Annotated in this window: 51 protein-coding genes and 1 pseudogene (2 of these 52 cut by a window edge); 45 read left to right on the plus strand and 7 right to left on the minus strand. The window is 34.4% G+C overall.

Annotated elements, in window-relative coordinates:
• From ABH961_RS13540 to ABH961_RS13670, 27 genes are all read left to right on the plus strand, one after another.
• On the plus strand, positions 1–555 hold the 3' portion of the coding sequence (locus tag ABH961_RS13540; RefSeq protein WP_000008857.1) for an ABC transporter permease. 405 nt of this gene lie to the left of the window's left edge; 555 of the gene's 960 nt are visible here — the last part of the coding sequence; its start codon lies off the left edge, out of view; the stop codon is at positions 553–555.
• Between the two features lie 220 nt (positions 556–775).
• The gene (yfmF, locus tag ABH961_RS13545; protein WP_048545971.1) at positions 776–2050 is read left to right on the plus strand and encodes an EF-P 5-aminopentanol modification-associated protein YfmF; all 1275 of its coding nucleotides are present in this window, start codon (positions 776–778) and stop codon (positions 2048–2050) included.
• The gene (gene yfmH / locus ABH961_RS13550) at positions 2051–3337 is read left to right on the plus strand and encodes an EF-P 5-aminopentanol modification-associated protein YfmH (protein ID WP_048545969.1); all 1287 of its coding nucleotides are present in this window, start codon (positions 2051–2053) and stop codon (positions 3335–3337) included.
• Between the two features lie 99 nt (positions 3338–3436).
• Positions 3437–4150, plus strand: a complete 714-nt coding sequence (gene ymfI / locus ABH961_RS13555; protein ID WP_000759593.1) for an elongation factor P 5-aminopentanone reductase — start codon at positions 3437–3439, stop codon at positions 4148–4150.
• Between the two features lie 75 nt (positions 4151–4225).
• Entirely contained in the window at positions 4226–4474 is a 249-nt protein-coding gene (locus tag ABH961_RS13560; protein ID WP_000114455.1) for a DUF3243 domain-containing protein, read from the plus strand.
• Between the two features lie 139 nt (positions 4475–4613).
• Positions 4614–5399: a DUF3388 domain-containing protein gene (locus ABH961_RS13565; RefSeq protein WP_000574107.1), complete on the plus strand. Its 786-nt coding sequence runs from the start codon at positions 4614–4616 to the stop codon at positions 5397–5399.
• A gap of 21 nt (positions 5400–5420) precedes the next feature.
• Positions 5421–6332, plus strand: coding sequence for a helix-turn-helix domain-containing protein (locus ABH961_RS13570; RefSeq protein WP_000137490.1), 912 nt, complete (start codon positions 5421–5423; stop codon positions 6330–6332).
• Between the two features lie 63 nt (positions 6333–6395).
• Positions 6396–6974: a CDP-diacylglycerol--glycerol-3-phosphate 3-phosphatidyltransferase gene (gene pgsA / locus ABH961_RS13575; protein ID WP_046956497.1), complete on the plus strand. Its 579-nt coding sequence runs from the start codon at positions 6396–6398 to the stop codon at positions 6972–6974.
• Positions 6975–6994: 20 nt separating this feature from the next.
• On the plus strand, positions 6995–8233 hold the full coding sequence (gene cinA, locus ABH961_RS13580) for a competence/damage-inducible protein CinA (RefSeq protein ID WP_098079080.1): 1239 nt from the start codon (positions 6995–6997) through the stop codon (positions 8231–8233).
• A gap of 142 nt (positions 8234–8375) precedes the next feature.
• Positions 8376–9407 (plus strand): recombinase RecA, encoded by a 1032-nt coding sequence (gene recA / locus ABH961_RS13585; protein WP_048545964.1) that lies wholly within the window; start codon positions 8376–8378, stop codon positions 9405–9407.
• Positions 9408–9888: 481 nt separating this feature from the next.
• Complete coding sequence (gene rny / locus ABH961_RS13590; protein WP_048545962.1) at positions 9889–11451, plus strand: ribonuclease Y; 1563 nt, start codon at positions 9889–9891, stop codon at positions 11449–11451.
• Between the two features lie 154 nt (positions 11452–11605).
• Positions 11606–12400: a TIGR00282 family metallophosphoesterase gene (locus tag ABH961_RS13595; protein ID WP_001221093.1), complete on the plus strand. Its 795-nt coding sequence runs from the start codon at positions 11606–11608 to the stop codon at positions 12398–12400.
• Between the two features lie 149 nt (positions 12401–12549).
• Positions 12550–12810, plus strand: coding sequence for a stage V sporulation protein SpoVS (spoVS, locus tag ABH961_RS13600; protein ID WP_000404341.1), 261 nt, complete (start codon positions 12550–12552; stop codon positions 12808–12810).
• Positions 12811–12868: 58 nt separating this feature from the next.
• A complete protein-coding gene (locus tag ABH961_RS13605; RefSeq protein WP_048545959.1) occupies positions 12869–13792 on the plus strand; it encodes a dipeptidase in 924 nt (307 codons plus the stop codon).
• 227 nt (positions 13793–14019) lie between these two features.
• Entirely contained in the window at positions 14020–15777 is a 1758-nt protein-coding gene (locus ABH961_RS13610; protein ID WP_098079082.1) for a 2-oxoacid:acceptor oxidoreductase subunit alpha, read from the plus strand.
• Entirely contained in the window at positions 15764–16630 is an 867-nt protein-coding gene (locus ABH961_RS13615) for a 2-oxoacid:ferredoxin oxidoreductase subunit beta (protein ID WP_000190158.1), read from the plus strand. Before ABH961_RS13610 ends, ABH961_RS13615 begins: the two co-directional genes overlap by 14 nt.
• 429 nt (positions 16631–17059) lie before the next feature.
• Positions 17060–18589, plus strand: a complete 1530-nt coding sequence (miaB, locus tag ABH961_RS13620; RefSeq protein ID WP_087985036.1) for a tRNA (N6-isopentenyl adenosine(37)-C2)-methylthiotransferase MiaB — start codon at positions 17060–17062, stop codon at positions 18587–18589.
• 3 nt (positions 18590–18592) lie between these two features.
• Entirely contained in the window at positions 18593–19024 is a 432-nt protein-coding gene (locus tag ABH961_RS13625) for a YlbF/YmcA family competence regulator (protein WP_000649386.1), read from the plus strand.
• Between the two features lie 125 nt (positions 19025–19149).
• A complete protein-coding gene (gene cotE / locus ABH961_RS13630; protein WP_001288802.1) occupies positions 19150–19692 on the plus strand; it encodes an outer spore coat protein CotE in 543 nt (180 codons plus the stop codon).
• A 181-nt stretch (positions 19693–19873) separates the two neighbouring features.
• Positions 19874–22546: a DNA mismatch repair protein MutS gene (gene mutS / locus ABH961_RS13635; protein ID WP_048545947.1), complete on the plus strand. Its 2673-nt coding sequence runs from the start codon at positions 19874–19876 to the stop codon at positions 22544–22546.
• 8 nt (positions 22547–22554) lie between these two features.
• Entirely contained in the window at positions 22555–24498 is a 1944-nt protein-coding gene (gene mutL / locus ABH961_RS13640) for a DNA mismatch repair endonuclease MutL (RefSeq protein WP_098079084.1), read from the plus strand.
• A 258-nt stretch (positions 24499–24756) separates the two neighbouring features.
• Positions 24757–25461 (plus strand): lantibiotic protection ABC transporter ATP-binding protein, encoded by a 705-nt coding sequence (locus tag ABH961_RS13645; RefSeq protein WP_048545945.1) that lies wholly within the window; start codon positions 24757–24759, stop codon positions 25459–25461.
• Between the two features lie 3 nt (positions 25462–25464).
• Positions 25465–26217 (plus strand): lantibiotic immunity ABC transporter MutE/EpiE family permease subunit, encoded by a 753-nt coding sequence (locus ABH961_RS13650; protein WP_404519505.1) that lies wholly within the window; start codon positions 25465–25467, stop codon positions 26215–26217.
• A 1-nt stretch (position 26218) separates the two neighbouring features.
• Positions 26219–26977: a lantibiotic immunity ABC transporter MutG family permease subunit gene (locus tag ABH961_RS13655; protein ID WP_404519506.1), complete on the plus strand. Its 759-nt coding sequence runs from the start codon at positions 26219–26221 to the stop codon at positions 26975–26977.
• Positions 26978–27018: 41 nt separating this feature from the next.
• On the plus strand, positions 27019–27681 hold the full coding sequence (locus tag ABH961_RS13660; RefSeq protein ID WP_048545941.1) for a response regulator transcription factor: 663 nt from the start codon (positions 27019–27021) through the stop codon (positions 27679–27681).
• The gene (locus tag ABH961_RS13665) at positions 27669–29030 is read left to right on the plus strand and encodes a sensor histidine kinase (protein ID WP_098079087.1); all 1362 of its coding nucleotides are present in this window, start codon (positions 27669–27671) and stop codon (positions 29028–29030) included. Before ABH961_RS13660 ends, ABH961_RS13665 begins: the two co-directional genes overlap by 13 nt.
• A gap of 214 nt (positions 29031–29244) precedes the next feature.
• Complete coding sequence (locus ABH961_RS13670; protein WP_404519508.1) at positions 29245–30231, plus strand: choloylglycine hydrolase family protein; 987 nt, start codon at positions 29245–29247, stop codon at positions 30229–30231.
• A gap of 468 nt (positions 30232–30699) precedes the next feature.
• Here ABH961_RS13670 and ABH961_RS13675 read toward each other — a convergent pair whose 3' ends face one another.
• Positions 30700–30885, minus strand: a complete 186-nt coding sequence (locus ABH961_RS13675) for a hypothetical protein (protein WP_000461129.1) — start codon at positions 30883–30885, stop codon at positions 30700–30702.
• A gap of 482 nt (positions 30886–31367) precedes the next feature.
• Here ABH961_RS13675 and ABH961_RS13680 point away from each other — a divergent pair, with 482 nt between their 5' ends.
• Positions 31368–34151: a dynamin family protein gene (locus ABH961_RS13680; protein WP_404519510.1), complete on the plus strand. Its 2784-nt coding sequence runs from the start codon at positions 31368–31370 to the stop codon at positions 34149–34151.
• A gap of 98 nt (positions 34152–34249) precedes the next feature.
• On the opposite strand, the gene ABH961_RS13685 is transcribed toward ABH961_RS13680, so the two are convergent.
• From ABH961_RS13685 to ABH961_RS13695, 3 genes are all read right to left on the minus strand, one after another.
• The gene (locus ABH961_RS13685; RefSeq protein WP_048545934.1) at positions 34250–36169 is read right to left on the minus strand and encodes an LTA synthase family protein; all 1920 of its coding nucleotides are present in this window, start codon (positions 36167–36169) and stop codon (positions 34250–34252) included.
• A 465-nt stretch (positions 36170–36634) separates the two neighbouring features.
• A complete protein-coding gene (locus ABH961_RS13690; protein ID WP_064469397.1) occupies positions 36635–37972 on the minus strand; it encodes an NAD(P)/FAD-dependent oxidoreductase in 1338 nt (445 codons plus the stop codon).
• 260 nt (positions 37973–38232) lie between these two features.
• Complete coding sequence (locus tag ABH961_RS13695; protein ID WP_098079095.1) at positions 38233–39030, minus strand: cell wall hydrolase; 798 nt, start codon at positions 39028–39030, stop codon at positions 38233–38235.
• Between the two features lie 290 nt (positions 39031–39320).
• Here ABH961_RS13695 and ABH961_RS13700 point away from each other — a divergent pair, with 290 nt between their 5' ends.
• From ABH961_RS13700 to ABH961_RS13755, 12 genes and pseudogenes are all read left to right on the plus strand, one after another.
• Complete coding sequence (locus ABH961_RS13700) at positions 39321–41162, plus strand: S8 family peptidase (RefSeq protein WP_098079098.1); 1842 nt, start codon at positions 39321–39323, stop codon at positions 41160–41162.
• A gap of 176 nt (positions 41163–41338) precedes the next feature.
• Positions 41339–42319, plus strand: a complete 981-nt coding sequence (locus tag ABH961_RS13705; RefSeq protein WP_064475043.1) for a phosphatidylinositol-specific phospholipase C — start codon at positions 41339–41341, stop codon at positions 42317–42319.
• A gap of 231 nt (positions 42320–42550) precedes the next feature.
• Positions 42551–44266, plus strand: a complete 1716-nt coding sequence (locus ABH961_RS13710; protein WP_098079101.1) for a methyl-accepting chemotaxis protein — start codon at positions 42551–42553, stop codon at positions 44264–44266.
• A 231-nt stretch (positions 44267–44497) separates the two neighbouring features.
• Complete coding sequence (locus tag ABH961_RS13715; protein ID WP_098079123.1) at positions 44498–45907, plus strand: glycoside hydrolase family 1 protein; 1410 nt, start codon at positions 44498–44500, stop codon at positions 45905–45907.
• Positions 45908–45937: 30 nt separating this feature from the next.
• Positions 45938–46645, plus strand: coding sequence for a GntR family transcriptional regulator (locus ABH961_RS13720; protein WP_046956514.1), 708 nt, complete (start codon positions 45938–45940; stop codon positions 46643–46645).
• Between the two features lie 214 nt (positions 46646–46859).
• Positions 46860–47051, plus strand: coding sequence for a hypothetical protein (locus tag ABH961_RS13725; protein ID WP_048545921.1), 192 nt, complete (start codon positions 46860–46862; stop codon positions 47049–47051).
• A 53-nt stretch (positions 47052–47104) separates the two neighbouring features.
• Positions 47105–47785 carry a bacillithiol biosynthesis deacetylase BshB2 gene (gene bshB2, locus ABH961_RS13730; RefSeq protein WP_048546463.1) on the plus strand — a complete coding sequence of 227 codons (681 nt, stop codon included), beginning with the start codon at positions 47105–47107 and terminating at the stop codon, positions 47783–47785.
• A 23-nt stretch (positions 47786–47808) separates the two neighbouring features.
• A pseudogene (locus tag ABH961_RS13735) lies at positions 47809–48582 on the plus strand (alpha/beta fold hydrolase).
• Between the two features lie 68 nt (positions 48583–48650).
• Entirely contained in the window at positions 48651–50084 is a 1434-nt protein-coding gene (gene pdxR / locus ABH961_RS13740; RefSeq protein ID WP_048545917.1) for a MocR-like pyridoxine biosynthesis transcription factor PdxR, read from the plus strand.
• 30 nt (positions 50085–50114) lie between these two features.
• Positions 50115–50471 carry a CidA/LrgA family holin-like protein gene (locus tag ABH961_RS13745; RefSeq protein ID WP_000878487.1) on the plus strand — a complete coding sequence of 119 codons (357 nt, stop codon included), beginning with the start codon at positions 50115–50117 and terminating at the stop codon, positions 50469–50471.
• Positions 50472–50494: 23 nt separating this feature from the next.
• A complete protein-coding gene (locus ABH961_RS13750) occupies positions 50495–51166 on the plus strand; it encodes an LrgB family protein (protein WP_048545914.1) in 672 nt (223 codons plus the stop codon).
• Positions 51167–51187: 21 nt separating this feature from the next.
• On the plus strand, positions 51188–51613 hold the full coding sequence (locus tag ABH961_RS13755) for a YfmQ family protein (RefSeq protein WP_048545912.1): 426 nt from the start codon (positions 51188–51190) through the stop codon (positions 51611–51613).
• A gap of 63 nt (positions 51614–51676) precedes the next feature.
• On the opposite strand, the gene ABH961_RS13760 is transcribed toward ABH961_RS13755, so the two are convergent.
• On the minus strand, positions 51677–52366 hold the full coding sequence (locus ABH961_RS13760) for a Crp/Fnr family transcriptional regulator (RefSeq protein WP_048545911.1): 690 nt from the start codon (positions 52364–52366) through the stop codon (positions 51677–51679).
• Between the two features lie 78 nt (positions 52367–52444).
• Between ABH961_RS13760 and ABH961_RS13765 the strand changes: the two genes are divergently transcribed.
• Positions 52445–53200 (plus strand): HAD-IIB family hydrolase, encoded by a 756-nt coding sequence (locus tag ABH961_RS13765; RefSeq protein WP_404519514.1) that lies wholly within the window; start codon positions 52445–52447, stop codon positions 53198–53200.
• Positions 53201–53244: 44 nt separating this feature from the next.
• Here ABH961_RS13765 and ABH961_RS13770 read toward each other — a convergent pair whose 3' ends face one another.
• Positions 53245–53670: a CBO0543 family protein gene (locus ABH961_RS13770; protein WP_141520024.1), complete on the minus strand. Its 426-nt coding sequence runs from the start codon at positions 53668–53670 to the stop codon at positions 53245–53247.
• On the minus strand, positions 53633–54811 hold the full coding sequence (locus tag ABH961_RS13775; RefSeq protein ID WP_098048821.1) for a DUF2515 domain-containing protein: 1179 nt from the start codon (positions 54809–54811) through the stop codon (positions 53633–53635). The genes ABH961_RS13770 and ABH961_RS13775 overlap by 38 nt, the downstream gene beginning before the upstream one ends.
• A gap of 308 nt (positions 54812–55119) precedes the next feature.
• Here ABH961_RS13775 and ABH961_RS13780 point away from each other — a divergent pair, with 308 nt between their 5' ends.
• The 4 genes in view from ABH961_RS13780 to ABH961_RS13795 are tightly spaced (at most 48 nt apart) and all read left to right on the plus strand, a layout consistent with a single transcriptional unit that may run on beyond the window.
• Positions 55120–56106, plus strand: a complete 987-nt coding sequence (locus tag ABH961_RS13780; RefSeq protein ID WP_048545904.1) for a UDP-N-acetylglucosamine 4,6-dehydratase family protein — start codon at positions 55120–55122, stop codon at positions 56104–56106.
• Positions 56103–57014, plus strand: a complete 912-nt coding sequence (locus ABH961_RS13785) for an SDR family oxidoreductase (protein ID WP_098077467.1) — start codon at positions 56103–56105, stop codon at positions 57012–57014. Before ABH961_RS13780 ends, ABH961_RS13785 begins: the two co-directional genes overlap by 4 nt.
• A gap of 25 nt (positions 57015–57039) precedes the next feature.
• Complete coding sequence (locus tag ABH961_RS13790) at positions 57040–57360, plus strand: DUF6572 domain-containing protein (RefSeq protein WP_048545900.1); 321 nt, start codon at positions 57040–57042, stop codon at positions 57358–57360.
• Between the two features lie 48 nt (positions 57361–57408).
• Positions 57409–57671, plus strand: partial view of an undecaprenyldiphospho-muramoylpentapeptide beta-N-acetylglucosaminyltransferase gene (locus tag ABH961_RS13795; RefSeq protein ID WP_098079130.1) — the 5' portion only. Its footprint extends 805 nt past the window's final position; 263 of the gene's 1068 nt are visible here — the first part of the coding sequence; its start codon is at positions 57409–57411; the stop codon falls past the right edge of the window.

Below are 57671 nucleotides of genomic sequence, written 5' to 3' on the forward strand. Positions count from 1 at the left end.
GATATTCCAGGCCTTTCGGATATTCCGGTTTTAGGGAAAATATTTTTCTCGAACGTACCAATAACGTCGTATATTGCCATTATTTTAGCATTCGTTGTTTGGTATGTTATTTATAAAACACCGTTCGGTCTTCGTCTACGTGCTGTTGGTGAACACCCAATGGCTGCGGATACGATGGGGATTAACGTATATAAAATGCGCTATATTGGAGTCTGTATATCAGGTGTGTTTGCTGGAATTGGTGGAGCGATTTTTGCAATGTCAATTTCTAATAACTTCTCAGGGGCAACTATTACAGGACAAGGTTTCTTAGCTTTAGCGGCTATGATTTTTGGAAAGTGGAATCCACTAGGCGCACTAGGTGCAGCTCTATTCTTTGGTTTTGCGCAATCTCTTAGTGTAACAGGTGGAACAATTCCTGTATTAGATCAAATTCCAAGTGTTTTATTAACGATATTACCATATGTATTCACAATATTAGCACTTGTCGGTTTTGTAGGCCGTTCTGAAGCTCCGAAAGCATTAGGAACTCCTTATGAAAAAGGAAAACGATAAGTATTTTATAAGTATTTTATAAGTATAAAAAAGCTCGCACATTAGTGCGGGCTTTTTTACATAGAATATATGTAATACGGAATTTTACTATGTTCCTTACATATGAAAGTTTTTAGAAAGAGCCTCATGTAAGTATAGTGAGGAAGAAAAGTTGATTTTTCATTTCTAAAAACTGTATATTGAAGAGGAATATTCCTATATACGTAAAGGAGGGCTATAAATGAAACTAATGGAACAACAGTTACATGAGTTAGGTGGTTTGCGAGTACATATTATTCCGACTGATAAATATAAAACAAATACTTTTGTATTTCGTTTTAAAGCACCTTTAAATGAGGAGACGGTGACAGAGCGTGCCCTATTGCCATACGTATTGCAAAGTGCGACAGAAAAGCTTCCTTCTGTAATTCGTCTTCGTCAATATTTAGAAGAATTATACGGATCTTCTTTGGCAGTAGATGTAAGTAAAAAAGGAGAAGACCATATTATCTCTATTTATGTAGACATTGCAAATGAAGTATATTTACATGATGCACCACCGCTATTTGAAAAAGCGCTTTCTATGTTATCGGATATCGTTTTACATCCAGCAACAGAGGGGAATGGTTTTTTACCTTCTATCGTAGAAAGTGAAAAGAGAGCGCTCTTGCAACGAATTGAAGCTACGTACGATGATAAAATGCGCTATGCAAACGAGCGTTTAATTGAAGAAATGTGCAAAGTAGAACCGTATCGTTTAAGTGCACATGGGAAAAAAGAGATTGTTTCTTCTATTACAAATGAAAGTTTGTATCAATATTATCAAAAAGTGTTAGCAGAAGATGAAATGGATCTATACATTATTGGTGATATTTCAGAAAACGCAGTGGATCTTGTAAGTAAGTATTTTTCTATTTCAGCGCGTCCTGCGAGAGAAAGAAATGTACTTCTTCATAAGAGAAATAATGAAGAAAAAGAAGTTGTTGAAAAACAAGAATTAAAACAAAGTAAATTACACATTGGTTATCGTACATTTATTACGTATAAAGACGAAGATTATTTTGCGCTACAATTGTTCAATGGATTGTTTGGAGGATTTTCTCATTCGAAGTTATTCGTTAACGTTCGTGAAAAAAATAGTTTAGCGTACTATGCGGCATCCCGCTTTGAAAGTCATAAAGGCTTATTGTTTGTCATGTCAGGGATCGAAGCGAAAAATTATGAAAAAGCTGTTGAGATTATTAAAGAACAAATGTTAGCGATGCAAAATGGTGATTTTTCTGAAGAAGAGATGCATCAAACGAAAAGTGTTATTCAAAATCAAATATTAGAGGCGATTGATACACCACGCGGATTTGTGGAGATGCTGTATCATGGTATTATTTCAGATCGTACGCGTCCGGTTGAAGAATGGCTTACAGGCATTGAAAGTGTGACGAAAGAAGAGATTGTGAAAGTTGCTAAAAATATTGAACTAGATACAATTTACTTTTTACAAGGAACGGAGGGAGAATAAATGGAGAAAATTGTTTATGAGCAATTAAAAGAGACACTCTATTATGAAAAACTTCCTAATGGATTAGATGTATATATTTTACCAAAGCAAGGATTTAATAAAACATTTGCAACGTTTACGACAAAATATGGTTCTATGGATAATACATTCGTACCATTAGGTAAAGAAGAAATGGTTCGTGTGCCTGATGGAATTGCTCATTTTCTTGAACATAAATTATTTGAAAAAGAAGATCACGATGCTTTCCAATTGTTTAGTAAACAAGGAGCATCAGCAAATGCTTTCACATCTTTCACAAGAACAGCTTACCTGTTTTCATGTACATCAAATGTAGAACAAAATTTAAATACATTGTTAAACTTCGTACAAGAGCCTTACTTCTCTGAAAAAACAGTTGAAAAAGAGAAGGGGATTATTGGGCAAGAAATTCAAATGTATCAAGATAATCCAGATTGGCGCTTATACTTTGGATTAATTGATAGCTTGTTTGTGAAGCACCCAATTAAAATTGATATTGCAGGGACAATCGAGTCTATTAGTAAAATTACGAAAGACTTATTATATGAATGTTATGAAACATTTTATCATCCGAGCAATATGTTATTGTTCGTTGTGGGGGCAATTGATCCAGAGAAAACAATGGATTTAGTACGTGAAAATCAAGCGAAAAAAGATTATAAAAACCAGCCAGAAATTGTACGTTCATTTGAAGAAGAACCAGATGAGGTAAATGAAAAGAAGAAAATTATTTCCATGCCTGTACAAACACCGAAATGTTTAGTTGGTATTAAAGCGACAAATTTAAAAGAAAAAGGGAAAGCCCTTTTAAAACAAGAAATTGCGCTTACGTTACTTTTAGATTATTTATTTGGGAAAAGCTCCGTTCATTACGAATCTTTATATAATGAAGGTCTTATTGATGATTCGTTCTCGTATGATTATACGGAAGAGAATAACTTCGGTTTTGCAATGGTTGGCGGCGATACGAAGCAACCTGATGAGCTGGAAGAGCGTTTGAAAAGCATTTTACTAAATACAAATTATGATCAATTAGATGAGGTGGCATTAGAACGAGTAAAGAAAAAGAAAATAGGTGGCTTTTTACGCTCGTTGAATTCGCCGGAATATATTGCAAATCAATTTACACGATATGCGTTTAATGAATCTAGTCTGTTTGAGGCATTGACTGTATTAGAAAGTTTAACTGTTCAAGATTTACAAGAAGTAGCCAAATTATTATTATCAGAAGAGAAAATGAGTGTTTGTCAAGTTTTACCGAAAAAATAAAAGATTTCATAATAATACCCTCATCTTATCATTGATAAATTGTAAGATGAGGGTATTATTTATAGGAGAAAGATTTTGTTGAAATAAGAGAGGAATTGTATGAAAAAGTATGCATTAGTAACTGGAGGAAGCGGAGGGATTGGCTCTGCTATTTCAAAACAATTAATTCAAGATGGATATACAGTATATGTTCATTATAATAACGGTGAAGAGAAAGTGAACGAGTTGCAGAAAGAATGGGGTGAAGTGATTCCTGTTCAAGCGAATTTAGCTTCTACTGATGGGGCAGAGCAGTTGTGGGAACAAATTGAACATCCTCTTGATGTTATCGTATACGCAGCTGGGAAGAGTATCTTTGGACTCGTAACAGATGTAACGAACGATGAATTGAATTATATGGTAGAACTTCAAGTGAAGAGTATTTATAAATTATTATCAAGGGCGCTGCCATCTATGATTCAGCGGAGAAGTGGTAATATTGTACTTGTTTCTTCTATATGGGGCCAAATCGGCGCATCATGTGAAGTGCTTTACTCGATGGTAAAAGGTGCACAAAATTCATATGTGAAAGCTTTAGCGAAAGAAGTTTCATTAAGTGGATTAAGGGTTAACGCGGTGGCGCCAGGTGCAATTGAAACGGAAATGTTACAAGTATTTTCAGAAGAGGATAAGAATGAAATTGCTGAAGAGATCCCGTTAGGCAGGTTGGGACTACCAGAAGAGGTAGCGAAAACAGTGTCATTCCTCGTATCACCAGGAGCATCTTACATAACTGGACAAATTATCGGAGTAAATGGTGGTTGGCATTGCTAAAAATTTCTTACATAAAAAATGAAAAACTGTACAAATTAAGCATGATTCTATTACTAAGTAGTGAGGTGCTTACACATGTCAGTTTTAGATAATTTTGATCAATGGAAGAGCTTTTTAGGAGAACGTTTAGAACAGGCATCAGGAAAAGGTCTTGATGGTGGTGCTGTATCAGATATGGCATTTCGTGTTGGAGATTATTTAGCAAATGAAGTAGAAGCGCGCAACGATCAAGAGAAATTATTGTCTGAGCTTTGGAAAGTTGCTGATGAACAAGAGCAACATACAATCGCAAACTTAATGGTGAAGTTTGTACAGCATAAGTAAAAAATAGAGAGGAGATTCTCCTCTCTATTTTTTTTGTATAATAATTGAACGGGATAGATTATACATTTAGCTTCCCTATTAAGGTGAAATCATATAATATAGTACGTAGGTGTAAAGTAAGCAAGGGGAGTGATCTTGGATGATTGAATGGTATTTTGAATATGAAATACATAAAAACCGACCTGGCTTGCTTGGTGACGTTTCTTCGTTAATCGGTATGCTCGGCATTAATATTGTCACAATTAATGGTGTAGATAATGCACGACGTGGATTACTCCTTATGTGTGATAATCAAGAGCAAATCTCTAGACTTGAATCAATTTTAAATACGATGGATAACATAACGGTAACGAAATATCGTCCGCCAAAGCTAAGAGATAAGCTAGCGGTTAGACATGGTAGGTACATACAACGAGATGCAGATGATAAGAAGACATTTCGATTTGTACGTGATGAATTAGGGTTACTTGTAGACTTTATGGCTGAAATAATGAAAAAAGAAGGTCATAAACTAATCGGGATACGAGGAATGCCTCGTGTCGGAAAAACAGAATCCATTGTTGCCGCAAGTGTTTGTGCAAATAAAAGATGGTTATTTGTATCATCTACTCTTATTAAGCAAACTGTTCGTAGTCAATTGATTGAAGATGAGTATAGCGACGACAATATTTTTATCTTAGATGGAATCGTGTCAACAAAGCGTGCTAACGAAAGGCATTGGCAGCTTGTTCGTGAAATTATGAGATTACCTGCAACGAAAGTTGTGGAACATCCTGACGTATTTGTGAGTCAGTCAGAATACACATTGGATGATTTTGATTATATTATCGAGTTGCGTAACGATTATGATGAAGAAATTCAATATAATTTAGTAGATGAAATTGAGCAAGGTACGCAAAATAATTTCTCTATGTTTGACTTTTAAAGAAATATTGAGGTGTTAGTAGTGACAGAATTAGGACAAAAGCTGAAAGAAGCAAGAGGAACGAAGGGCTTGTCTATGGATCAGCTGCATGAGATTACAAAAATTCAAAAACGCCATTTAGTAGCGATTGAGGAAGGCAATTATGATGTATTGCCCGGAGCTTTTTATGCGCGTGCATTCATTAAACAATACGCAGATGCGGTTGGGTTAAATGGAGAGGAACTGCTTGTAGAATATCAGAGTACGATACCACAATCTGAAAAACGCGACGTTCCACAAGTATCAACAGGACAGAAAACACAAGAAACAATGCAAAAATCTTCATCATGGCCAATTGCAGATCATATGCCGAAAGTTTTAGTTGCGCTATTAGTTATTGCATTTGGAGTGGTAATTTGGTTTGTTTTCCAAGCGTTAACTGGAAAAGGTGATGAGAAAGTTCCGAATGCTCAAAGTGAGAAAATTGAAGTTAAAAAAGCAGAAAACTCGCCGTTAGATACGAAGAAAGATGAAGTGAAAGCGGAAGAGCCGAAAAAAGAGGAACCAAAGAAAGAAGAGCCAAAGAAAGAGGAACAACCAGCACAACCAACGGGACAAGAAGAAGTAAAAGTAGTTGGTACAACTGGTAAAGTATCTACTTTGGAAATTCATAACAATAAAACATTAGAACTGGAAATATCGGGTAAAGGTGCGAGTTATGTAGACGTTAAAGATGATGCGGGGAATGTGATTCTAAACGCTACAGTACAAGAGGGCCAAATAGAAAAACGTGATGTATCAACATTAAAAGAAGTGCGACTTAATATTGGGAATGCAACGAATGTTGAAGTTAAACTGAATGGCCAAGTGGTCGCTTATCCATTGGATCCAGAAAAAGAACTTCACCAAAGATTGGTGATAAAAAACCAAGGGATAGGGCAACCTGCACAATAATAGTCATCGCCTCGATGACTTTTTTCAATGAACAAATGTTTTTGATATGATGGAGGAATAGCTGTGAATTTACCAAATAAAATTACAATATCTAGAATCTTCTTAATTCCAATTTTTATGGTAATTATGTTAGCGCCCTTTGATTGGGGTTCATACACAATTGGTGATGTTGATTTACCAATTCAACATTTAGTAGGGGCACTTATCTTTATTATTGCTTCGGCTACAGATTGGATTGATGGACATTACGCAAGAAAGTATAATCTTGTAACGAATTTAGGGAAGTTTCTTGACCCGTTAGCTGATAAATTACTTGTTTCAGCAGCGCTTATTACATTAGTTGAGATGCAATACGTACCTGCTTGGATCGTTATTGTAATTATCAGCCGTGAGTTTGCAGTAACTGGTTTACGCCTTGTACTTGCTGGAACAGGAGAAGTAGTGGCAGCAAATCAGTTAGGGAAAATTAAGACGTGGACACAAATTATTGCAATTGCGGCGTATTTATTACACGATGTACCTTTAAATTTAATCCATATCCCAGTTGCTGATATTTTCATATGGATTGCATTAATCTTTACTGTTATTTCAGGGTGGGATTATTTCTGGAAAAATAGAGCTGCTTTTGTAAACTCAAAATAGAAGTTTATGGGGGAATTGGGATGAATGCTGAAATTATTGCGGTTGGAACTGAATTATTACTTGGACAAATTGCAAATACAAATGCCCAGTTTTTATCTGAAAAGTTAGCTTCAATCGGAATTAATGTGTACTACCATACTGTAGTTGGAGATAATAACAAGCGATTACAGCAGGCGATTGAAGTTGCGGAAGAACGTGCTGACATACTTATTTTCACAGGTGGATTAGGCCCGACAAAAGATGATTTGACGAAAGAAACGATATCTTCTAGTTTGGGTGAAGAGCTTGTATATGATGAAAAGGCATTAGCATCGATAAGCGAGTACTTTAAGCGTACAGGTCGCGAGTTCACAGAGAATAATAAAAAGCAAGCGCTCGTTTTGAATGGAGCAACTGTATTTGCGAATGATCACGGCATGGCACCTGGTATGGGGTTAAATAAGAACAGGAAAGTTTATATTTTATTACCAGGACCACCGAAAGAGATGAAGCCGATGTATATAAGTTATGTAGAGCCTTTTTTACGTAACTTTACAACAGGAGAAAACATTTATTCTCGTGTGCTTCGCTTTTTCGGGATCGGGGAATCTCAATTAGAAGTGAAAGTTCAAGATTTAATTGATGGACAAACGAACCCGACAATCGCCCCCCTTGCGAATGATGGAGAAGTGACACTACGTTTAACTGCCAAACATCAAAATGCTGATGAAGCTGCGAAACGCATTCAGCATATGGAAGATTTGATTTTAGAAAGAGTAGGAAAATTTTTCTACGGGTATGATCAAGAGTTTCTGCATGATAAGGCGATAGAGTTATTGAAGAAAAAAGGATTAACTTTAGCGTGTGCAGAAAGTTTAACCGGTGGTCTCTTTGGCAATCAAGTAACAGAAAGTGCTGGTGTGTCTTCAGTATTTAAAGGCGGTATCATTTGTTATCATAATGATGTGAAGCAACATGTTTTACATGTACCTGCGGAAGTGTTGTCTACTGATGGTGCAGTTAGTAAAGAATGTGCTCGTTATCTTGCTGAAAATGTTAAGGGCTTATTAAAAGCGGATATCGGAATTAGTTTCACTGGGGTAGCAGGACCGGATGCTTCAGAACATAAAGAGCCGGGAACAGTATTCGTTGGATTGGCGATTAAGGATGAACCAACTGTAGTCTTTCCTCTTATTTTAAGTGGAAGTCGTCAACAAATTAGGGAACGTTCGGTGAAATATGGATTTTATCATTTATATAAAAAGCTAGAAGAGATATAAGTTTCTTCTAGCTTTTTTTATGGTTAAACTCATTTTTATTTAATGGAAAATAAAAAAATCGAATAAATGTTCGATTTTGTTGGCAAATTGAATTGAAAATAGGTATAATAAGATTAGCAATTGAGTTAAGGAGGAATTTTGAATGAGTGATCGTCAAGCGGCGTTAGATATGGCGTTAAAACAAATAGAGAAGCAATTCGGTAAAGGTTCAATTATGAAATTAGGAGAACAAGCGGAGCGTAGAATTTCTACAATTTCAAGTGGTTCTTTAGCACTTGATGTGGCATTAGGGGTAGGCGGATACCCACGTGGCCGTATTATCGAAATTTATGGACCAGAAAGTTCAGGTAAAACAACAGTTTCATTACACGCAATCGCGGAAGTACAGCGTCAAGGTGGACAAGCAGCGTTTATTGATGCGGAGCATGCAATGGATCCTGTATATGCACAAAAATTAGGCGTTAACATAGATGAATTACTATTATCACAACCTGATACAGGGGAGCAAGGACTAGAAATCGCAGAAGCACTTGTACGAAGTGGCGCGGTTGATATTATCGTAATTGACTCTGTAGCAGCTCTTGTACCGAAAGCTGAGATTGAAGGAGACATGGGTGACTCACACGTAGGTCTACAAGCTCGTTTAATGTCTCAAGCACTTCGTAAGCTGTCAGGTGCAATCAATAAATCAAAAACAATCGCAATCTTTATTAACCAAATTCGTGAAAAAGTTGGGGTTATGTTCGGGAACCCAGAAACAACTCCAGGTGGTCGTGCGTTGAAATTCTATTCAACAGTTCGTCTTGAAGTGCGTCGTGCGGAGCAATTAAAGCAAGGTAACGACATCGTTGGTAATAAAACAAAAGTAAAAGTAGTTAAAAATAAAGTGGCACCACCATTCCGTGTTGCTGAAGTTGATATTATGTACGGAGAAGGTATTTCAAGAGAAGGTGAAATCTTAGATATGGCTTCTGAACTTGATATCGTTCAAAAGAGTGGTGCTTGGTACTCTTATAATGAAGAGCGTTTAGGGCAAGGTCGTGAAAATTCGAAGCAATTCTTAAAAGAGAATACGGATTTAAGAGAGGAAATTGCCTTCTTTGTTCGTGACCATCACGGAATTGGTGAAGACTCTGGTGCTGAAGAAACGGAAGATTCAAATCTTCAAGATTAAAAAATAAAAGACACGGTTCCGTGTCTTTTATTTTTAATTATTATGAAAGCGTTGTATATCGTTGGAGATAAAATATTTAATCTGCCTAAAAGGCTATGTATAAAGAGGGATATATGCATGTTTTGTATGCATAAACTGGAATTCACTAAGGTTTTCCAGGATAATATGCTGTCTTCTTTTTAAATTCATATATGAATTAGAGCTGAAGGTAAAGAAAGTAAAAGTAGACAACGCTTGACAATGAAAATTGCGATAGATACAATGAGAATGTATATTTTTTCTTATATACGAAACACTCTTCTCAAGAAGAGAAGTAATATTCGGAGTAAGACTTAAATCTTGCCGAAATAATAATATGACATTTTAATTGTGAAATGAAGAAAGTCCCTTAAAAAAGCGGGACGACGGTCTTTGCTGTATGTTGGTATTCAATGTACATGCCGACAGTCTTTTTTCATTCATAGCAAGGGGAGGTGAAATCATGAGTAGTACAGTTTGGATACTCATCTCCATTTTGCTTGCAACAGTCGGTGCAGTTGTTGGCTTTTTTGTTCGAAAGTCTATTGCTGAAGCGAAGATTAATGGTGCAGCTAACGAAGCGAAACGTATTCTAGACGAAGCGAATCGTGAGGCTGAAGCACTTAAGAAAGAGGCGCTTTTAGAAGCAAAGGATGAAATTCATACACTTCGTACAGAAGCTGAATTAGAAATTCGTGACCGTAGAAGCGAATTACAAAAACAAGAAAATCGTTTAATGCAAAAAGAAGAGAACCTTGATCGTAAAGACGAAACGCTCGATAAACGCGAGCGACAGTTAGAAAAGAAAGAGGAATCTCTTGTAGCGAGACAACAACAGATTGAAGAGTTGGAAAGCAAAGTGGGAGAGTTAGTTCAAAAGCAACAAACAGAATTAGAGCGCATTTCCAATCTGACACGCGAACAAGCGAAAGCAATTATTCTTGGTAAAGTAGAAAGTGAAGTTTCTCATGAAATTGCCGTAATGGTAAAAGAAAGTGAAGTTCGTGCGAAAGAAGAAGCGGATAAGAAAGCAAAAGAGATTTTATCTCTTGCAATGCAAAGGTGTGCAGCTGATCATGTTGCTGAAACAACCGTTTCGGTTGTAAATCTTCCAAATGACGAAATGAAGGGACGTATTATCGGACGTGAAGGTCGAAATATTCGTACGTTAGAAACGTTAACAGGTATTGACCTAATTATCGATGATACACCAGAAGCGGTTATCCTTTCTGGATTCGACCCAATTCGTCGTGAAACAGCTCGTATCGCTCTTGATAAACTAGTACAGGACGGACGTATTCACCCAGCGCGTATTGAAGAGATGGTCGAAAAATCAAGACGTGAAGTGGACGAGTATATTCGCGAAGTCGGAGAGCAAACAACGTTTGAAGTGGGTGTTCACGGATTACATCCAGATTTAATTAAGATTTTAGGTCGTTTAAAATACCGTACAAGTTACGGACAAAACGTCTTAAAACACTCTATGGAAGTTGCATATTTAACTGGACTTATGGCAGCGGAGCTTGGTGAGGATGAAAAACTAGCAAGACGTGCTGGTCTATTACATGATATCGGTAAAGCAATTGATCATGAAGTAGAAGGTAGCCACGTTGAAATTGGTGTCGAACTCGCAACGAAGTATAAAGAGCATCCTGTAGTTATAAACAGTATTGCATCTCACCATGGGGACACAGAACCAACTTCTATCATTGCAGTTTTAGTTGCAGCAGCAGATGCATTATCAGCTGCAAGACCTGGAGCTCGTAGTGAAACACTTGAGAACTATATTCGTCGTCTTGAAAAGTTGGAAGAGATTTCAGAGTCTTATGAAGGCGTAGAAAAATCTTTCGCAATTCAAGCAGGACGAGAAGTTCGTATTCTGGTAAAACCAGATACAATTGATGATTTAGAAGCTCATCGTTTAGCTCGTGATATTCGAAAACGTATTGAGAATGAACTGGATTACCCAGGACATATTAAAGTAACTGTTATTCGTGAAACACGTGCAGTGGAATACGCAAAATAAAGTGGTGAAACACCACTTTATTTTTTTGTGTTGGAATTGGTTAAAATAAAGGGAATTAGTATACAAGTGAAACAAACTTATAATAAATATATTGTAAGGAAATCACTTGAAGCTATAGTAATAAAAAATGTAGTACATAGGAAGGGTAAGACATATGAGAATATTATTTGTTGGGGATGTAGTAGGATCTCCTGGTAGAGGTATGATTCAACAATACGTACCGGCATTAAAGAAGAAATATACACCTACAGTAACCATTATTAATGGAGAAAATGCAGCAGGTGGACGTGGAATTACGGAAAAAATATATCGAAACTTTTTAGAATGCGGGGCACAAGCGGTTACACTTGGAAACCACGCTTGGGATAACCGTGAAGTATTTGAATTTATTGATGATGCAAAATATCTTGCAAGACCAGCTAACTTCCCAGAAGGAACTCCAGGGAAAGGACTTATCTTTGTGAACTGCAATGGAACAGAAGTGGCAGTTATTAACCTACAAGGACGTACATTCCTTCCTCCAATTGATTGTCCATTCCGTAAAGTGGATGAATTAATTAACATTGCAAAAAAACGTACGAATATTATCTTTATTGATTTTCATGCGGAAACTACAAGTGAAAAACAAGCGTTAGGTTGGTATGTAGATGGTCGTGCTACAGCAGTAGTGGGTACACATACACATGTTCCTACAGCAGATAATCGTATTTTACCAAGCGGAACTGCATATATCACAGATGTTGGTATGACAGGTCCTTACGATGGGATTTTAGGTATGGATCGAGAAGCGGTATTGAAGAAGTTTTTAACAAACTTACCAGTACGATTTGAAGTGACAAGTGGTAGAACACAATTAAGTGCAGTGCTAGTTGATGTGGATCCTAATACAGGAAAAGCTAAGAAAATCCAGCGTATCTTAATTAATGATGATCAGCCATTTTTTGAGTAATTTCCGGGTAAGATTTAGAAAAGTTATTATTTTTTAATTTTTTAGAAAAATTACAGAAATTTAGCAGGAATACGCGTCATTCCTCGTGAATATAAGTTAAAGTGAAATAATTGCTAATACTTTTTATAGAAACGAGGAGGAAACGCGGAATGGAAATATTAAAAGTTAAAGCAACGTCGGTCCCTAATTCTGTAGCTGGTGCACTTGCAGGTGTTATTCGCGAACGCGGAACAGCAGAAATTCAAGCCATTGGTGCAGGTGCATTGAACCAAGCGGTAAAGGCAGTAGCAATTGCAAGAGGATTTGTAGCGCCTAGTGGTTTAGACCTGATTTGTATCCCAGCGTTCACAGATATTATGATTGATGGGGAAGAGCGTACAGCAATAAAATTAATTGTAGAACCTCGTTAAGTTTAAACAACCTGTTTGCAGTATGCAAACAGGTTGTTTTTATAATGGAGGAATGGAAATGAAAATTTTTGATGCTCATTGTGATGTACTCTTTCGGTTATGGAGTGCACAGGGGAAAAAGGATTTTAAAAACGATCCGCAATTACATATTACATTTGAACAGTTAAAGAAAAGAAAAGGAAGTATACAATGTTTTGCTATATATGTGCCAGAAACGGTGCTATACGAAAAACGATTTGAAGTGGCATTACAAATGGTAGATATTTTTTATAATGAAATTTTATCATTACCGGGTGTAAAGTTTATTCAGACAAAAGATGATATTAACATGTTAAAACAGGACGAGATTGGAGCGATATTAACACTAGAAGGATGCGAAGCAATTGGAAAAGATGCAATGAAATTACGGTTGTTTTATCGTCTAGGAGTACGTTCATTTGGACTAACATGGAATTATGCCAATTTATTAGCTGATGGTGCGCTAGAGACACGTGGGGCGGGTTTAACGACCTTTGGTAAACATGTTGTACAAGAACTTAATACGTTACATGTATGGACCGATGTGTCGCATCTGAATGAAAGAAGCTTTTGGGATGTGATAGAAATTGCAAAAAATCCTATTGCCTCCCATTCTAATTGTACGAAACTTTGTCAGCACCCACGTAATTTAAACGATGAACAACTTAGAGCTCTTATAAAGCGAAATAGCATGATCGGTGTTACTTTCGTACCACAGTTTCTAATAAGTGAAAAACAAGCGAATATAGCAGATATAGTAAAACATATCGAATATATTTGTTCATTAGGTGGAGAGAACAATATAGGGTTTGGTTCGGATTTTGATGGGATATTAGAAACAGTTGTAAATGTATCAACGTATGGAGAATATGAAAATGTAATTAATGAGCTTTGTAAACACTATGCTGCATCTACTGTAGAGCGATTTTTATATGATAATTTTGTTGAACATATAAGCTTTTAAGATTTTTGTTTTAAAAATCCAGAAAAATTAGAATTAATTCATTTGATATTATTGCTTTTTTTAAGACCTAATACTAGAATGAAAAACAAAATAGCTTTATACTAAAGATTCAGGGAAATCAGAAGAGGCATAATTTGCGTCCGTTGTAGTTTATTTGTATAAAAAATGCTAAACTATTACTGTAAAAAAATACACTACAATGAATGCAGCCAAAAGGGGTGTAGGAGATGATTAGTCAACTTTCATGGAAAGTTGGAGGCCAACAAGGTGAAGGAATTGAAAGTACAGGAGAAATCTTCTGTATTGCATTAAACCGATTAGGATATTACCTATACGGTTACCGCCACTTCTCATCACGTATTAAAGGCGGCCATACAAATAATAAAATTCGTGTAAGTACAACAGAAGTACGCGCGATCTCAGATGATTTAGATATTTTAATTGCTTTTGATCAAGAAACAATTGATTTTAACTTCCACGAACTACGTCCAGGTGGAATTGTAGTTGCGGATGCGAAATTTAATCCAACAATACCTGATAATACAGATGTAAATCTATATGTGATACCGTTTACAGATATTGCTTCAGAATTAGGTACATCATTAATGAAAAACATGGTTGCTGTTGGGGCATCAAGTGCGGTATTAGGATTAGATGAAACAGCTTATTTAAATGTTGTTGAAGAGATCTTTGGTCGTAAAGGAGAGCAAGTCGTTCAAAAGAATATGGACGCAATTAAACGTGGCTCTCAATATATGAAAGAGTTGCTAGGTGAGAAAGTTAACATGATGCAGCTTGAAAAAGCTGATGGTAAGAAACGCATGTTTATGATTGGAAACGATGCAATCGCATTTGGTGCGGTAGCTGGTGGTGCTCGCTTTATGTCTGCATATCCAATTACACCTGCATCTGAAATTATGGAATACTTAATTAAAAAATTACCAAAAGTTGGCGGAACAGTAATCCAAACTGAGGATGAAATTGCAGCTTGTACAATGGCAATCGGTGCAAACTATGCTGGTGTTCGTACATTAACTGCATCTGCTGGTCCGGGTCTATCTTTAATGATGGAAGCGATTGGTTTAGCGGGGATTACAGAAACACCATTAGTAATTGTGGATACACAACGTGGTGGTCCAAGTACAGGATTACCAACGAAACAAGAGCAGTCGGATTTAATGGCGATGATTTACGGTACGCACGGTGAGATTCCAAAAATCGTAATGGCGCCAAGTACAGTTGAAGAAGCTTTCTATGATATTGTAGAAGCATTTAACCTAGCTGAAGAATATCAAGTACCTGTTATTTTCTTAACGGATTTACAGCTTTCTCTAGGAAAACAAACTGTAGAACCGCTTACGTTAGATAAGGTGGAAATTCGTCGCGGTAAGCTTGATTTAGAAGCGGAATTACCAGAACGTGAAAATAAAGCATACTTCAAGCGTTATGAAGTAACCGAAGATGGCGTTTCACCACGTGTTTTACCTGGTATGAAAAATGGTGTTCACCATGTTACAGGTGTAGAACATGATGAAACTGGTAAACCATCTGAATCAGCAATAAACCGTAAAGATCAAATGGACAAACGTTTCCGTAAAATGGAGAACTTGAAGTTTAACACCCCTGTCTATAAAAATGTTAAGCATAAAGAAGCGGACGTATTGCTTGTTGGGTTTAACTCAACTCGTGGTGCAATCGAAGAGGCAATGGAGCGCTTAGAACAAGAGGGTATGAAAGTAAACCATGCTCATGTACGTTTAGTTCACCCGTTCCCAACAGCTGAAATCGATCCACTTGTGAAAAATGCGACGCGTGTTGTAGTGGTAGAAAACAACGCAACAGGTCAGCTTGCTAACATTATGAAAATGAATCTTGGTAACGGTGAGAAAATTTCTAGTCTTTTAAAATATGATGGGAACCCATTCTTGCCGAAAGAGATTTACAACGAATGCAAAAAAGGGGTTGTATTAAATGGCAACATTTAAGGACTTTCGTAACAGCGTAAAACCAAACTGGTGCCCAGGTTGCGGAGACTTCTCGGTGCAAGCTGCAATTCAACGTGCGGCAGCTAACGTTGGTTTAAATCCAGATGAACTTGCTGTTATCTCCGGTATCGGCTGTTCAGGTCGTATTTCAGGTTATATTAATTCATATGGTGTGCATAGTATTCATGGTCGTGCCCTTCCAATTGCACAAGGTGTGAAAATGGCAAATCGTGATTTAACAGTTATCGCATCAGGTGGTGACGGTGATGGATTTGCGATTGGTATGGGACATACAATCCATTCTATTCGTCGTAACATCGACATTACGTACATCGTAATGGATAACCAAATTTACGGATTAACAAAAGGGCAAACTTCACCGCGTAGTGAAGCTGGATTTAAAACGAAAAGCACACCACAAGGTTCAATTGAACCGTCACTAAATGTTATGGAAATGGCTTTAACAGCTGGTGCTACATTTGTGGCGCAAAGCTTTTCAAGTGATTTAAAAGAACTAACACAAATTATTGAAGCTGGTATTAACCATAAAGGATTTTCATTAATTAACGTATACAGCCCATGTGTTACTTACAATAAAGTAAATACTTACGATTGGTTTAAAGAGAATTTAACAAAACTAAGTACAGTAGAGGGATATGATCCATCTAATCGCATGATGGCTATGCAAACGTTAATGGAAAATAACGGATTAGTAACAGGTTTAATATATCAAAATACAGCGCAACCTTCATACCAAGAACTTGTAAAAGGCTATAGTGAGAAGCCTTTAGTGCAAGCTGATTTAAATATGGATCAGAAAATGTTTGATGAACTCGTAGCTGAATTTATGTAGTGTAAGAAGAGGAGGTTGCCATTTGGTAACCTTTTTTTATGAGTAAAAAATATAGGATAGTCTTGTTTACTTAGAAAATTCAGAATGGTAAAATAATATATAAATCGTTGTATGAAAATGGCGAGTTCATTGCTGATGAAATGTAAGATCAGACAGAGCCTTTTTCTTGTTAAAATTGGCGTAACGCTTCATACTATGGTAATGTTTATAGGGATAAAGCAATATGCTTTTGGATAGGACAAAAAGAAGTATGAAAAGGGAATGTCTATTTGTGTGGGGAAGACTTCATTCTTATGAATGATTAGATTGATTACTCAAGTTTCAAAGGACAAGTTATCTCTCAAGCTATCTAACCATTTTTGAGGTGAGTCAAAGCGCATTAAAATGGACTATAGAGTGTGTATAGTTAAGGGTGAAAGGAGATTACCAATGAACGAGCAACAACGATTAGCAAGTCGACAAGCAAATTCCTCTACGAAAAAAGAAGAGAAAGATTATAGTAAATACTTTGAAAGTGTATACCAACCACCTTCCTTAAAAGACGCGAAAAAACGAGGGAAAGAAGAAGTTAAAATTGAACGGGATTTTGGCTTATCTGAAGAATTTCGCAATTTTGGTACAGGAAGAAAGTTCTATATTCGTACATATGGTTGTCAAATGAATGAGCATGATACGGAAGTAATGGCGGGTATTTTCACCGCACTTGGATATGAGCCAACCTTTTCAACTGAAGATGCAGATGTAGTTTTATTAAATACTTGTGCAATTCGTGAAAATGCTGAAAATAAAGTTTTCGGTGAACTAGGTCATTTAAAGTCATTAAAAAGAAGAAATCCGGACCTTTTAATTGGTGTATGTGGTTGTATGTCTCAAGAAGAATCTGTTGTAAATAAAATTATGCAAAAAAATCAGCATGTAGATATGGTGTTTGGAACGCATAATATTCATAGATTGCCGTATATTCTTAAAGATGCGATGTTCTCGAAGGAGACGGTAGTTGAAGTTTGGTCAAAAGAAGGGGATGTAATTGAAAACCTTCCGAAAGTACGCCGTGGTGATATTAAAGCTTGGGTAAATATTATGTATGGCTGTGATAAGTTCTGTACATATTGTATCGTGCCTTATACACGTGGAAAAGAGCGAAGCAGACGTCCAGAAGACATTATCCAAGAAATTCGTCATTTAGCTGCGAATGGTTATAAAGAAATTACATTACTTGGCCAGAACGTAAATGCATATGGTAAAGACTTTGAAGATTTTGAATACGGTCTTGGCGATTTAATGGACGAACTTCGTAAAGTTGATATTGCCCGTATTCGTTTTACAACGAGCCATCCACGTGATTTCGATGATCACTTAATTGAAGTGCTTGGAAAAGGTGGAAACTTAGTAGAACATATTCACTTACCAGTTCAATCTGGAAGCACAGATATGTTAAAAATTATGGCGCGCAAATATTCACGTGAGCATTATTTAGAACTTGTAAGAAAAATTAAAGAAGCAATTCCAAATGCAGTATTCACAACTGATATTATCGTTGGTTTCCCGAATGAAACAGATGAGCAATTTGAAGAAACGATGTCGTTATATCGTGAAGTAGGATTTGATACTGCCTTTACCTTTATTTATTCTCCGCGCGAAGGTACACCAGCTGCAAAAATGAAAGATAATGTACCGATGGAAGTGAAAAAAGAACGTCTTCAACGCTTAAATACACTAGTAAATACGTTGGCAATTGAAAAGAATAATCGTTACAAAGGTCAAATTGTAGAAGTGTTAGTTGATGGGGAAAGTAAAAATAATCCAGAAGTGCTCGCAGGTTATACTCGTACGAATAAACTTGTAAACTTCGTCGCTTCAAAATCTTTAATTGGTCAGCTTGTGAAAGTAAAAGTAACGGAAGCAAAAACTTGGTCTCTTAACGGGGAATTAGTTGAAGAGCCGATTGAGGTGGAATAATAGATGAAAGCATATTCGAAAGATGAAATTGTTGAACAAGCGAAAGAATTAGCAAAAATGATTTCTGAAACAGAAGAAGTTGATTTCTTTAAGAAAGCAGAGGCGCAAATTCATAAAAATGAAAATGTAAAGCGCGCAATTGATGAAATTAAAGCACTGCAAAAACAAGCAGTAAACTTGCAGCATTACGGGAAATGGGAAGCTTTGAAAAAAGTAGAAGCTGACATTGATGCATTGCAAGATAAGTTGGATAGTATTCCAGTTGTGCAAGAATTTAAATCTTCACAAACATATGTAAATGACTTACTACAGCTAGTTGCAAGTACGATTTCTAACAACGTAACAGATGAAATATTAATTTCAACTAATGGCGATGTATTGAAGGGTGAAACGGGCGCAGCGGTAGAAAGTAAAAAAGGAAATTGTGGTTGTTAAAGAGATGTCGAATTGACATCTCTTTTTTTAATGGGTTAAACGTAAGTTCTTCTCGAAAAAAGAATGACACATTCCGCTATTGTCACGCATATGATTAAGTGAATAGTGATTGAGGAGGGTTACGAATGTCCGAATTTAGAGAGATTATTACAAAAGCAGTGGTTGGAAAAGGACGTAAGTATACAAAGTCAACGCATACATGTGAATCGAATAATGAGCCAACAAGTATTTTAGGGTGCTGGGTAATTAACCACTCGTACGAAGCAAGAAAGAATGGAAAGCATGTGGAAATTGAAGGTTTCTATGATGTGAACACTTGGTATTCATTTGATGGTAATACAAAGACAGAAGTTGTAACAGAACGTGTGAACTACACTGATGAAGTGAGTATTGGGTATCGTGATAAAAACTTTTCTGGTGATGATTTAGAAATTATTGCTCGTGTCATTCAGCCACCAAATTGTTTAGAAGCTCTTGTATCACCAAATGGTAATAAAATTGTTGTAACTGTAGAACGTGAATTTGTAACAGAAGTAGTTGGGGAAACGAAAATTTGTGTAAGTGTAAATCCTGAAGGTTGCGTAGAATCAGACGAGGATTTCCAAGTCGATGATGATGAGTTTGAAGAATTAGATCCGAACTTTATCGTCGATGCAGAAGAAGAGTAATAGAAAGCTAGGGAGAAGTTCTTCCTAGCTTTTTACTTTACATAAGTGATGCTTGAATGAACATGATTCCCTATGAAATGTGCTATAATGAGGAAAGACTCCTGAAATAGGAGATATGGATGTCCGTGAAGTGTGACATATATGAAAATTGATTACTATGTAAGAATTATGGAGGAAAAGTATGACTCAATATACCCCTATGATACAGCAATATTTAAAGGTTAAGGCAGACTATCAAGATGCCTTTTTATTTTTCCGATTAGGTGATTTTTATGAAATGTTCTTTGAAGATGCGGTTAAAGCAGCTCATGAACTTGAAATTACATTAACGAGCCGAGATGGTGGTAGTAGTGATCGTATACCGATGTGCGGTGTACCACATCATGCAGCTAAAAATTATATTGAACAACTTGTTGAAAAAGGATATAAAGTAGCTGTTTGTGAGCAAGTGGAAGATCCAAAAACAGCTAAAGGTGTAGTACGCCGTGAAGTAGTACAACTAATTACGCCAGGAACGATGATGGAAGGGCGTACTATTGATGAGAAAGAAAATAACTTCTTAGCAGCATTAACACATTTTGAAGATGGATCGTATGCTTTAGCTTGTAATGATTTAACGACTGGACAAAATACAGTAACGTTGTTAACAGGTTCAGTAGAAGATATTTTATTAGAAGTGTATGCAACTGGTTCAAAAGAAATTGTTGTAGATTCTACATTTTCAAAAGATGAATTAAATAAATTAACTGCAACATTAAAAATGACGATTTCGTATGAAGATGCAACAACGATTCCGGAAGGGTTAGAACATCTTGTGAAAAACGTTTCGCAAGCAAAGTTAATTAAAGCAGTTGGACGTTTATTTAACTATGTAATAAGAACGCAAAAACGTTCGTTAGACCATTTACAACCAGTGGAAATTTATTATACGAATCAATTTATGAAAATTGATGTGCATTCAAAGCGAAATTTAGAGCTGACAGAAACACTCCGAACGAAAGAAAAAACAGGATCATTATTATGGCTATTAGATAAAACGAAAACAGCTATGGGTGGTCGTATGTTAAAACAGTGGATGGAACGTCCGCTGATCCAAAAAGAAAAAGTAGAAGAGCGTTTAGAAATGGTTGAAACATTTGTAAATGATTACTTCTTACGTGAAGATTTAAAAGAAAAATTAAAAGAAGTATATGATTTAGAACGTTTAGCAGGGAAAGTTGCATTTGGTAATGTGAATGCACGGGACTTATTACAGTTAAGACGATCTTTACTTCAAGTACCGGCTATTTTAGAAGCGATTAGTTTGTTAGATAATGCTTATGCAGCAAGGTTAATTCAAGGTGCGGATCCATGTGAGAGCTTAACTGAATTACTAGGAAGAAGTATTCAAGAAAACCCACCGCTTTCTATTAAAGATGGAGATATTATTAAAGACGGTTATAATGACAAGCTTGATCAATATCGTTACGTTAGTAAAAACGGGAAAACGTGGATCGCTGAGCTTGAAAAACGAGAGCGTGATATTACAGGAGTTAAATCGTTAAAAATCGGGTACAACCGTATTTTCGGCTACTACATTGAAGTGACGAAGGCGAATCTTGCAGCGCTTCCAGAAGGCCGCTATGAGCGTAAACAAACGCTTGCTAATGCGGAACGTTTCATTACAGATGAATTGAAAGAAAAAGAAACATTAATCTTAGAAGCAGAAGAGAAAATTGTACAATTAGAATACGATTTATTTACAGTGCTTCGTGAAGAAGTCAAAGTATTTATTCCGAAATTACAACATTTAGCGAAAGTAATTAGTGAATTAGACGTACTGCAAAGTTTCGCGACAGTTAGTGAAGAAGAACAGTTTGTAAAACCTGTTTTAACAACTAAGCGTGAAATCTTTATTAAAGATGGTCGTCATCCTGTCGTTGAAAAAGTATTGAACGGGAAATTGTATGTACCGAATGATTGTATTATGCCGGAGAAGATGGATGTCTTTTTAATTACAGGACCGAACATGTCTGGTAAAAGTACGTATATGAGACAATTAGCACTTGTAACTGTTATGTCACAGATTGGTTGTTTCGTACCAGCAACAGAAGCGGTATTACCTGTATTCGATCAAATCTTTACGAGAATTGGTGCAGCGGATGATTTAATTTCGGGTCAAAGTACATTTATGGTCGAAATGTTAGAAGCGAAAAATGCAATTGCAAATGCATCAGAAAGAAGTTTAATTTTATTCGATGAAATTGGACGCGGTACATCTACGTATGATGGTATGGCACTTGCACAAGCAATCATTGAACATATTCATGACCAAATTGGTGCGAAAACGTTATTCTCTACGCATTATCATGAATTGACGGTGCTAGAAGAAAGTTTAGGACAATTGAAGAATGTACACGTTTCAGCTATTGAAGAGAACGGAAAAGTAGTATTCCTTCATAAAATCCAAGATGGAGCAGCTGATAAAAGTTACGGAATTCACGTTGCGCAACTTGCGGAGCTTCCAGATAGCTTAATCGCTCGTGCGAAAGAAGTGTTAGCGCAACTAGAAGGACAAGAAGAAATTATTATTCCAAAGCGTACAGAAGTGAAAGTACAAGAAGTGGCTCCAGAACCAGCTGTTGTAAAAGAAGAACCAGCAGAAATACAAGAGACGAAAGTAGAGACTGAGGAAGAATCGCAATTATCATTCTTTGGTGGAGAACAGTCTTCGAAAAAACAAGACAAGTCAGTGCTAGATGCAAAAGAAACGGCAGTACTTGCGCAAATTAAAAAAATTGATTTACTTGATATGACACCTTTAGAGGCGATGAACGAACTGTATCGCTTGCAGAAAAAGTTAAAGAAAGGATGAGTAAGTAGATGGGGAAAATTCGCAAACTCGATGATCAACTCTCTAACTTAATTGCGGCAGGGGAAGTAGTAGAGCGCCCTGCCTCAGTCGTAAAAGAACTTGTGGAAAATTCTATCGATGCGAATAGTACATCTATTGAAATCCACTTAGAAGAAGCTGGTTTATCAAAAATTCGCATCATTGATAATGGGGATGGCATTGCAGAAGAAGATTGTATCGTCGCTTTTGAACGACATGCGACGAGCAAAATTAAAGATGAAAACGACCTGTTTCGCATTAGAACACTCGGTTTCCGCGGTGAGGCATTGCCGAGTATTGCCTCAGTTAGTGAATTAGAATTAATCACTAGCACAGGTGATGCGCCTGGTACACACCTTATGATTAAAGGTGGAGACATTATAAAGCAGGAGAAAACAGCGAGCCGAAAAGGAACAGATATTACAGTACAAAACTTATTCTTTAATACACCAGCGCGTCTTAAATATATGAAAACCATTCATACAGAGCTTGGGAATATTACAGATATCGTGTATCGTATTGCAATGTCACATCCAGAAGTATCATTAAAGCTGTTTCATAATGAAAAGAAATTGCTTCATACATCAGGAAATGGTGATGTAAGACAAGTACTTGCATCAATTTATAGCATTCAAGTTGCGAAGAAGCTTGTTCCAATTGAAGCTGAATCTTTAGATTTTACAATTAAAGGCTATGTCACATTACCAGAAGTAACGAGAGCATCTCGAAATTATATGTCAACGATCGTAAATGGCCGTTACGTTCGAAATTTCGTATTAATGAAAGCCATTCAGCAAGGATACCATACATTACTGCCAGTCGGACGATATCCAATCGGCTTCTTATCGATTGAAATGGATCCAATGCTTGTTGACGTTAACGTACATCCAGCGAAATTAGAAGTTCGTTTTAGTAAAGAACAAGAATTACTAAAGCTTATCGAAGAAACATTGCAATCGGCATTCAAAAAAATACAGCTCATTCCAGATGCAGGTGTAACAACGAAGAAAAAAGAAAAAGATGAAAGTGTGCAAGAACAGTTTCAGTTTGAGCATGCGAAGCCGAAAGAACCATCTATGCCGGACATCGTTTTACCGACTGGCATGGATGAAAAACGAGAAGAACAACTGGCTGTGAAACAGCCAGCACAACTGTGGCAACCGCCGAAACAAGAATGGCAACCACCACAGTCGCTCGTAAGGGAAGAACAAAGTTGGCAACCATCTACTAAACCGATAATAGAAGAGCCGATTCGAGAAGAGAAATCGTGGAACAGCAATGATGAAGACTTTGAATTAGAGGAATTGGAAGAAGAAGTTCAGGAAATAGAAGAGATTGAAATGAACGGTAATGACTTACCACCGCTTTATCCAATTGGACAAATGCACGGAACATATATTTTCGCTCAAAATGATAAAGGCTTATATATGATTGACCAACATGCCGCGCAGGAACGTATTAATTATGAATACTTCAGGGATAAGGTAGGAAGGGTAGCGCAAGAAGTACAAGAACTACTTGTACCATACCGTATTGACCTATCTCTTACTGAATTTTTACGTGTCGAAGAGCAGTTAGAAGAACTAAAAAAAGTCGGACTATTTTTAGAACAATTCGGTCATCAATCCTTTATCGTCCGCTCGCATCCAACATGGTTCCCGAAAGGACAAGAAACAGAAATTATCGACGAAATGATGGAGCAGGTTGTTAAACTAAAAAAAGTTGATATTAAAAAGTTACGTGAAGAAGCAGCCATCATGATGAGCTGTAAAGCATCTATTAAAGCAAATCAATATTTAACGAACGATCAAATATTTGCTTTACTGGAAGAATTACGTACAACAACAAATCCATACACATGCCCGCACGGAAGACCGATTCTTGTGCATCATTCTACTTATGAGTTGGAGAAGATGTTTAAGAGGGTTATGTAGGGATACTGTTATTTTGGATATGATTTAATAAAAAAGAAGCGATGAAATAAATCGCTTCTTTTTGTTTGCATTTAGTTTAAGAGCTTTTAAAAAATTCTTAATCCTAGCCAAGTATAGAAAAATTATATGAATACATAGTTTCATACATATCGCATTTGAAAAACATTTCCTATCTCTCTATGTTTTTTCATTTTCCTTATAGAATCCTTATAATTGTCATTTACTCTAGAATTACAATATACGAGGAGGAAGTTTAGGATGAATGAGATGATGTTAGAAACAAAGAATCTTTGCAAAACATTTAGAAAGCAAAGTGTAGTACAAAATATTTCGCTTTCTGTACCGAAATATGCAATTTATGGATTGTTAGGTCCTAATGGGGCAGGGAAATCGACAACTTTAAAAATGATAACAGGTATGCTTATACCTACTTCTGGTGAGGTTTATTTTGATGGTCATAAATGGACGCGGCAAGATTTACATTCTATTGGTGCTTTAATTGAGTCTCCGCCACTTTATGAAAATTTAACAGCAAGAGAAAATCTGTTGGTTCGTACGACTGTTTTAGGATTACCTAAATCAAGGATTGATGAAGTATTGCATGTTGTGGAGCTAGAGAATACAGATAGGAAAAAAGCGAGGGAATTCTCTATGGGGATGAAGCAACGATTGGGAATTGCGATTGCATTGCTGAATCATCCGAAGTTTTTAATATTAGATGAACCGATGAATGGACTAGATCCTTTTGGGATTCAGGAATTAAGAAAATTAATCCTTTCCTTTCCCACAAAAGGAATTACTGTCATTTTATCCAGTCATATTTTAAGCGAAGTAAGTCAAATTGCAGATCATGTTGGGATTATCTCAGGCGGTGTATTGGGGTATCAGGGGAAACTGAATAAGGATGATGACCTGGAAGATTTATTTGTACAAGTGGCTGGAAAGTATAGAAGGGAGGCATAAGAAATGAATTTATATATTGCATCTGAAAAAATTAAAATTAAACATACTTTTTTGAGCAAACTTATATGGCTAGTTCCATTTGCCACAATACTAATTGCTTTTTTATTATCGGCGGATTATTTTCAATTATCTAGTTACAATTGGTGGTACATTACGATGCTTCCAGGAATGATTTCTTTAAGTTGTGTACTTCTTGCGGAGAAAGATAAGAAAATGAATAATCGTTCTATCTTATCGTTACCAGTTTCATTAAAACGAGTATGGATTTCTAAAGTATTACTAATTTTAGGGATTTTGAGCTTTTCATGCATACTTTTTTTCTGTGGAATCCAGTTATCTAGTTTACTATTAAATAAGGAGAACTTCCGAATCATTCCTACAGTAAATGCGCTATTAGGAAGCGTTCTTTTAATCGTTACTTTTATGTGGCAAATTCCACTCTGCTTGTTTTTAGGTAACAAAATAGGGCTATTTCCGACGCTTCTGTTGAATATAGGGGCAAATGGAATTTTTGGAGTTGTATTGGCAACAAAAAAAATTTGGATGATTAGTCCATACACATATCCAAGTAGACTTATGATTCCTATTTTAAAAATACTACCAAATGGTCTATATGCAGAAACCGGAAGTGTAACGTTCAAACCAGAACTCCTTTCCTACGATGTAATTTTGCCAGGCGTGGCAATTTCTGTCGTGTTGTTCTTTTTGTTTACTTATATGACGGCAAAATGGTTTGAAAAGCAGGAGGCAAAATAATATGGCGGTTTTGTCGAGGATAGTAAGAGCTGATTTTATAAAAATGAAACATACGATTTTTTTCTGGATACATATAGCGATGCCAATCATCGGTATTGCTCTTTTTTTAAGTTATTATTCCATTTCAAAAGTTGATTCTATAAATAAGGTTTCAGGATATATTCAAGTATTATCGATATCTTTTCCGTTGCTAATTAGCATTGTGTGTTCTTCTGTTGTGGAACAGGAGGCTGTGGCAGGGAATTTTAAAGAACTTTTATCAACGGAATACGGAAGGCGTAAAGCATTTATTAGTAAAGTATGTTTACTTTTAATATGTGGGTTTTGTTCAACTATGTTGGCAGTCGTTGGGTTTGCGGCAGGGTTTCATTCTCTGTTGGAAGAAAATAACTTTCCATTTGCTTTGTATGTTGAAATTTCCTTCATTCTTTTTGGTTGTCAAATCTTTATGTATATATGGCATCTGTTCTTAAATTTTCGCTTTAGTAAAGGTGCTTCCATTGGGATTGGAATTATAGAAAGCTTGCTGGTAGCTTTAATGCTTACAGGGATGGGAGATGTGATTTGGAAATACACGCCATGTGCGTGGAGTGTGAGATTATGCAATTATTTTTTGGAGCACAAATTGAGTCCCGCTTCTATTTATGTCTTACAAGTGGAGGAAAAAATTGGAGCAGTGATTTGCGTTTGTTTCACGATCATTGCATTTGTTATTTCCCTTGTATGGTTTTCCTTTTATGAAGGCCGTAAAGAAATGTAAGTGCATTTGTATTATAATGGAAGTGAGAGGAGGGATTCTATATGGCAAGAATATTAGCAATTGATGATGAAGAAGGCATCCTTTATATTATAAAAAGTGCTTTAGAGAAAGAAGGCCATGAGGTAACTGCCATTAGTAATCCTCTTACTATACCAAAGGAGAAATTTTGTCATTATGATTTAATTCTATTAGATGTCATGATGCCAGAAATAGATGGTTTTACACTTTGTAAGGAAATACGGGATTTGGTTGATAGTCCAATTGTATTTCTAACAGCCAAAACAATGGAGAAGGATCTGATCACAGGGCTTAGTCTCGGTGGAGATGACTATATTACAAAACCTTTTGGAATTGGAGAACTGCGTGCGAGGGTATCCGCACATGTAAGGCGTGAGCATAGAGAAAAGCAAAATGCATTTTTCCTGTCAGGTCTTACATTTCATCTGTCATGTAAAGAAATATGGCATGACGATACATCTATCGCATTTACGAAAAGTGAGTATGGAATTTGCGAATATTTAGCTTTGAATCATGGACAAGTATTTTCAAGAGAAAAGATTTACGAAAATGTTTTTGGTTATGAGGGAGAAAGTGATAACCAAGTAATTGTGGAACATATTAAAAATATCCGTCAAAAATTATGTAAGCATAACATGAATCCAATAGAAACAGTATGGGGAATTGGTTATAAATGGAGAAAGTGAAAAAGCAAGTCAATCTTAGTAAGATTTTAATACAGTATATTTTTGCATTTTCAATAGGGACGATTGTATTAGTTACTTTTTTTATGATTCTATTCCAAGTTGGAGTTAACGCAGAGGTAATCTTGCCAGCAAATTATTATGAAAAGCAGATTGAGTCGCAAAGAGATGCTATAGTTAAAGCGGAGCAGGACGATGATCAAATTTTAAAGCAATATAAATATGTTGTGTATGATTTTTCTGGAAACGTTATTCAAGGGAGTATTAATAAAGATTATGCGGGACAAATATGGAATAACATACATAAGGATGAAAAAGGTGATAGTAAGTACTACTATGCAGTTATAGAACGTGATAAAGATATTTGTGTCATTCTATATACGTTACATGCTACTTTTAAAAATCCTTTTTTGCAGAAGTATTTACCAAGTCCGGAAGTTTGTGAAATTGTTCTTTTTATTCTACTATTTGTTGCCGAAGTGATATTTCTATCTCGTTCTTTTGGTAAATCATTGTCAAAGGAAATGCTGATTTTGAGAAATGTAACAGATAAAATTCAAAAGGAAGATTTAGATTTTCAAGTGGAACAATCTAAAATAAAAGAAGTGAATGAAGTATTAACTTCTTTAGTAAAAATGAAAGATGAATTAAATCATTCGTTACGTACACAGTGGAATATGGAAACGAATAGAAGAGAGCAGATTGCTGCTTTGGCACATGATATTAAAACGCCATTAACGATATTGAGAGGGAATGCAGAGCTATTAAATGAATCAATGCTAGATTCAAATCAGAAGAAATGTAATGAGCATATTTTGAAAAGTATTGATGAGATGGAAATATATATGAAATCTTTGCTCGATATTACGAAATGTGAGGAAGGCGCTTCACTTCAATTCAAGCAAACAGATCTCCGCGACTTTATTCGTAATATTATAGAAGAAAGTGCAATTTGTGTTTTAGGCAAACAGTTAAATCTAATTGAAAATGTTCAGGACATACCAAATTTTATTCCTATTGACGAGACCGCTTTGAAAAGAGCAATTATGAATATAATGATGAATGCAATTGAATATTCTCCAACAAAGGGTGACTTGATGTTCTCAGTGGAAATGATTAGTGAAAAACTGCAATTTATTGTAGAGGACTCGGGAAGAGGGTTTACAGAAGAGGAAATGCATTCAGCTACAGAGCAGTTTTATAGGGGAGATAAAAGTAGAAACTCCAAAGATCATCATGGAATGGGGTTATACATTGCTAAAAGCTTTGCAAAGCAACACGGTGGAAACCTTTACTTAAGTAATTCGGAAAAGCTGCACGGTGCAAAAGTTGTTTTGGAAATATCAGCGTAGTAGAGAGGGTACAGATTATAACAAGTCGCTCCTTTTTAATATAATTATTTTTGTAACTATATTTTAAAAATTTATTTATCAACTAGAGATAACCTCAACCGATTTACAATTTATATGTGCTTTCTCAATTTTTTGTAAGGAAAGAGGTTTTTATTTTACAGATTTATCAGAATTATGTAAAGTGTAGATAAAACCATAAAATGGGGTGTTATCTATGTGTACTAGTTTGACATTACAGACAAAAAACGGTCAGCATCTTTTTGCAAGAACGATGGACTTCACATTGGATTTGAATCAAGAAGTAATAATCATTCCTCGACATTACCAGTGGAATAATATAACTGGTGAAATTATTAATACGAAACATGCTACGGTTGGAATGGGAATTAATCATCAAGGAAGGATCATTATGGCGGACGGAGTAAATGAAGCAGGTATGACATGTGCAACACTCTATTTTCCAGGATTCGCTACTTATAGTCAAAGCATAGATGACAACAAAACGAATTTGGCTCCATTTGATTTTGTGACTTGGAGTCTGACACAATTCAATTCTGTCAAAGAGTTAAAGAAATCTGTAGATAGCCTTACCTTTTTGGATATACCATTACCGGATTTAGGACTTACGCCACCACTACATTGGATTTTAGCGGATAAATGGGGAGATTGTATTGTACTGGAGCCGACAAATGAAGGATTAAAAATGTATGATAACCCACTAGGAGTGATGACGAATAGTCCGGAGTTTATTTGGCATTTGCAAAATTTAAGACAATATATAGGCCTTAAATCGCAGCCATTCGCGCCAACTGAGTGGAGTAACTTACCATTAAGTGCTTTTGGTCAGGGCTCAGGCTCAATGGGACTTCCAGGGGATTTCACACCGCCATCAAGGTTTGTGCGAGCAGCATATGGCAAACAAAACATTCAAGGTATAGATAGTGAAGAAGAGGGAGTATCGGCCCTATTTCATATTTTATCAAATTGCGAGGTTCCTAAAGGCGGAGTAATAACAGAAGAAGGTGCATTAGATAATACCATATATACAAGCGTAATGTGTATGGAGTCCGGAACATATTATTATCATACCTACGATTGTAGACAAATTATAGCCATTCATTTATTTCATGAAAATTTAGATACAAATGAGATTAAAGCCTATCCGTTCCAACGGAAACAAAAAATATTTTATGAAAACTAGGTAGCTTTGAAACAATGTTTGGTAAATATAATAGAGCAATAATGCCTATATAATTCTTGGGTACTTCTTTAACTTTGTGATTCACCATAGATCTACTCCTTTCTTCAATGACTCCAACGAGTAAAACTTTGCTGGTAGAAGCATTGGCTAAGGTGCAGTGATGGTGGACTTTATTGCCTAATGTATTTGAATAGTATTATCCTGAATATCTCTAAAAACGCTAAGAAACTTATTTCTTCTAGAAGGCCCATTAAAGTGCTATTAGGTAAAATGAACATGGACGTACTCCATTTATAAATAGTAAAGAACAAAAAAGGTGTGGGAAATATCCATACCTTTTTTGTTTTTCTATTATCTATGTATAAAAAAGCGCTGTATATCAGCACTTTTTAAAAGTACATGAGCTGTATAAAAAGTATAAATTACTTAAAACGTAACTATGCAGCGTCAAAATGAAGAACTATACGCTTATTTATTTTTATTATTATTAATTTTTTCCGTATATAACACTTGTTCTTTATAGTGTTTTTTAATTGGGAAAGTATGTGTACCAGAGCCGTTTTTGAAAGTTTTATTGATGGGGTTTTTTAGCGGGATTGTTGTAGTTTCAGTAAATTCATATGGGTAATTTATTTTAGATTTATCTTCAAACATGAAAATGCCTCCTTTTAGGATTTCCTGAATTCTTTACTATAACATGATATGCATATAGATTTTTTTTGGACTAGTTATTTATATAGGTTAATGGAATTAAATTACGTAACTACTGAAATATTTCAAAGGAAAACAATGTGAGAAATATATGATAATGCTTCTTTTATTTATTAGGGAAGGAAATATTGCATATATATTCGTTATAAATTGTTTTTATAATATGGTTTATATAGATTTTTCCTGATAATATAATGCGGGAGATTATAGTGTTATTAGGTTATTAGGAACATTTAATGCTGTTTCACAACTGAAAGGAAAATGAAAAAAAACTGAAACTTTTCTCATAAAAATTCAATCTAACTTAAAAAATGAAAGGAAAATGAAATTTTCCAAAAGATATTCTTTGTTAAGATAAAAAGCATACATACAAAAAGTATTGATATATCTTAAAAATGTATTTTCAAGATATAGTGGGGGAAAAGATGAGAGTAGAAAAACAATTAATAAAAAAGATGTATTATGAAACATTCCTAATGGAGAATGAAACAAAACCACCTATTGACGTACTTGGAGAAGCTTATGTAAACGAAGAAAGAAATGAGATTTCTGATGGATCTTACATTCGTTTTGCACAAGGTGAATTTTATTATCGCCATCAAGATTTTGAAGCAGCTATTTTTAAATGGGAGAAGGTTAGTAATGAATTAGCACCATGGGCACAAAAAAATATTGCCGATGCTTATTTCGAGCTTAATCAATTACCAGTTGCTGAAAATGTTTATACTTCCATTACTACTGATAATATAATATTGATGACGGAGATTAGATTACAATTACTTTCTCTTTACATAGAGCAAAATAATTTTGACTCTGCTTTCGCTGTTATTAAAGAAGCAGTTTCTTTAAATCCGGATTATCCAAATGTTACAAAAATTGCACGTTCCTTTTATGAGGAGCAGCAAGATTTTGATAGTGCAGTAGAGCTTGCTGTCAATGAGTTAATTCGAACAGAATCTTATCCGTGGTTTGAGGTTTTAAAAGGATATATCGATAAAAGATTTACTAAACATATTTCACCAGATTATTTTTATGAAGTATTAGTTACGTTAAATAATGTAGATCAAGTACAATTTACGCAAATGGTTTCATCACTTTGGAATAGTTATAAAAACGAACAAAATTACTTATCATGGCTTAACACAATAAATGAATTTTTCTTACATATTGAAATACATTCGTCCGATATATGGGACAAAATTTCTTCTCTTTACGAAGGAACGTACTTTGAATTAATTCAAGGTCAATATAAGCTTAAACAATTACACGACATCATTCCAAACTTGTTAACAAATTGGTTAAAGGTAGTCAATCCATCTTATGCTGTATTTCCATCTGCAGCTGTGTTGGCATGGGATGAGATTTTCCCTTCTAAAATAGATGCAGCAAATATAAAACATGCTGAAAACCTGTTGTTATATTCTATTAATCATGTGAACGGCTTAGAGTATAGTTTGAATCTTTTTGAATCTATTACAGAGTGGGCACAAAAGCATAATATAGAAATGGGTCACCGATTTAGATGGTTAGTTGGCGAGCTCGCAGATTTAAGCACAAATCGCATTTTAGTAACGGGAACTTCAGGAAACGGAAAAACTACATTTATTAACTCTATATTAGGAGAAAATATATTAGAAAAATCAATTTCAAATGTAGTAGTTTTAAAAAATGATGCGCATACAGAAATTAACGCCATAACAGACTCTACAATTACAACAACGGAAGATGTCTCTGATTACTATAATATGATGTCTCAGCACCATCAAACATATAGAGATAGAGCGTGTGTTGAATTTAAATTACCATGCAGATTTTTAAGTGAAAATAAACTTACATTTGTAGTTACACCTGGCTTTAATAGAAATAACGATACTAGGGATGAGATATTCGAATATTTAAATTCTGTAGACGAATTACTATTCGTATTAAATGCGGATTCACCTTTTACTGACAAAGAACGTGATATTCTATTAAGCATTCAAGAACATACACCAAATTTACAAATCCATTTCTTATTAAATAAAATCGATAACATATACAGTGATGCAGAAGTGAAAAGAGTATTACATGATACGCAAGCGAGAATAAACACATATTTCCCGCATGCGAGAATTTTCCCTTACTCTTCGCTATATACAAGTAGTCAACAATTAAATGATTTAACTGAGTTTATTCATTTTAACTGTAAGCATAAAAATATCGATGCAGAACGTACGGAAAAGCTATTGTTTTTCATTAGAAAAACAATTACATATCTTTTGGATAAACGCGTTGAGAAAGAAAATAATCTAGTGGATGCGATTAATTGGAACGAAGATATGCTAGTGAAACTAAATGGTAGTATTAATAATCTTACTGCTTTTGAGAAGGAAAAAATTCATTTCATTACAAAATCATATCGTACAATGAAAACTGAAATTATGAATGACCTTACTGAAAATATTCCGAAGATATTACAGAGTTGTTCGGATTTAATTAGTGAAGAAAGCGATTTCGGGCACATTGATACGGAACTAAATAAAGCGATGAATGAAAGAGTACATAAATATTTAGAGCAAACTGTATTACCTAATTTTGCTCTTTCTATGCAAAATTGGATTGCGATTTCTAATAATGAGCTCCTTCAAAGTCAATCGTACTTAGAAGAACTTAGTGAAGGGCTTAATTCTTTATTTGGAGAAAATCGAATACAGTTAGAATGTGATTTTAAAGTGCTTGATGACTGGCGCAGAGATACTGACAGAATGACGACTAGAATACAAATGGATGAAGTAAATATTTTACGTCGCTTTACGCCAGCGCAATTTTTACTGAAAAGTGCCGGTAAATTATTTGGAGTTCTTCCTAAAAACAAAGGTATGCTATATAACAAATACAAACAGTATGTAGAAAATGAAGATTATACCGAGGTAACGGCTTCTATTATGAAGAAATTTTTCTTGCAATTTGAGCTATTTGAAAACACGCAAGAGCGGGATATTAACATATTCTTTAGAAATCCATTTAACTCCTTGAAACAAGCTGTAGAAAACACTCATTTAGAAATACAAGAAAAACAAGAGATGTTACATAAGATGAAATCACAACCTGAAGTTTATCAAGATTCTATCATGCTCTTTGAATTGAGATTACGTCAATGTGAAGTAATTTTAAATATAGGTGATGATCATACCTATACAGATGTAACTTTAGAAACAAGCGTAGAATAAAAGTAAAATATACGAGGTTTTTATATGACATTGCATCATATGTTATAAGAGAGTGAAAGGGAGCAACTGTAATAAGTTGCTCCCTTTTCGTATTTAGATTATTTTTCAGTCTCTTTAATTTTAGTTTGTACTTTGCCAGTTTTAATTTTATTACTTTCTGAGAAACGTAATAAATCGCCTTCAATAATTTTGTCGGACATTCGTAATTCATTTTGTGCACGGTTAATGAGTGCTTGTGCTTCTTTTTTTGGTAAATCTACAATTTCACCTGTTATGCGGTCATAGAAAGTATTGTTTGTGTATGCATACTTGTCTGTAATAAAGCTACCATCACGTAAAACGACAAAACCGGTATATTCATCTGAAAACATATCATGACCAAAACGGATATCGTTCGTAGTATCAATCCCTAATAAATTTAGAATAGTAGGTTTCATATCGATTTGTCCCGTAGGCTTTGAAATCGTTTGACCTTCTGTTTGGCCAGGTACATGAATATATAAAGGTGTGCGTTGTAAATTTAAAGTATCAAATTCTGTTATTTGATCTTTTTCTAAAAACTGTGCCATTGCACGATTATGTTTTTCAGAAATACCATAATGATCACCATACAACACAATAATAGAATCATCATACATTCCTTCGGCTTTTAAACGCTCAATAAACTTTTTAATTGATTCGTCTAAGTAACGTGCTGTTACGATATAACGATCAAATACGCCATTACCAGAGTTATATGGTTCAATGAATTTTGTATCTTCATCATACGTAAATGGATAATGGTTCGTTAACGTAAGGAAACGAGCGTAAAATGGTTGATCAACAGTTTTTAATATATCTACTGATTGATCGAAGTATTCGATATCTTTTAATCCCCAATTTAAATTTGTTTCGGGTGTAATTTTGTAATCAAGTTCGTTATAGTAACGATCATAACCAAGAGCGGAGTACATAATATTACGATTCCAAAATGTTGCGTTATTCGCATGGAATACAGAAGTGAAATAACCTTGCTGACGTAAAATTTCTGGAGTCGCAGTATAATCATTGTTACCGTGTGTGAAAAATACAGCTCCTCGATTTAATGGATACAATGACGTATCGATTAGAAATTCAGAATCGGATGTTTTTCCTTGCCCAGTTTGGTGGAAAAAGTTATCGAAGTAATAGCTTTCATTTATGAATTCATTCAAGAATGGTGTAACTTCTTGACCGTTAACTGATGCGCCTATTAAAAAGGTTTGTAGGGATTCAAGAGTGACAACAATTACGTTTTTTCCTTTTGCTGCACCAAACATGTTAGGGTTTGGCTCACTTTGGTTTGCCTTTACGTAGTTTTCAGTTTCTTGTAATTTACTACTATCAGCAAGTGCTTTTTGTGATCCTGCTTTTACTTGTAGTGTTAAATCATATACTTGATGAGTGTATAGTCCCAAATTTTTAACAAGCATGACTCGGTCGAATGATCTCGTTAATAGTTCAGGTCGTTCTTTTTCTGCAAGGTGTAGATTCGCAAAAAATACACCAAACGTTAAGAGAAAATATAGCAAGCGTGCCGGATGAGTTACACGTCCTGTTTGGAAGACTAGTGCCTTCTTCTTTAACAAAATAAAGAAGAAAATAATGTCTACGAAAGCGAGTATAATTTTATAGTTCAATATTTCTATAATACTGCCGCCTAATTGGCCAAAGTTTGATGTTTGTCCAAGTACTGGTAACGTAACGAAATCACTATAAAAATCATAGAACATTACATTCCCAACAAGTATGATTGTTAATAAGAGATTAATACATAGCGCTATATAATTTCGCTTTTCACCGGTTGCAAATAATGCTAATCCGACAAAAGCTAATGATGCAGCGAGAGGGCTAATAAACAAAATAAGCTCTTGCGTTGAAGACTCAATTTTTAAATCAAAACTGAATCTTGTAATAAGATATGTTTTTAACCATACTGCTAAAGCAATTATTAAAACAAAGCTTATATTTTGCATTTGTAAATTGATTTTATTTTTCATTTTTACACCTTCTTTATACAATTTATTTAACTTGTGTTATATATTATATTTTCATAACTATTAGAGTGTAATGTACCATTTAATGGTTTCTAAAGGTAACAATATGAAGTATTCATATACGTACAATGAGGAATTTTAAAGCGCAAATCTATTTTGGGAAACAGAACAGAAAAAGTCATAGTTGTAGTAAAAAATACTTATAGACATCCTAACATATTAAACACTATGATGATGTTACAAAATACCGAACAAATGAAAGTGGAAATGAATAGAGGCTTTTAAAACTGTTGACATTCAATTTTTTAGAATTGAATGTCGATAGTTTTACCATACATAGTTATGTTAAATATGTATCTCGTAAAATCCCGATTTTTGGCGGGATAATCATTAGCGGGGGAAGGACAAGGTACATAAATAAAGCGTTATGGAAGTTAAAATATTTGATTGATATCTTAATGAAAGAAATTAAATATGAGATAAATATTTTCCAACATACAACCCACTTGCAGCAGCTTGAGATAATGAATGAGTGACGCCTGAACAATCTCCAACTAAAAATAGTCCATGCACACTTGTTTCAAAATGGTTATTGATTTTTATCGTAGGAGCATAGAACTTTCCGTCAATTCCATATAACAAAGTATCTTTATCGATCGGTTCTTTGATAAATCGTTCTAAGCGTAATAAAAACTCTTTTAGTCCTTCAATATATAATGGGGGAATTTCTGTATTCAAATCTCCATAATCTCCTTGTAGTGTAGGTTGTATACGGTTATGTTTCATGTCGTTCTTTATTGTAGGTTGTTTATTTAGTAAGTCCTCTAAGCGCTGTATAACAATCCGATCTCGTCCTTGGTTAATGTTTTTTATAATTGAACTTGCGTATACATTTGCTTCTTTGAGAGTTGAAAAATAGCGCGGGATAAATAAAGTGAAATTTAAGTTCGGTGTGCCAGTTCCTTCCTCTCGAAAATTTTGACCGTCAGGCATAACTAAACCTTCTTCGTACTTTCTAATGATGCGTCCTTTTGGATTCATACAGTACGTAGTTGCGGTGAAGTGTTCATGCTCATAAGAAAGTTTTGTCTCAAATGTATCTTTTAATATAGAACGTAATTGGTGTTCTTTCATCTCTACTCTAATCCCTAAATCTACACGAGTTTGCTCCTGAGAAATTTTAAGAGAAGTGCACATTTCTTTTAACCAATCCGCTCCGGAACGCCCAGTTGCAAACACTAGTTGCTTAGATTCAACTATTCCTTCATTTGTCTCTATTGTAAAATGATCTTTCTGTTTCATAATATGTTGTACATCTATATGAAATTGAATATTTATTTTTGTAAGTAAAAATTCATAGAGCTGCTGAAAAATGTCACTTGAAAGGGTAGTACCAAGATGCCTTACTTCTGTTGTTAGCATTTGTAAACCACACGTTTCAGCTCTCTTATTGAGATTTGGATTTTCTGTAGAGTATTTTGAAACAGAACTTCCTCCGAACTGACATAGAATTTCATCTACTTCAGCCATGAGTTGAATAAAGCTTTCTTTACCGACTTTTTGCTCAAGTTCTCCGCCAAATCCGTTTGTATAATTAAATTTCCCTTCAGATTTTCCTAAACCACCAAACCCGAAATATTTATCACATGTAGTACAAGTACACACTTTTCCTTCGTCTAAAGGACAATGGCGATCTTCTAGCGCTTTACCTTTATCAAGAATTAAAACCTTTTTGTTACTTTTAGCTAGTGAATAAGCCATAAAAATGCTACTTACTCCAGCACCGATAATTGTAACATCATACATATTTTTTCACCTGCTAACGAATAGTTTGTTTTTATTTTTCTAGTGTATAACAATTTTATGAAGTTAAGAAATAGCTTTTATTAATAAAGAGGGAGTTTTTGAACTGGATGCTTTTTTAATTTCTCCGAGTGGTGGGGTAAATACAAATGTCTTTATTTAAAAGAAGAAATAGTTTTCAAAGATCACTATGTCATATGATAAATAAATTCTTACATATAAAAAAACAGACCTTTTAAGTGAGAAGGTCTGTTTTTTATATGTTATTTAGCGAAGACGTGGTTACCAATTACTGCTACTGTTTGACGTGTCGTAATCCATTTGTCTGTTGATGTTTTTGGATTGTAAAAATAAAGCCAATCAGAATGTATTCCATTTGTGGAGATAGCTTCTTCTACTGCCATTTTTGCTTCTGGGCTTGCAGGCTGATTAATTCTTCCATCTGTAACAGGAGTAAAGGCATATCCGTATTTAATAGGTTCATAAATAACGCCTGTTATTGTGTTTGGAAAACCTTTTGCGTTTACACGGTTTAGTATAACTTTCGCTACTGCTACTTTTCCTTTATACGATTCGCCACCTGCTTCAGCAGTAACTAAGCGTGCCATTAAGTCTTTTTCTTTTTCTGAAATGCTTGAGTTTATTTTTATATGTTGTCCTGTATAAAGCTTGTTTCCGACTATATTGTTAATTTGTTTTATAGATTGAACGGTAACATTGTAACGCTTTGCTATCGTTTCCAATGAATCTCCCGGTTGTACTTGATAAATAATTTGCTCAGAAATGTTCGCAGGTTTAGCGTTTTGGCGAACAGTGATTTCATTTGAGTTGACGGAACCTGGAATATGTAACTGTTCGCCAATGAAAGTTTGATCGTTTTCTTTATTGTTAGCCTGTTTAATGGATTGTATTGAAACTCCATATTGTTTACTAATGCCCCAAAGTGTATCATTCTTTTTTACTGTATGAATGGTAGATGCTTCAGCTGTACTTTGATGACATACGAATGTAATTGCAGCTGCAGATATAGGGATTATATGTTTTATTTTTAATAATTTCATTGTAAATCCTCCTAGCAAAAATAAGGTGAAATTGTTAAGTAATATAGTTCAGAATGTCTATACATAATATTTTAATATAAGTATATTAGCACGTATAAAATAAATAATCATCATAAGTTTCTTATTTATGTAGTGTAGATTCCGAATATGAAATATTGCATATGAAAATACATTGAAGTTCATATTGCTGATTACTATAATCTATTTAGTAGAAAGGGAATATGTTATATAAATATAATCATTATAGATTAATATAATGATTATATATTATTAATAGGAGGAGTGATGTAATGAATATATTTAAAAGAATATCTGTTTCAGCTGTAATTATTTCAATATTTTTAGGAATAGGGGACACGGTCAATATTGTAGGTGCGGATTCTATAGAACAGCAGAGTAAATTAGGGATAGAACAAGAAACAGATAAACAAATCATTGTAAAATTCAATGCGGATTTGAAATTACCATATGAAGATGGTATTGAAAAACAGATACAAGCTCAAGCAAGTGATAAAGTACTAGAAGATCTTTTGGTAGAATATCCAGATGTAACATTCACTCGTTTATTCACATCTGTAAGTCCAGAAGAAATACAAGACCTTGAAGTGAAAGCACCCAATAATGTATCTACAAGTTTATTAAACTACTATATTCTTCAAACTCAAAATGGTGGGCAGAAAGAAGAACTAGTAGATAAGTTAAAGGCATCTTCTTTAATAGAAGATGTGTATATGAAAAAACAAGAAAAAATAACGCCACCGGAAGTACAACCATTAAGTGTATCTTTTAATCCTGATAACAATCCTAGATATAAAAAACAAGGTTACCTTGAAGCAGCACCATACGGTATTAATGCGCCTTTCGCCTGGGGAGTTCAAGGCGGTAATGGAAATGGTATAACTTTTGTTGATATGGAATATGGATGGTTATTAAATCATGAGGATTTAGTACATCAAAATATTGAATTAATGTCTGGAAGAAATATAGATCAGCATGTTGGACATGGGACGTCTGTACTAGGAATTGTATCCTCCGAAGATAATGAAGTGGGGAATATTGGGATTGCGCCAAAAGCGAAAGCGAAAGTGATTTCTCAAATAAGAGATAACGGACAGTATAATACAGCTGATGCAATATTAAGTGCTGTAAATCATTTAGAAGCTGGGGATGTTTTATTATTAGAGGCACAAGCTTCCTTTGATGGATATGGTGATAAATATTTACCTGTTGAAGTACAACCAGATATCTTTGATGCAATTCGTGCTGGTACAGATAAAGGTGTTGTAATTATAGAGGCTGGAGCAAATGGCTGGAATGATTTAGATCAATTTAAAGATAGAAATGGTAAACAAGTTTTAAATCGTAATAGTAAAGATTTTAAAGATTCAGGTGCAATTATGGTAGGAGCGGGCTCTTCAACATTCCCTCATGAGCGTATGTGGTTTTCAAATTATGGAAGTCGGATTGATGTGTACGGGTGGGGAGAAAATGTAGATACAACTAAAGCCGAGCAAAGTAGAAGTGCTGTAAATCTTTATACTACAAGCTTTAGTGGAACATCTAGTGCTTCGCCAATTATTGCTGGGGCAGCGACTTTAGTACAAAGCATTGCTAAAAAAAATTCAGGACAACCGTATAGACCGAGTGAATTAAGAACGATATTAAGTAACCATAACACTGGAACGAAATCTAAAAATCCATATGCAGATAAAATTGGTGTTTTACCAGATTTGAAGTCTATACTAGTAAACTTAGGGTATGAACAAAGAGAGCCGAACGGTGGGAATGAGTTACAAGTAACAGAAAATGAACCAAATAATGAACCTAGACAGGCAAATAAAGTTAACTTTCATACACCAATGAAAGGAACACTACATAATCGTGATAAGGTAGATGTATTTACTTTCCAAATTGACTCACCAGAGAATATTAATATTTCTCTACTAAATGAACAAAACATTGGAATGACATGGGTACTTCATCATGAATCAGATTTAAACAACTATGTAGCATATGGTGAAAATGAAGGGAATGTAGTTAAGGGAACTTATAATGCAAAGCCAGGTAAATATTATTTATATGTTTATAAGTATGAGAATAAAGATGGTTCATATATATTGAATATAAAATAAATGAAAGGAACTTCAGATGAAGTTCCTTTAAATTTTTCTAATTCAGTATATGTGAATGATTTTTAACTTTACTTCTATGCAATATTTCATATTGATGAAATATTATTTATTTTTTACTCACTAGATTATATTATATTCAATAAGTTTGATGTAAAACAGAAAAAGGAGGAATAATAATGAGCAATAAGAAGTTTATTTTGAAATTATTCATATGTAGTATGATATTTATCACATCTGTATTTGCTTTACATGATAAGCAAGTCGTTGCAGCTAGTTCTGTTATTGAACTTGAAAATTGGTCAAAATGGATGCAACCTATACCTGATAACATCCCGTTAGCACGAATTTCAATTCCAGGAACACATGATAGTGGTACGTTCAAATTACAAAATCCAATAAAGCAAGTATGGGGAATGACGCAAGAGTATGATTTTCGTTATCAAATGGATCATGGAGCTCGCATTTTTGATATAAGAGGCCGTTTAACAGATGATAATACGATAGTTCTTCATCATGGGCCATTATTTCTTTATGTAACACTGCATGAATTCATAAACGAAGCGAAACAATTTTTAAAAGATAACCCAAGTGAAACAATTATTATGTCTTTAAAAAAAGAGTATGAGGATATGAAAGGGGCAGAAGGTTCATTTAGTAATACGTTTGAAAAAAATTATTTTGTTGATCCTATCTTTTTAAAAACAGAAGGAAATATAAAACTTGGAGATGCTCGAGGGAAAATTGTACTACTAAAAAGATATAGTGGTAGTAATGAATCTGGAGGGTATAATAATTTTTATTGGCCAGATAATGAGACGTTTACGACAACTGTAAATCAAAATATAAATGTAACAGTACAAGATAAATATAAAGTGAGTTATGATGAGAAAGTAAAATCTATTAAAGAGACGATAAATGAAACGATTAACAATAGTGAGGATTTAAATCATCTATATATTAATTTTACAAGCTTGTCTTCTGGTGGTACAGCATGGAATAGTCCATATTATTATGCCTCTTATATAAATCCCGAAATTGCGGCATATATTAAACAAGAGGATCCCAAAAGAGTTGGTTGGGTGATCCAAGATTATGTTAGTGATAAGTGGTCACCGATTCTCTATCAAGAAGTTATAAGGACTAATAAGTCACTTTAAGTTTCACCATAATTTCATAGAAACAATGTAACGCTATTAAAAGTCTTGTGGAATTCCCATAAGACTTTTTAGTATTTAATATTATGAGAATCAAAGTTCTTTGAATAGGTTTATATAGTTAATATAATAATTTAATACGGTTATAAAATCGACACGAAAAAATGTCGATAAATGTCGATTAATATTGTAATATAAAACATATAAGTATAATATACAGATGAGGTGGATTTATTGTCTTTTATTAAAAATAGTAAAATTGGAACGAAATTAAATGTGTTAGTCATTATATCGAGTTTGGCGTGCATCATGTTATCTTCTCTGGGGTTTCTAGGGCTTCAAAAAGGTGAAAATACATCTTCTAGTATGTATGACGAAAGGCTATTACCAATTGAATGGATAGGAACTGTAGAATCAAATTTTTACCATGTGAATATGAATTTTATGGAGATTATGATATCGAAAGATGAAAAAAGAATGAAAGAACTAATAACAGAAATGGATAAGACTAGGAAAGAAAATGATGAGTTATTAAAACAATTTGAAACTAGAATTAGTTCTCATAAAGAAAAGGGCTTGTATAATGCATTTCAAAGTCAATTCAAAGATTTAAGAATACAAATGAAGAAAGCACAGGACTTGGGACTGACTAATAATGAAGAAGCGTATAGCTATTATTTAAAAGAAATTGAGCCTAATATGGGAAAAACAATTCAGTCTATCCGTGAACTTATTTTATATAATAATACCGCGGCTGAACAACTACAAAAAGAGAATATCAATAGTGTGAAAAATACGATAATAACATTTGTAATTATTTCATTTGTTGGAATCATAATAATTATTTTTATTGGTTTTATAATAAAAAATGTTATAAAAAAACCAATTGTATTATTACAAAAAGATATGGAACGAGTATCTGCTGGAGATTTAACAATTCGAACTTCTTATAAATCCGAGAACGAATTAGGCCATATTGTACAATCCTTTAATAGTATGTTAGATAACTTGCAACAATTAGTCGGTCAGGTGAAGGTTACAGCGAAAGAAGTGATTATTTCAACTGAAAATATGTTACAAGAGACAAAAACGGCAGCACATATATCAAACGAGGTTGTTCGAACTACTTCTGAAATAAATAAAGAAATAGAGGGACAAGTGACTAGTATTCAAGAAAGTTCAACTTCGATGGAAGAAATTGCAACTGGAGTTCAAACAGTAGCTGAATCTTCAGCGATGGTTGCTGAAGTTGCTGTTACAACAATAGACCAAGCAAATTCTGGTAGTGAAGTTATAAAACAATCTATTCGTCAAATGAATAGTGTGAATGAAGTTGTTGAAGAAACTTCTAAGGTCATTGATAGACTTGTTACGCGGACACAACAAATTGAAGAAGCGCTAGATGTTATTACTAATATTGCAGAACAAACGAATTTACTGGCCTTAAATGCTGCAATTGAGGCAGCACGCGCCGGAGAAAATGGAAAAGGATTTGCAGTAGTTGCAGCTGAAGTAAGAGGTCTGGCTGAGAAATCTAAAACATCTGTAAATGATATAAATAATTTAATACGTTTTATACATCAAGATACACAGGATACAGTTCATGTAATGAAAAAAGGTCAACAACAGGCTAGTGGTGGTAAAGAAGCAGCATATAAGGCAGAACTCGCATTTTCATCTATTATGCAAGATATTAATAGAATAACGTCCCAAATTCAAGAAGTATCTGCTGCCACAGAAGAAATGTCTGCTGGGACAGAAGAAGTGAATGCCTCTTTATCAATAGTTTCTGAAACTGCAACACAAGTCGCACAAGAAACGAATCGAACGGTACAATCAATTCAAGCACAAGCCACATTGATTCAAGAAATAACGACGAAATCTAATGAAATGAAAAAGAAAGTCGAAAATTTAGAAATGCTAATTTCGCAATTCATTATTGAAGAATAAGTTTGTTAACATTTATCAGTAGTATAAACTTTAAGATACTCAATATAGTGCTGCGTTGCACAATTTGAAAAAGGACCTTTATAGGTTCTTTTTTTGTAAATGGTGTGAATGCTATGTTTAATTATAGTGAAAAACAGAAATGTATTATATAATAATCATTTAAATTTGTACCTATAAATTTTATATGTAATAATGAATTTGATTTATTCTAATAAAATGGAGGTATATACTATGAAGTTTCCACATGATTTTTTATTCGGAGCTGCTTCAGCTTCTTATCAAGTAGAAGGTGCATGGAATGAGGATGGAAAAGGTGTTACGAATTGGGATGAGTTTTCAAAAATTCCTGGCAAAACATACAATGGAACAAATGGTGATGTAGCGGTTGATCATTATCATCAATATAAGGAAGATGTTCGTTTAATGGCTGAGATGGGATTGGAATCGTATCGTTTTTCGATTTCTTGGGCGAGAATATTGCCGAATGGAGATGGAGAGGTAAATGAAAAAGGCATTAAATTTTATAACAATTTAATTGATGAATGTTTAAAGTACGGGATTGTACCGTTTGTCACTTTATATCATTGGGATCTACCATTACCGTTAGAAAAGGATGGTGGGTGGACGAATAAACGAACAGCAGATGCTTTTGTAAAGTATGCCGAAATTTGCTTTAAAGCATTTGGTGATAGAGTGAAACATTGGATTACTTTTAATGAAACAGTAATGTTTTGTGGATTAGGCTATTTAAAAGGTGCACATCCACCAGGAATAAAAAATGATGTTCCAAAGTATTTTCAAGCGACTCATTATGTATTTTATGCACATGCGAAAACAATTGCGGTGTACAAGCAGCTGAAACAATATGGGGAGATTGGGATTACACATGTTTTCTTACCTGCTTATAGTGTGGATGATGAAAAAGAAAATATACTATCAGCAAATCATGCGAATGAATATGAAACGTATTGGTATTATGATCCAGTTTTAAAAGGTGAGTATCCACCTTATGTTGTTCAACAATTAAAGGAAAAAGGGTGGACTCCTAATTGGACGGTTGAAGAATTAGAAATCATTAAACAAAATGCCGAAAAGAATGATTTTATTGGCTTGAATTATTATCAACCAATACGAGTAGAAAGATACGATATGGATATAAAGAGCGATGAGCATTCTCGAGAAAACTCAACACTTGCTCCAGGTAATCCTTCTTTTGATGGTTTTTATCGCACAGTAAAAATGGATGATAAAACATATACAAAATGGGGATGGGAAATATCTCCCGAAGGTTTCTTAGATGGATTGCATATGTTGAAAGGGCGTTACGGTGACATAAAGATGTATGTAACGGAAAATGGACTTGGTGATGAAGATCCAATCATTGAAGGAGAAGTTGTAGATGTTCCGAGAATTAAATTTATTGAAGAGCATTTAAAAGTAATAAAGCGTGCAATTGAAGAGGGAATCAATTTAAAAGGTTATTATGCATGGTCAGTGATTGATTTATTAAGTTGGTTAAATGGGTATAAAAAGCAATATGGCTTTATTTTTGTCGATCATAATGATAACTTAAAACGTAAGAAAAAACTTTCGTTTCATTGGTATAAACATGTTATCGAAACGAGAGGAGAAGAGTTATAATAGATAAAAGAGTATTTTAGGAGAAAGTGTATGAGTGCAAAGTATAAACAGATTGCAGATGTGTTAGAGCAAAACATTCGAGATGGGCTTTTTAATGAAACGAAAAAACTACCTACAGAAGAAGCTTTGATGAATCGGTTTGAAGTAAGCCGTAATACGATACGTAAAGTAATTAGTCAGCTTGTAAATAGAGGTTATATTTTTCAAGTGCAAGGTAGTGGTATGTTTTTACGTGAAACTTCTGTAACAGATTACATTAATTTAGGAAGTTTACGTGGATTAACGAAAAATCTCGTTTCGCAAAATATTGAAACGAAAGTGTTAGAGCTTGAAGTAATAGATGCGGACGAAGATATAGCAAAGCGGATGCAATGCGAAGCTGGAACTAGGATATATTTTTTGAAGCGTTTAAGAATTGTAGATGGTAAACCATTCTCTATTGAAGTAAGTTATTTCAAAAAGGATATTATTCCATATTTGAATAAAGAAATAGCATTAAGCTCTGTATACAGTTATTTCATTGAAGATTTACGATTAAATATTGGCTTTGCCGATAAAGTTATTAGTTGTGAAAAAGTAAATAAAGAAAACGCGCAGCTGTTAGAATTAAATGAAGGTGATCCGGCGCTTCTTATTGAAAATACAGTGTGTCTTGTAAACGGGACAATTTTCGAGTTATCTCAATCGATGTTTCATTATGAAAAGACTAAACTTTTAAATCGAATTAATTTCAAATAAAAATAGAAAATAATTTATCGTGTGAAAAGCAACTGAGTCCAAAGTGATCAGTTGTTTTTTATTTTCAAAGTGGATGAGCAAAAAAACACAAAAGTGGTTGGTCCGTTTTTTGTAAACATCTATTATGATAAGAGAAGAAAGGTAGTATTTTATTAAAGTTTTAAAGAGGAAGTTCTTTATTAAAATAGATTGTCTTTAGAGAGGTGAAAATACAATGATTTTTGCAATTTCACTAGTGGTTATTATTGTAATTGGATCCCTGTTTGGGACCGTGTTAGTTGCACGAAATGTGGAGGATAATTACGGCAAGTCTACAAAGAGAAATGTGAAAAACTTATCAACTATTTATATTCTTCTTCTTTTCGTACTACTTGTTGGGGTAACGTGGTATGCGGTAGTGATTTAATAGTTTTGAAAGAAAAAAGTTAATATTGTATATGATGGAGGAGTATGATTTTGATAAAAAATGAACGCCACGTTTTAATTGTTTTTCCGCATCCAGATGATGAGTCATATTGCGTGGCAGGTACAATTTTAGCTTATGCGCAGCGAAATGTTCCTCTTACTTATGTTTGCTTAACGTTAGGTGAAATGGGGAGAACGATGGGGAATCCTCCTTTTGCAACACGTGAATCATTAAATGTTATAAGAGAGACGGAACTAAAGAGGGCTACAAATGTTTTAGGGATTAAAGATTTACGTATGATGGGATATCGTGATAAAACTCTTGAATTTGAAACTCCCGGAGAGTTAAGACGTGTAATACAAAAATGTGTAGAAGAAGTGAATCCTTCGTTAGTTATTTCTTTTTATCCGGGATATGCGGTTCATCCAGATCATGATGCAACAGGAGAAGCGGTAGCAGAGGCGTTAGCTAATATTCCGGAATATAAAAGGCCAACATTTTATGCGGTAGCTTTTTCGAACAATCATGAAGCGGAAATAGGTCCTCCGCATTTTAAAAATGAAGTGAAAGAATATGTTCCCAAAAAATTAGAGGTATTGCAAGCACATGCATCACAATTTGCGACGAAAGTAACGGAACTAAAAAGAGAGTATGAAGAAGGTGTACCGGAAACAGTAGAGTGGTTAGAAAAGGAACCATTTTGGATATATTCATTCAAAGATAAGAGTAAGTGATGTTATAGCTGAAGGTGATGAATATGTATTTTGAATATAAGAATCGGAAAATTTCTTACAATATAGAAGGATCGGGCCCTGTTATATTGTTATTACACGGTCTTGGTGGGAACGCAAACAATTGGCTATATCAAAGGCAATATTTCAAAGAGAATTGGACGGTGATTTCTCTTGATTTACCGGGGCATGGGAAATCTGAAGGGCTGGAAATTCTTTTTAAAGAATATGCAAATGTTTTGTATGAGTTATGCAGTTATTTAAAGCTACAAAAAGTAGTTATGTGTGGCCTTTCAAAAGGAGCTAGAGTCGGTATCGATTTTGCTATTCAATATCCAGGCTTTGTTTCTAGTTTAATTGTTGTAAATGCATTTCCCTATTTGGAGCCTGAAGACCGAAAAGAACGAATTGAAGTATATGATTTACTTAGCTTACACGATAATGGAAAAACATGGGCGGATACATTATTGAAGGCGATGGGAGTAGCAGATAATGAAGTAATTGTTAGGGGATTTTATCAATCTTTACAGTCTATTAATTCGGTGCATATTCAAAGATTATTTGCTGAATTAGTAGATTATGATTAAAGACCGTTTCTTTCAAATATTTCATGTCCTACTTTAATTATAAGAGGGGAAAATGATGATTTCGTTCCCGAGAAATATGTAAGAGAGTTTGAAAGACGTTTGAAAAATACAACTTTTATTGAGTTTAAAAATAGTGGACACTTACCTTATTTAGAACAGCCGACTAGCTTTAATATGACGGTAGAAAGATTTTTAAATCATGTAATTAATTAATACTATTATTAAAGTTAATACTGTTATTAGGGAATCAAGGATAGTTCGTTTTGAGAGGAGGCAACAAGGTGGAATGGAAACCAAATCGTGCAGATAAGACGCCTGTATATAAACAAATAGCGGATTATATGGAAAGGGGTATTTCTTCAGGTGAGTTTCCTTCTGACAGCAAGTTACCTTCTGAGCGTACGTTAGCGAAAGAATTACAGGTGAACCGGAGTACAATAGTAGCTGCGTATGAAGAATTAAAATCACTTGGAGTAGTAGAACGGCAAAAGGGAAGCGGAACAAGGGTCAATACAGATATATGGGGTGTCTCACATAAACGAATACCGAACTGGGGTAGGTACGTGGAGGATGGATCGTTCTTACCTAACGTACCACTCGTTCAACAAATTAGAACGGAAACACAAAAAGACGACTTAATTAATTTAGCGAGTGGTGAATTGTCACCAGAATTGATTCCGAGCGATAGATTCCGAACGATTTTGTCGGAGAAAACATTTATGGAAAACCTCGGTTATGACCATCCGCTTGGAAATGAAATGTTGAGAAAAACAATTGCAGCACATGTTCAGCAATATAAACAAATTGAAGCAGATTCGAATTCTATCCTTATTACATCTGGCGCACAACAGGCACTTAACCTTATCGTGCAATGCTTATTAAAACCAGGAGACGCGATTGCAATTGAAGATCCGTCGTATTGTTTTTCATTGCCGATGTTTAAATCTGCTGGCCTAAAAATATTCCATCTACCTGTTGATCAGCATGGAATGAATCCAGATGACTTAATTGATTTGCATAAAAAGCATCGTATTCGTATGGTATTTTTGAATCCAGATTATCAAAATCCAACGGGAACTGTGTTGTCATTAGCAAGGCGTAAAAAGGTTTTAGAGCTGTCTTCTGAATTTGGTATACCGATTGTAGAAGATGATCCGTATAGTTTAACTTCATTTAATGGAGAAGTGAATCCTACATTAAAATCAATGGATCAAAACGGGAATGTTCTTTATATAAGTTCATTATCAAAAATTGTTGCATCAGGATTACGTATTGGCTGGGTAATTGGCCCTACGCGTGTAATAGAACGTTTAGCGGATGCAAAACAGCAAGTTGATTTTGGCCATAGTGTATTTACGCAGTGGGTGGCAAATCAATTTTTAGAATCAGAAGATTTTCATGCACATATTACAATGCTTCGTGAGCAATTGAAAGACAGAAGAGATGTGTTAATTAGAAAGCTTGAAGAAATATTAGGGGACCAGGTTGAATTTTTTGTTCCAGAGGGTGGAATACATTTATGGTGCAAAGTGCAAGGAACATTTGATGAATATCATTTATTAGGCGAATCTATACGAAATGGTGTAGCGTTTGTCCCGGGAAGTGTTTTAGGTACTAAAAATGAATATATTCGTTTTACTTTTGGGAGAGTAGATGTCGAACAAATTCAACTGGGAATCACGAGGTTTGCGGAAACATTAAACGAGATTTCATAATAGTGATGCATATTGAAATGAGGGAAAGAAATGAAGTACGTGACGCTTTTACTTCAAGTAGGCGTGCTATATGTATTTAGCTTAGTTGGTACGTGGATTCAGGAAGTATTCCATTTATCAATGCCAGGAAGTTTAATAGGGATGTTAATGCTGTTTTTACTCCTTGCTACTCGTATTTTACCATTAAAGTGGTTTGAGGAAGGTGCGGAAAAGTTAATTATATTTTTACCGTTATTTCTAATTCCTTCGACAACAGGGCTGATGGAATATGGGTCTTTTCTTTTCAGTAAGGGGAGTGTTATATTCCTTTTAGTAGTTGCAAGCACAATAGTAACATTGATTGTTTCAGGGTATATAAGTCAATTATTAGTAGCATCAAAAAAATAAAATCGACAAGGTGCAAGATGCAAATGGTCTTAATTATTATTACTGTAGTAATGTATGTATTGGCGACAAAGTTATATAAAAAAATTCCGTTTCCATTTACGTTACCGGTGTTAACAGTTACAGCAAGTATGATTTGCTTATTTCTGATTTTGGGTATTTCTCATCATGAGTATAGAGAAAATGGGGGAGACATTCTTTCCGGCTTATTGAGTCCTGCAATTGTAGCGTTAGCGATACCTTTATTTAAAGAGCGAAATATACTTATGAAAAATTTTTTGTCGATACTTATCGGCGTAGCGGTAGGTATAGTGGCTTTAACGAGTATGAATGTAGTGATAGGCGGAATGTTAAATATAGATAAGGAACTCATATTAACAACACTGCCGCAATTAGCGACGATGCCTATCGCCATTTCATTAGCGGATCAAATTGGTGGTATTCCATCTATGACTTCTAGTTTTGTAGTTGTTGCAGGAATAACAGGTGCTATTATCGGACCAACAGTACTTAAGTTTTTCCGTATAACAAGTACGATTGGAAAAGGAGTGGGGATGGGCTGCGCATCACATATTATTGGTGTGAGCCGTCTCGTGAAGGAAGGCGAGAAAGAGGCGACGATCGGTTCAGTGACGATGATTGTAACCGGAATACTCATTAGTATATTTATACCTTATGGAACGAAATTTATATTTTAAAATATAATGGAGATGATGAAAATGACAACATGGTTTATAGTTACATTATTTATTTTTGGCGCTCTTAAAGTACTAGTTTCTAGTATGCCAACTTCTGTTGTAGAATCAATTATTAGTAGATTTGAATTGCATCAAAAACTTGAAGAAGAGACTACCTCTATATCGATAGATGGAAAAAATATAGAGGGAGAAATGAAACTACAAGTTATTCATGAATTTAATGAGGCTTTATTTTTAGATAAACACTATTTCCCACCGCACGGGGAAGGAACACCAATCGTTATTAATACGAAGAAAGGGAATAAAGAGATTAGATTTTCTCTGTATAGCCATGAGGAACATGTTGATGTAATCAAGCAATATAAGAAGAAAATCGTTGCCTATCGTTTACGTTCAAAAAGTCTTCAAACTCTGGCACCATTAGTAGTAACTGAAGAGTATGCTTAAGGAGAGACCGTTTTTACAACGGTCTCTTTATTATAGGTAGGATGTATATAATTATTTAACTGTTTATTCGTATCTTAGCCCGTTTGAAAGTTCTTCAATAGCTTTCCAATCGTCAACAACAATCTGTTTATTATTTTTATGAATTATATTGTTAGCTATTAATTTTTCGATAACTCGATTAAGATGACGGGTAGTTGTCCCGATTAATGAGGCAATTTCATGATGATCTTTCGTATGGATTTCTCGTCCAAATAAATTAGATGGGTTTCGAGCTGTACATAAATAACTAGCAAAGCGTGTCTCCACAGAAGCTAGTAAATTGATACGTGAAGCCGTTGTGCAGGTTTGTAGTTTATAAGTGACGTGATGAATTAGTTCTTGAAGAAAGACTACATCATGTAATAAGTAACTTGTTACATAATTTTTATCAATAAAAAGAAAATCAGTCTGCTGTTCGGAGGTTACATGAGATTGTATGTCTACTGATTGAATTAATTCAATATCTCCCATGATAGAAACTGCAGAACAAAATCGTAGTAATAATGCTTTACCTGTAATTACACTTGAAGTTATTTTTGTACGACCTGACATTTGAATGTATAGGCCGTCAATAGCCTCGCCTTCTTGTAATACAGTTTCTTTTGCTGCATATCTGTGAATCTCAAATGGATGATTGAATTGTTGGAACAGTTTTTTTATGTATTCATTGTTTAGGTAATTTAGTAATAAAATATTATCTGCAATCTTTTGCATAATGTTTCTCCTTTTGGGACATCTGTCCTGTCTATTATAAAATAATTCATTTACATTAAAAAGAAAGGAGTGATGTATATGAAATTTATTTTTGATATCGATGGTACTATTTGTTTTAAAGGGAACGCAGTAACTAGACAGATCATTCAAGCGCTAGACGTTTGTTATAGTAAAGGACATGAGATTATATTTGCATCTGCTAGACCGATTAGAGATTTATTACCTGTTCTACCAACTCATATGCATCATTATTCAATGATTGGTGGGAATGGTGCCTTTGTCGCAAAGGATGGAGAAATTGTTGAAGTTATACGTTTTGACATTGAAGCAGTAAGTGCTATGCGTTCAATTATAGAAAAGTATAGTCTTTCATATTTGGTAGATAGTCAGTGGAATTATGCTTATACAGGAAGCGAGAATCACCCTATCTACAAAAACATAGACCCTAATCAATTGGCTATTAATATAAATATTGATGAAATTGATGAAGTAGTAAAGGTGGTTTTATTTCCTGATAATATAAAAAAAGAATTAATCATAAATGCGTTGGAAGAACTTCCTATAAGAATATATGAGCACGCAAAAGAGGGGATTATTGATATAAGTCCGCCACATATTGATAAATGGGAAGGTTTAAAACGATTAGGTATAAAAGAGGGAGAATTTGTAGTATTTGGTAATGATTCAAACGATTTATCAATGTTTATACATGCTAAGGAAAGTATATGTGTTGGGAGTCATGAAGTATTAATGAATCATGCTTCCACATGTTTAAAGATTAATGAACAAACTATTAGTAATAAAATTATGGAGTTAGCAGAGTCATATGCATAATAATGTGTATGTGAAAAAAGGGTACTAAAAGGATTGTTAGCCTTTTAGCGCCCTTTTTTATTAATAATTGACTGATAGAACTTCCATATGAAAAATAAAAATAACATATATCCAAACAAAGAGTAACTATGACGCCAATTCGCACTATGTACAAACAACCCTAATCTTTCAGCAACCTGTTCAAAAATACTAGCACAAATACCTATTGAAACAATAAATAAAATTCTAGAAACTGCAGATAATGTTTTTGAAATTTGTATGAAAAGCGTTGTTAAAATCGGTAGTACAAACAAAGTAAAGCCAATGTTAACTAAAAATATGGATGAGAATGGTCTAACGGGAAAGGAATAGATTTGGTTCGCAACAAAGAAAGCATCTAAGCAAGTTCCGATAATAGAAGAGAGTAAGATTGTAACTGCTAATGCTAGAAAATCACTCTTCTTCTCGAAGGAGGACGTTTTTCTTTGCAAGAATTGCCAACTCAATTGTTTCGAGTGTTTTACAGTAGTCTTCTGTAATTTGTCCATTTATATTTTCCTCCTTATCTACTAAGTAATTTACAACTTGCCAGTCCGTAAACCAATCTTCATTGTCAACTTCTTCATGCTTCATATCTCGCCATGCATAGATGAGTGCAGGACTGTATATACGATAAGCGCCACTACGCAACTGGCATTTCTTTATTCGACGCTTATAAAACTCACGGGAAAAAGATTCATTGACACTTGAAAATAAATGAGGCCAGTAATCTTTCCTTGATCCTGTATGCGGATGGTGCTGGGCCCAGCTTATTATTTGAGATAAAACATGTGTGTCTCGAAATAATAATGAATACAACCTTTTTCCAATTAAGATTCGTTCGTGTAAGGAAGTGAAATGTTTCATTGTATCACCAAATAGTAATACTTTGTGTTTCTTATCATTTTCGTAGAATGGGAAAAGAATATGATTAAATTGAAAGAAATCAAAGAGTTTAAATCCAATACTATTAAGTACAGTCTTTTTAAATTGTATATTTTGAATCACTCTTTTTTCTAAGTAGTTTTGCTCATTAATAATAGTTGCAATGGCTAATGTTTTTTTGTTACCTGTTTTCCAAAAATCGTTCCACATTGTTTCCATAAATGTAGAAACATTTAGGTGAGGGAGAAGGTGAAATAGCTTTTTTGCTCTTTTCACACTTTGTTCATAAAGCAGAAATTGAGGATATACATCTTGGAAAATAAGCCAATTCCCTCTTTCTAAAAAAGAAAAAAATGTGATTTGATCTTTCTCTGATAAAATTTTCGTATATAAATCGCCCTTTAAATCAGTCATATTCCAACCGCCGTTACGTGATACCATATGCCCAAGTAGTGCCCAATGTATTTCTGGATATTGAGTGTAAAATTGGTAGTATGCGCGTGTTCTTGTCACATTATTTTTATTTAGCTGTTCTGTTTGTATTTTTATGTTGTTGATGATGAGTTGCTCTTCTTTCGTTAATTTATACATCGTGCCAGAATGTATGAGTTTGCTTTTTTGTTTTAATTCATTTTTTACATCAAATAGGGAGAGAGGCAGTACTTTGGAAGGTCCGTTATATGTATAATTTGAATCGCTTCGGTACATTCCGTTACCTCCATTTTTCATAAATTTAAACATGATTATTGGCTATGAATCATTCTATTTATTTTATTACGAGTATAAGAAATAAATGAGCGGTGTTTTTTACAAGGGTTTAGTTATTATGCAAAAAGTATAAAAAATCTTACTGTTGTGAGGTGAAATAAAAAACAGAAACTATTTTTAATAGTTTCTGTTTTTTATTTTGTCAATTAAATGTAACAAACGACAATTATGATTTAAATCAATTGAAAATAATTCAATAAATTTTATAAATACAATTCTAATTGAAATGTGTGGTAGGAGGAAAAGAAATGCTAAATAAAATAATTTTAATTACTGGTGGTACAGGTTCGTGGGGACATGAACTTATAAAACAATTATTAGAAAAATCACCGAAAGAAATTAGAGTTTTTTCAAGAAATGAAACGGTTCAGTTTGAAATGCAGCAACAGTTTATAAATGATGATAGATTAAAATTTATTATTGGAGATATTCGTGATAAAGATCAACTAGTCTATGCATGCCAAGGTGTCCATTATGTATTCCATCTTGCAGCTTTAAAACATGTTCCAGTATGTGAGTATTATCCTTATGAAGCTATAAAAACAAATATACATGGTACACAAAATGTAATTGAAGCATCTATACAGATGCAAGTTGAGAAAGTTATATATGTTTCAACGGATAAAGCAGCCGATCCATCAAATACGTATGGGATGACAAAAGCAATTGGTGAGAAGTTAATGGTGCATGCGAATATGCAAACGAAGAAAACAAAATTCATTTGTGTTCGTGGTGGAAATGTTTTGGGGACGAGCGGAAGTGTGGTACCACTCTTTAAAAAACAAATTAAAAAATCTTTACAAGTAGGGATTACCGATGCAAGTATGACTAGATTTTTCTTAACGATTGAAGATGCTGTTGGATTGTTATTTAAAGCCGTATATCAAGGTAGAGGTGGGGAAATCTTTGTTATGAAAATGCCGGCATGTAAAATAACAGATTTAGCAGAAGTGTTAATTGAAGATTCGAAAAAGGAAAACGTGAAGGTAAAAGAAGTAGGGATAAGACCGGGTGAAAAATTAAGTGAAATGCTTTTATCTGAGGTAGAGAGTAAAACAAGTATAAGTTTTGATCAAAATTATTTTGTGGTACTACCGACTATTCCTATAGAAGGACTGCAAGAATATTATGCTAGCTATCCGCTTGTGGATGTGAAGAGTTTTAGTTCTCAACAAGACTTACTTACAAAACACGAGGTGAAACAAATGTTATTAAAAGGAGGGTTTTTACGATGAAAAAAAATGCGAGTCTTTTAATAACTGGTGCAAATGGTTTCACAGGACGCCATGCTTGCCAATATTTTTTAGAGCAGGGCTTTCATGTAATTCCTATGTTTCAAAATCGTGCACATAGAGAAATAATTGGGAATGGTATTACTTGTAATTTAACTAATAAGAGCGAAGTAATGAAGGTAATGAAACAAATAAAGCCAGATTATGTATTGCATTTAGCAGGAAAGAATTCGGTCATAGAGTCTTGGACAGCTGCTCTTGAATATGTAGAGGTTAATGTAATAGGGACGTTATATTTATTAGAAGCAATTAAGCAAGAAGTACCTCACTGTAGAACATTGGTTATAGGATCTGCTTTGCAAGCAGATAGTATGAGCAATATAAAAATTTCAAATCCATATAGTTTAAGTAAAACGATGCAAGTCATTATTGCAGAGGTGTGGAGTGAATTAATGAATTCAAATATTATCATTGCAAAGCCCTCGAATTTAATTGGTCCAGGAGTATCGAATGGTATTTGTTCTATTCTTGCAAAAAAAATGATAACTATAGAGTCGAATAAAAGTGAAGCAATTATTGAAGTAAACAGTTTGAAAGATAGTAGGGATTTTCTAGATGTACGTGATGCGGTTAAAGCGTATCATGTGTTATTGCGCGATGGAATAAATGGAAAACAATATAATATTGGATCAGGGATAAAACGGTCTTTATTAGATGTAATAGAACAATACAAAGAATTAACACAGCTGAGTTTTTCCATAAAAGAAGCAGAGCATAGTGGAAGCGAATCAAATGAGAGTTTAGTAATAGAGGATATAAAAAGGTTAGGTTGGGTCCCAGAAATTCAATTCCATCAATCATTAAAAGATGTACTCGAGTATGCGAAGTGTAGTGAAATCTGCATTCAATGAAAAATGAAAAGGGTGTAAGAAATATATGAATGGCTATAAAACAATAGATAATCAAAATACGCTATTTCTTTTAATTGTTGATACGCTGGACTGGAAAGATGAGGAAGAGCATGTTTTGTGTATCTATGAGGCGATAAATAAATGTCAAGCCTATGTGGAAGGTAAAAAGGGTGATAGGAAAAATCCAGTAATAGGTACAGGAACTAGGCCTGTAATTCAAGTCTTTGCTCAGTATGAATGTAGTGAGTATGGAAATGATTTTTATGATCTTATTAAAGATTTTTTGCAAGATATAGGGTTTGAGCTAAATGTTTATATAAATAATAGTAAGTTTACTTACATTTAATAGATTAGTATAAAACAAGATTTTTAATGATAAAGGTGGATATAAATTATGAATAAAAAGATTCTCTTTACTGGGGGCGGTACAGCCGGACACGTAATGATTAATATGGTATTGATTACTAAATTTATGGAAAAAGGATGGGGAATTGAGTATATTGGATCTCAAAATGGAATTGAAAAACTATTAGTTCAAAATGTGAAATACAATAGTATTTCAACGGGGAAGCTTAGGAGATATTGGGATTGGGAGAACTTTAAAGATCCTTTTAAAATAATAAAAGGTTGCATACAAAGTTATAAATTGATGAAACG

This window comes from Bacillus sp. RC251 (assembly GCF_044908765.1).
GTDB classification, from domain to species: domain Bacteria; phylum Bacillota; class Bacilli; order Bacillales; family Bacillaceae_G; genus Bacillus_A; species Bacillus_A wiedmannii.

What these genes read in the sequence shown, in the direction of transcription:
- yfmF (WP_048545971.1), top strand. Translation starts at nt 776, where the DNA reads ATGAAACTAATGGAACAACAGTTACATGAGTTAGGTGGTTTGCGAGTA.
- yfmH (WP_048545969.1), top strand. Translation starts at nt 2,051, where the DNA reads ATGGAGAAAATTGTTTATGAGCAATTAAAAGAGACACTCTATTATGAA.
- ymfI (WP_000759593.1), top strand. Translation starts at nt 3,437, where the DNA reads ATGAAAAAGTATGCATTAGTAACTGGAGGAAGCGGAGGGATTGGCTCT.
- ABH961_RS13560 (WP_000114455.1), top strand. Translation starts at nt 4,226, where the DNA reads ATGTCAGTTTTAGATAATTTTGATCAATGGAAGAGCTTTTTAGGAGAA.
- ABH961_RS13565 (WP_000574107.1), top strand. Translation starts at nt 4,614, where the DNA reads ATGATTGAATGGTATTTTGAATATGAAATACATAAAAACCGACCTGGC.
- cinA (WP_098079080.1), top strand. Translation starts at nt 6,995, where the DNA reads ATGAATGCTGAAATTATTGCGGTTGGAACTGAATTATTACTTGGACAA.
- recA (WP_048545964.1), top strand. Translation starts at nt 8,376, where the DNA reads ATGAGTGATCGTCAAGCGGCGTTAGATATGGCGTTAAAACAAATAGAG.
- rny (WP_048545962.1), top strand. Translation starts at nt 9,889, where the DNA reads ATGAGTAGTACAGTTTGGATACTCATCTCCATTTTGCTTGCAACAGTC.
- ABH961_RS13595 (WP_001221093.1), top strand. Translation starts at nt 11,606, where the DNA reads ATGAGAATATTATTTGTTGGGGATGTAGTAGGATCTCCTGGTAGAGGT.
- spoVS (WP_000404341.1), top strand. Translation starts at nt 12,550, where the DNA reads ATGGAAATATTAAAAGTTAAAGCAACGTCGGTCCCTAATTCTGTAGCT.
- ABH961_RS13605 (WP_048545959.1), top strand. Translation starts at nt 12,869, where the DNA reads ATGAAAATTTTTGATGCTCATTGTGATGTACTCTTTCGGTTATGGAGT.
- ABH961_RS13610 (WP_098079082.1), top strand. Translation starts at nt 14,020, where the DNA reads ATGATTAGTCAACTTTCATGGAAAGTTGGAGGCCAACAAGGTGAAGGA.
- ABH961_RS13615 (WP_000190158.1), top strand. Translation starts at nt 15,764, where the DNA reads ATGGCAACATTTAAGGACTTTCGTAACAGCGTAAAACCAAACTGGTGC.
- miaB (WP_087985036.1), top strand. Translation starts at nt 17,060, where the DNA reads ATGAACGAGCAACAACGATTAGCAAGTCGACAAGCAAATTCCTCTACG.
- ABH961_RS13625 (WP_000649386.1), top strand. Translation starts at nt 18,593, where the DNA reads ATGAAAGCATATTCGAAAGATGAAATTGTTGAACAAGCGAAAGAATTA.
- cotE (WP_001288802.1), top strand. Translation starts at nt 19,150, where the DNA reads ATGTCCGAATTTAGAGAGATTATTACAAAAGCAGTGGTTGGAAAAGGA.
- mutS (WP_048545947.1), top strand. Translation starts at nt 19,874, where the DNA reads ATGACTCAATATACCCCTATGATACAGCAATATTTAAAGGTTAAGGCA.
- mutL (WP_098079084.1), top strand. Translation starts at nt 22,555, where the DNA reads ATGGGGAAAATTCGCAAACTCGATGATCAACTCTCTAACTTAATTGCG.
- ABH961_RS13645 (WP_048545945.1), top strand. Translation starts at nt 24,757, where the DNA reads ATGAATGAGATGATGTTAGAAACAAAGAATCTTTGCAAAACATTTAGA.
- ABH961_RS13650 (WP_404519505.1), top strand. Translation starts at nt 25,465, where the DNA reads ATGAATTTATATATTGCATCTGAAAAAATTAAAATTAAACATACTTTT.
- ABH961_RS13655 (WP_404519506.1), top strand. Translation starts at nt 26,219, where the DNA reads ATGGCGGTTTTGTCGAGGATAGTAAGAGCTGATTTTATAAAAATGAAA.
- ABH961_RS13660 (WP_048545941.1), top strand. Translation starts at nt 27,019, where the DNA reads ATGGCAAGAATATTAGCAATTGATGATGAAGAAGGCATCCTTTATATT.
- ABH961_RS13665 (WP_098079087.1), top strand. Translation starts at nt 27,669, where the DNA reads ATGGAGAAAGTGAAAAAGCAAGTCAATCTTAGTAAGATTTTAATACAG.
- ABH961_RS13670 (WP_404519508.1), top strand. Translation starts at nt 29,245, where the DNA reads ATGTGTACTAGTTTGACATTACAGACAAAAAACGGTCAGCATCTTTTT.
- ABH961_RS13675 (WP_000461129.1), bottom strand. Translation starts at nt 30,885, where the DNA reads ATGTTTGAAGATAAATCTAAAATAAATTACCCATATGAATTTACTGAA.
- ABH961_RS13680 (WP_404519510.1), top strand. Translation starts at nt 31,368, where the DNA reads ATGAGAGTAGAAAAACAATTAATAAAAAAGATGTATTATGAAACATTC.
- ABH961_RS13685 (WP_048545934.1), bottom strand. Translation starts at nt 36,169, where the DNA reads ATGAAAAATAAAATCAATTTACAAATGCAAAATATAAGCTTTGTTTTA.
- ABH961_RS13690 (WP_064469397.1), bottom strand. Translation starts at nt 37,972, where the DNA reads ATGTATGATGTTACAATTATCGGTGCTGGAGTAAGTAGCATTTTTATG.
- ABH961_RS13695 (WP_098079095.1), bottom strand. Translation starts at nt 39,030, where the DNA reads ATGAAATTATTAAAAATAAAACATATAATCCCTATATCTGCAGCTGCA.
- ABH961_RS13700 (WP_098079098.1), top strand. Translation starts at nt 39,321, where the DNA reads ATGAATATATTTAAAAGAATATCTGTTTCAGCTGTAATTATTTCAATA.
- ABH961_RS13705 (WP_064475043.1), top strand. Translation starts at nt 41,339, where the DNA reads ATGAGCAATAAGAAGTTTATTTTGAAATTATTCATATGTAGTATGATA.
- ABH961_RS13715 (WP_098079123.1), top strand. Translation starts at nt 44,498, where the DNA reads ATGAAGTTTCCACATGATTTTTTATTCGGAGCTGCTTCAGCTTCTTAT.
- ABH961_RS13720 (WP_046956514.1), top strand. Translation starts at nt 45,938, where the DNA reads ATGAGTGCAAAGTATAAACAGATTGCAGATGTGTTAGAGCAAAACATT.
- ABH961_RS13725 (WP_048545921.1), top strand. Translation starts at nt 46,860, where the DNA reads ATGATTTTTGCAATTTCACTAGTGGTTATTATTGTAATTGGATCCCTG.
- ABH961_RS13745 (WP_000878487.1), top strand. Translation starts at nt 50,115, where the DNA reads ATGAAGTACGTGACGCTTTTACTTCAAGTAGGCGTGCTATATGTATTT.
- ABH961_RS13750 (WP_048545914.1), top strand. Translation starts at nt 50,495, where the DNA reads ATGGTCTTAATTATTATTACTGTAGTAATGTATGTATTGGCGACAAAG.
- ABH961_RS13755 (WP_048545912.1), top strand. Translation starts at nt 51,188, where the DNA reads ATGACAACATGGTTTATAGTTACATTATTTATTTTTGGCGCTCTTAAA.
- ABH961_RS13760 (WP_048545911.1), bottom strand. Translation starts at nt 52,366, where the DNA reads ATGCAAAAGATTGCAGATAATATTTTATTACTAAATTACCTAAACAAT.
- ABH961_RS13765 (WP_404519514.1), top strand. Translation starts at nt 52,445, where the DNA reads ATGAAATTTATTTTTGATATCGATGGTACTATTTGTTTTAAAGGGAAC.
- ABH961_RS13775 (WP_098048821.1), bottom strand. Translation starts at nt 54,811, where the DNA reads ATGTACCGAAGCGATTCAAATTATACATATAACGGACCTTCCAAAGTA.
- ABH961_RS13780 (WP_048545904.1), top strand. Translation starts at nt 55,120, where the DNA reads ATGCTAAATAAAATAATTTTAATTACTGGTGGTACAGGTTCGTGGGGA.
- ABH961_RS13785 (WP_098077467.1), top strand. Translation starts at nt 56,103, where the DNA reads ATGAAAAAAAATGCGAGTCTTTTAATAACTGGTGCAAATGGTTTCACA.
- ABH961_RS13790 (WP_048545900.1), top strand. Translation starts at nt 57,040, where the DNA reads ATGAATGGCTATAAAACAATAGATAATCAAAATACGCTATTTCTTTTA.